Raw genomic sequence first — 55918 nt, forward strand, 5'->3', positions numbered from 1 at the left:
GGGCACCTGCCAGTCCAGGTCGACCAAATGCAGCAGGCTCTCGACGAAGCCTGTGGTCTGGCGTAGCGCCATGCCGAACAACACTTTCATCGTCAAGCATGTCTGGATAGCGGTGTCGCTGTAGGTCTGCTGCCGACCGCGCTTACCGGTCGGCGCAGCCTCCCAGATCATCTCCGGGTCAAACCAGACTGTCAGCGAGCCACGGCGCTTGAGCGCTTCGTTATAGGCCGGCCAGTTCCTGGTCTTGTAGGTTGGGGGTGTGGGTCTGCTCATGTCGCCCAGCTACCACACTGGATTCGCGACATGAATCCCTCACGCGCTTTGTGCAACAGAGCCCATCTCGTTACCCAGCTTTCAATTGTGATGAGTTCTATCGTAATCATTTTCCATCGGCGGACAAGCGTAGTCTCGCCCCGCATAGCCACGCCCCCTGCGTGTCGGCTCCTGCAATCCTGGGTCCTGGGGGGCCGGGCCGGCGCGGTCTCTCTCTCCGCCTCAATCCGCCCCTCTCTACATCTTGTGGTGTTGCGCGCCGTGCGCCGCATTTACCTGCCCCGTGCTCGGTGCCAATACCGACGCGATACCGACGCGGGGCCGGCGCAATACCGACGCGCCGATCCCTGCAAAACCGAGGCATTAACCACCGAATCATCCGCACGGCCGGATGCGGCCCGCGTGCGGGGGGCCAATTGCCACTCACGCGGCGGTCATGCTATCGTCACGCAACCCCAGCGAGGCAGAGCAGACGCCCATGACGGCCTTGAAGCAATACCAACGCCTTGAGGCGACAGGCCTCTGGCGGGCCACCCCCGAGGATCAGCGGCGCGACGTGATCGTGTCCATCGGCGATGCCACCCTGATCATCACCGACACCCATGACAGGGTGCTTGCGCATTGGTCCTTGCCCGCGCTGGAGCGCACCAACCCGGGCGAAATACCCGCGATATATCAACCCGATGGCGACCCTGGCGAAACCCTCGAATTCCCGGAGGACGAGGACCATTTCATATCCGAGATCGAGCGTTTGCGCGCAGCCATCCATCGCCACCGCCCGCGCCCGGGGCGCCTGCGGCTTGTCACGCTTGCGACCGTCGTCTTGGCGGTGCTTGCCTTGGGGGTGTTCTGGCTCCCTAACGCGTTGATAAGCCACACCGTTTCCGTCGTCCCCGAGGTCAAGCGCGAGGAGATCGGCAAGGCCCTTCTCGCCCATGTCCGGCGCGTCACCGGCGCGCCGTGCACCACGCCCGCGGCCAACCTCGCCCTGCGGCGCCTGTCGGCGCGCCTTCCTGCGCCGGACGGACAGGTTGATCGTCTGATCGTGATGCGCGAAGGGGTGCGCGACACCGTGCAATTGCCCGGGCGTATCATGCTGCTGAGCCGGACGCTGGTGGAAGATCACGAAGACCCCGACGTTGTCGCCGGCTATGTCCTCGCCGAACAACTGCGCGCGGAGCGGCGCGATCCGTTGGCGCGGCTGCTCCGGTATGGCGGGGTTTCTGATAGCTTCAAATTGTTGACGACCGGGCGCCTGTCCACCGAAACCTTGCGCGGCTACGCCGAGGCGCGGCTAACCCAACCCACGCCCAGGGTTGACGACGCGGCCCTGCTGGGGGCTTTTGATGCGCAGGAGGTGCGCAGCAGCCCCTACGCCTACGCCCTTGATATCACGGGTGAAAAGACGCTACCCCTGATCGAGGCGGACCCTTACGCAAACAGCACGTCGCGCCCGGTCCTTAGCGATGGCGACTGGATCCGCCTGCAAGGCATCTGCGGCGGCTGAACACGGGCGACGCCCTACTTGCCCAGGCGTGCACCCCCGAAGCCGGCCTTGTGCGCCACCGACAATGCCGCACGCAGTTTGCTCTCGGCATCATAGGGCCCGGCGAGAAGCAGTTGATACTCTGTCCCGCCCTTCGAATACCGGCCCACCCGCACCGACAGCCCTGCTGCCCTGAGCTTGCGCGTCGCGGCGCGCATCGCCTCCGGGTCGAAGAAATGCGCGACCTGAACGTAGCGGTGCGTGGCATCGCGCATCTTGCGCCCGGGCTCGGGCTGGGGCGCGGCCCCCTTGGTCGAAACGCGCGGCGTGGTCGCGCCCGATGGCTTCGCCTCGGTCTGCTGCGTGCGCGACCTGGTCGAGACCGTGACGCGTGTCCGGGCCCGTGTAACGATCCGCGCGCTATCGGGGTCGAAAACCACCGTTCCGGCGCGCAACTGCGCAGGCTTCAACCGCCGCGGAACCGTGCGCGTCCACCGCGCTTCCATGCTGCGCTTGCCGGTCAGGGTCTGATGCGCGCGCTTGCGGTTCAGCCTGTCATCCTCCCAAACCGGGCTATAGCCTTCGGGCGGACCGTTCAGATCGGCGGTTTGCAACTGTTGCTCATAGACATGGCGCGGCACGATCCGCGTCCCTTGCGCAATGGCCACACCGCGCGCAGGGCTGCCACCGCTTGCCGCCCCTGCGGATGATGCGGCGCGCGCACCCGTGCTTTGCCCCGGCGTTACCGGCGAAACCTGCTGCGGGCCGCACCGGACATCCGGATCATTGCCCATGTATCGCCGGGACAATGCCGACAAATCCGTGCACCCGCCCTGAACAACGGGCGATCTACGCTTTCCCGAAGTCTTTTGCGCGGGCACAACCGGCTTGCGCATCGTCTTCTTTGCCGGTGCGTTGTATGTGTTGCCCATCGCAGCCGTGGCGGTTGGCTTTGCCGTGCTGGCTGCAACCTTGGGCGCAGGTTTGGGCGCCTTGTCTTGCTTTGGTTTCGTGACGGGCACCTGACCGGCACGCGCCAATGTCGGTTGCGCCCCGCAAATATGCTGCCGGTCGCGCGTGACGCGCGGCACCCAACGCACCGCCCCATCGAGTCCGGCACGGACATAGATGCAACCGCGGCTATCGACGTATTGCTTGCCCTCATACGAGGGCGGCGGCACCTCGGCGGGCGGCTCTGCATTGCGGAGTGATTGCGCGTGCGCCGCACTTGCCCCGAAAGACATGGCCACGAGCACGCAGCATAGCAAACTGGCAGTCTTCATTTGTGCCCCCACACGAAATGTTGTGAGCACTGTGCACGAGATACATCACTGAGTAAAGCGTCGAGGGGCTTATTTGGTGCCGAACATCCGGTCACCCGCATCACCTAGGCCCGGCATGATATATCCCTTTTCGTTCAACTGCCTGTCCAACGCGGCAGTCACGATAGGCACATCCGGATGCGCCTCCTTCATGCGGGCGACACCTTCGGGCGCGGCCAGCAGGCACAGGAAGCGGATATTGGTCGCGCCGGCCTGTTTGAGCAGATCGATCGCCGCCGCCGAGGAATTGCCCGTCGCCAGCATCGGATCGACGGCTATCACCAACCGCTCGTCCAGCTGATCGGGCAGCTTGCAGTAGTACTGCACGGGCTTGAGCGTCTCTTCGTCGCGGTAGAGGCCAACAAAGCCAACCCGCGCACCCGGCATCAGTTCAAGCATGCCATCCAACAACCCGTTGCCCGCCCGCAAGATCGAAACCAGCGCCAGCTTGCGCCCCTCCAGAACGGGCGCATCCATTGTCTCCATCGGGGTGTCGATCTTTTTCGTGGTCATCGGCAGCTCGCGCGTGATCTCATACGCGAGTAGCTGGCTAATCTCACGCAGCAACTGCCGGAACTGTCCCGATGGCGTTGACTTGTCGCGCATATGGCTGAGCTTGTGCTGGATCAGCGGATGGGTGACGACGGTGAGATGCTCGCTCATGAATGCTCCAGTTGCTGTTCGTACCCGAACCATGGTGTCGCTCCGGTGGTGTCGCTCTGGTTTACCCCCGCAAGCATGCGCCGCGCAATGGGGCGGTGCGCAAAACGCCAAATTGGGCCCCTCGCTTTTGGGCCGCGAAGAAAATCAGTGACCCCTGCCGCGCAAATTTGCAATCTAGGGCACATTGACCCCGGCACGATTCAGCGCCTTCCATGCAAATGAAAGATGGTTTAACGCTAAACAATCCGGCAGCAACAGGGAGGATCGGCATGACAGATAACCACAAAGAGGCAGCAAGAGAGGCGGCGCTGACCTATCACGAACAGCCGCGCCCCGGAAAACTCGAGATCCGCGCGACCAAGCCGCTTGCCAATGGCCGCGACCTGGCGCGCGCCTATTCGCCCGGCGTTGCCGAAGCCTGCGTCGAGATCGGCAAGCTTGAGACCAACGCAAGCCGCTATACCGCGCGCGGCAACCTGGTCGGCGTGGTCACCAACGGGACGGCGGTGCTGGGCCTTGGCAATATCGGCCCGCTGGCGGCAAAGCCGGTCATGGAAGGCAAGGCTGTCCTTTTCAAGAAATTCGCCGGTATCGACTGCTTCGATCTTGAACTGAATGAATCCGACCCCGAAAAGCTGGCCGATCTCGTCTGCGCGCTGGAACCGACCTTTGGCGCGATCAACCTCGAAGACATCAAGGCGCCCGATTGCTTCATCGTCGAAAAGATCTGCCGCGAGCGCATGAACATCCCCGTGTTCCACGATGATCAGCACGGCACCGCAATCGTTGTTGGCGCGGCGACCAAGAACGCGCTGCATGTCGCGGGCAAACGGTTCGAAGACATCAAGGTGGTCAGCGCCGGCGGCGGCGCGGCTGGCATTGCCTGCCTCAACATGCTGCTGAAACTGGGCGTCAAGCGCGAGAATGTCTGGCTGTGCGACATTCACGGTCTGGTCCACGAGGGGCGCGAGCAGGACATGAACCCGCAAAAGGCCGCCTATGCCCAGGCATCCGATCTGCGCGACATGGCGCAGGTTATTGAGGGCGCCGACATGTTCCTTGGCCTGTCGGGCCCCGGCGCGCTCACCGCCGACATGGTCGCCCGGATGACCCCCCAACCGATCGTGTTCGCGCTGGCCAATCCGACGCCCGAAATCCTTCCCGATGAGGTGCGTAGCGTTGCGCCCGACGCCATCATCGCCACCGGGCGCAGCGATTTTCCCAACCAGGTCAACAACGTGCTGTGCTTTCCCTTCATCTTTCGCGGGGCACTGGATGTCGGCGCGACCGAGATCAACGATGCCATGCAACTGGCCTGCATCGAAGGGATCGCGGAGCTGGCCCGCGCCACCACCTCCGCAGAGGCGGCGGCGGCATATCACGGCGAATCCATGACGTTCGGCCCTGACTACCTGATCCCCAAACCGTTCGATCCGCGTCTTGTCGGCATCGTGTCCTCGTCCGTGGCACGCGCGGCGATGGAGTCGGGCGTGGCCACACGCCCCATCGAGGACCTGGATGAATACAAGACCCGCCTTGACGGATCGGTGTTCAAATCGGCCCTCCTTATGCGGCCCGTGTTCGAGGCGGCGCGCACCGCATCGCGCCGCATCGTCTTTGCCGAAGGCGAGGACGAGCGGGTCATGCGCGCGGCGCAGGCGGTTCTGGAAGACACCACCGAACAGCCCATCCTGATCGGCCGCCCCGAAGTGATCGAAGCACGCGCGGAACGCGCCGGATTGACGATCAAGGCCGGCCGCGATTTCGAGATCGTCAACCCCGAGAACGACCCGCGCTACCGCGATTATTGGGGCACGTATCACGACATCATGGCCAGGCGCGGCGTCACCCCCGACCTCGCCCGCGCGATCATGCGCACCAACACCACCGCCATCGGCGCCGTTATGGTTCATCGCGGCGAGGCCGACAGCCTGATATGCGGCACCTTTGGCGAATATCGCTGGCATCTCAACTACGTCAGCCAGGTCCTGGCCACCGGCGATCTGCGCCCCCACGGCGCCCTGTCTATGATGATCATGGAGGACGGTCCCCTCTTTATCGCCGACACGCATGTGCATTCCCTGCCCAAGCCCGAACAACTGGCCGAAGCCGCGATCGGCGCGGCACGTCACGTCAGGCGCTTCGGGCTAGAGCCGCGCGTGGCCTTTTGCGCACAGTCGCAATTCGGCAACCAGGCTGAAGGGTCCGGCGCAAGGCTGCGCGCCGCGCTGGAGATCCTCGATAGCGAGCCAAGGGATTTCTCCTACGAGGGCGAGATGAACGTGGATACCGCGCTTGACCCGGAATTGCGTAGCCGCCTCTTGCCCAACAACCGCCTCGACGGCCCGGCAAATGTATTGATCTTCGGCCATGCCGATGCGGCGTCTGGCGTGCGCAATATCCTCAAGATGAAGGGCGGCGGGCTTGAGGTCGGGCCGATCCTGATGGGGATGGGGAACAAGGCGCATATCGTGAATCCGTCGATCACCCCGCGGGGCCTGTTGAACGTCGCGGCCATCGCCGGAACGCCCGTTGCGCATTATGGCTGACGGGCTGCACGCCATGGGGGTACGATAGCGCAAACAGCGTCAAGGCGGCGCAGGTGCGCCCCTTGCCCGATCAAGTGACGCCGCGTAACAAACGCGCAAACGGCATACAGCCGCATGCGGGATGGAGGAGCCAGCAAATGACCACTTACGCCGAAGTCTACAACGCCTGGAAGAACGACCCCGACGGGTTCTGGATGAAACAGGCCGAGGCCATCGATTGGGATCGCATGCCCAGCAAGGCATTGTTCGACGACAACGCCCCGCTTTATGAATGGTTCAAGGACGGGTTGGTCAACACCTGCTGGAACGCGGTCGACCGCCATGTCGAGCAGGGGCGCGGCGAACAGCCGGCCATCATCCACGACAGCCCCGTCACCCACACCAAGCGCGAAATCACCTATGTCGAGCTGCGCAACCGCGTCGCCACACTCGCCGGCGCGCTGCGCGACAAGGGCGTGGAAAAGGGCGACCGCGTCATCATCTACATGCCCATGATCCCCGAGGCGCTTGAGGCGATGCTGGCCTGCGCCCGTCTCGGCGCGATCCATTCGGTCGTGTTCGGCGGGTTTGCCAGCCACGAATTGGCCGTGCGCATCGACGACTGCAAACCCAAGGCAATCATCGCCGCCTCCGCCGGGATCGAGCCGGGTCGCGTGGTGCACTACAAACCGCTCTTGGACGGCGCCATAGATCAGGCCACGCACAAGCCCGATTTCTGCGTCATCTTCCAGCGCGAACAAGAAGTTGCCGAATTGAAAGAGGGCCGCGATGTCAACTGGCACGGGTTCCAGTACGGCGTTCAGCCCGCCGATTGCGTCCCCGTCGAGGGCGATCACCCCGCCTATATCCTCTACACATCGGGCACCACCGGACAGCCCAAGGGCGTCATCCGCCCCACGGCCGGGCACCTTGTCGCGCTCAACTGGTCGATGAAGAACCTCTATAACGTGGACCCCGGCGATGTGTTCTGGGCGGCGTCGGACGTGGGCTGGGTCGTCGGGCACAGCTATATCTGCTACGCGCCCCTGATCCACGGCAACACCACCATCGTGTTCGAGGGCAAACCCGTCGGCACCCCCGATGCCGGCACCTTCTGGCGCGTAATATCGGAACACAACGTGCGCTCTTTCTTCACGGCGCCCACGGCGTTCCGCGCGATCAAACGCGAAGACCCCAAGGGCGAGTTCGTCCGCAAGTACGATCTAAGCTGCCTGCGCACGCTGTATCTCGCCGGGGAACGCGCGGATCCGGACACGATCAACTGGGCCAAGGAACAGTTGCAGGTGCCCGTCGTCGATCACTGGTGGCAGACCGAAACCGGCTGGGCCATCACCGGCATCCCCATGGGGATCGAGGAAATGGAGATCAAGATTGGCTCGTCGGGCGTGCCAATGCCCGGCTACGACGTGCAGATCCTGGACGAGGCCGGCCAACCTGTCGGCCCTGACACGCTGGGGGCCGTTGCGATCAAGCTGCCGCTGGCGCCCGGCACCTTGCCAACGCTGTGGAACGCCGAGGATCGTTTCCGCAAATCCTACCTCGATCATTTCCCCGGTTACTATGAGACCGGCGATGCCGGCATGATCGACGCGGACGGCTACCTCTATATCATGGCGCGCACCGATGACGTGATCAACGTCGCCGGGCACCGCCTGTCCACCGGCGCGATGGAAGAGATCCTTGCCGGTCACCCGGACGTCGCCGAATGCGCCGTGATCGGCGTGACGGATCAGCTCAAGGGACAACTGCCCATGGGTTTCTTGTGCCTGACCAAGGGCGTGAACCGCGAGCATTCGGAGATCGTGAAGGAATGCGTCGCCCGCGTGCGCGACGAAATCGGCCCGGTCGCGGCGTTCAAGCTGGCCGTGGTGGTGGATCGCCTGCCCAAAACGCGCTCGGGCAAGATCCTGCGCGCCACGATGGTCAAGCTGGCCGATGGCGAAGACTTCAAGATGCCCGCAACCATCGACGACCCGGACATCCTTGACGAGATCCGTACCGCTTTGCAGCCAATCGGCTACGCCAAGGGCTAAGTGACTTGATCGGTCATGCCGCGCCGCTTAGCATTTCGGTGCTATAGATCAGGAGGCGCTTTTGACCCTCATCTCGCTGAGTTTTCTGCACTACCTCGCCTTTTCCCTCGGGATAGGCGGGGGCGTTGCAGGCATGCTTGCCGGCCGCATGGCCGCGCGGGCGGCCCCCGAAACGCGCCCGGCTTTGGGACGGCTTCAGCGTCGGTTGGGGCAGATCTCGGCGCTGTCCATCGTCATCCTATGGGTGACGGGCGTTTGGCTGATCCAAGGCCGATACGGCGGGCTTTCGCCCTTGCCGTGGCTGTTCTGGGCCAAGATCGTTGCGGTTATCGCGCTGACCATCTGCGCGGCATGGATTCAGGCGCTATCGCTGCGGGCATGGCGCCGCGAAACGCCGCCGCCAGCGGCAAGGATGGCCCGGCTCAGCAAACTGGCGAACCTGTTTGCGCTGTTGGCGCTTGGCCTGGCCGTGGCGGCCTTCGCCTGACCGTCGATGCCTAGACGAACTGTTCGCGAATAAGCCGCTCTTCCAACCCATGCCCTGGATCGAACAAAAGCCGGTGGCGAATGGACGCCTCGCTATGCACCTCCACCCGCACCACGTTCGGGACCGAACGGCTGTCGGCATCCGCCATCACCGGGCGCTTTTCATGCTCCAGCACGTCGATGCGCACCTTGGCCGTCTTGGGCAACAAGGCCCCCCGCCAGCGCCGCGGCCGAAACGGCGCAATCGCCGTCAACGCCAGAACATCCGACCCGATCGGCAGGATCGGGCCATGCGCGCTATAGTTATACGCGGTTGACCCCGCCGGCGTCGACACCAGCGCACCATCGCACACCAGTTCGGTCATGCGCAGCCTGTCATCGACGAAAATCTGCAACCGCGCCGCCTGCGGCCCCGCGCGCAGCAATGACACCTCGTTGATGGCAAGCGCCTCGTGCATGGTGCCATCGGCGCAGGTCGCCCGCATCGCCAGCGGGTTGATCACGGCCTCCTCGGCGGCGTTCAACCTGTCGATCAACCCGTTCTCGGAAAACTCGTTCATCAAGAAGCCGACCGTGCCCCGGTTCATCCCGTAGACGGGCGCCGACAGGTGCTGCGTGCTGTGCAGGGTTTGCAACATGAACCCATCGCCGCCAAGGGCGACGACCACATCCGCCTTGGCCAGGGGCACATCCCCGTACCGCTCGGCCAACATCTCTCGCGCCGCGCGCGAGCTTTCGGCCCGACTGGCCACAAATGCGATCTTCATGCTCATCGGGCAATCCTGAACTTCACGGCTGTCACAAGGGCAGATCGAAACACATAGCCGCGTAATACACCAGCCCTGACGCACAGATAGGCGACTGCGTCGCTTTCAACACTTCCCCCCCTACCGGGTTTACACTAACAAGCATTTCAACGCGGACCCCATGACGGAGCTTCATATGACCGACACAGGTTTTTTCACGACGAGTTTGCGCGATCGCGATGCTGAGTTGTACGGCGCGATCCGGGATGAGCTGTCTCGTCAGCGCCACGAGATCGAGCTGATCGCGAGCGAGAACATCGTGTCCTCGGCGGTGCTCGAGGCGCAGGGTTCCGTGCTGACGAACAAGTACGCCGAAGGGTATCCCGGCCGGCGCTATTACGGCGGGTGCGAGTTTGTCGACAAGGCCGAGAACCTCGCGATCGAGCGGGCGAAGCAGCTGTTTGGCTGCGGGTTTGCCAACGTGCAGCCCAATTCGGGCAGCCAGGCGAACCAGGGCGTGTTTACCGCTCTTTTACATCCGGGCGATACGATCCTGGGGATGAGCCTCGATGCGGGCGGGCACCTGACCCACGGCGCGGCGCCGAACCAGTCGGGCAAATGGTTCGACGCGGTGCATTACGGCGTGCGGCGCGACGATCAGCGCATCGATTACGACCAGGTGCAGGCGCTCGCGACCGAGCACCAGCCAAAGCTGCTGATCGCGGGGGGCTCGGCTATCCCGCGACAGGTGGATTTCGCCCGCATGCGCGAGATCGCCGATAGCGTCGGCGCGTACCTGCTGGTGGACATGGCGCATTTCGCCGGTCTGGTGGCGGCGGGCGAGCATCCCTCGCCGTTTCCGCACGCGCACGTGGCCACGACGACCACGCACAAGACGCTGCGCGGCCCGCGCGGTGGCATGATCCTGACCGATGACGCGGGTCTGGCGAAGAAATTCAACTCGGCCATCTTCCCCGGCATCCAGGGCGGGCCGCTTTGCCACGTGATCGCGGCCAAGGCCGTGGCCTTTGGCGAGGCGCTTGAGCCGTCGTTCAAGACCTACCAGAAGCAGGTCCGCGCCAACGCGGTGGCACTGGCGGATGAGCTGATGAAGGGAGGCCTCGACATCGTGACGGGGGGCACCGACACGCATGTGATGCTGGTCGATCTGCGACCCAAGGGCGTCAAGGGCAACGCGACCGAGGCGGCCCTGGGCCGCGCCAGCATCACCTGCAACAAGAACGGCATCCCCTTCGACGACGAAAAGCCGACGGTGACATCGGGCGTGCGTCTGGGCACGCCGGCGGGCACGACGCGGGGCTTTGGCGAGGCCGAGTTCCGCCAGATCGGCCAGTGGATCGTGCAGGTCGTCGATGGCCTCGCCGCCAACGGCGAAGACGCCAACGCCGAGATCGAGAAAGCCGTCCGCGAAGGCGTCGAGAAGATGTGCGAAAAATTCCCGATTTACAATAACTTGTGATCCGCCAAATCCCCCCGCGGCACGCTGCACTGGTCAAGCGGCGGCTGCGGGGGTAGACGGGATATATGCTGAACCTCACCACATATGGCGATCAAACCGATTCGCCGACGCTTTTGATCGCGCACGGGTTGTTTGGCGCCGGGCGCAACTGGGGGGCGCTGGCCAAGCGCTTGTCCCAAACACGGCGCGTGATCACCGTGGACATGCGCAACCACGGCGAAAGCCCTTGGTATAACTCCCACAATTACAAGGACTTGGCCGCCGACCTGGCCGAGGTGATCGATACGCTGGACGGGCCGGTTGACGTGCTGGGGCACTCGATGGGCGGCAAGGCGGCGATGGTGCTGGCGCTCACGCGACCCGAGCTGGTGAACCGCCTGATCGTGGCAGATATTGCGCCCGTGCGCTATGACCACGGCCAGATGCAGTATATCGAGGCGATGAAAGCCGTTGACCTGGGCAAGGTAAAAAGACGCGCCGATGCCGAGGCGCAATTGTCCGACCTGCTCGAGGATCCGATTTTGCCGGGGTTCTTCACTCAATCCATTGATATCAAAGCAAAACAATGGCGCCTGAACCTCGAAGTCCTGGCCCGCGAAATGCCCGGTATCCTGTCCTTTCCCAAGCACCTGACAGACCCCTATGAGGGGCCGGCATTGTTCCTGTCGGGCGCCGACTCGCACTACGTGAAACGCGAGTACAGACCTGTTATAAAACAACTTTTCCCCGCCGCGCAATTCGCGAAAATCCCCGATGCAGGGCATTGGCTGCACGCGGAAAAACCGCGCGAATTCGAGGCCGCGCTCCGCGTCTGGCTGGAACAGAGCGCCCCGCCCGCAACCTGAAATTCCCTACCGGAGCGAACGTACGTAGCGCACAACTCGGCGCTTGAACCGCACGCTTGTGAACAAACCCTTAACCTGCCCCCAAGGCCTTGCGCGATCGATATTTCTTCTGGCTCCAAATATCCCCGCCGGAGGCATCCACCCCATCACCGCGCACAAACGTTGCGGAACAAAGCGCCGACATGGCCCAGAAAAGAAAAAGGACGGCGGCGGCCCCAACGGGGACCCCTCCCTTGTACCGCCACCGCCCGGCCCGCGATACGCCGCATGGGCGCTGCGGGAACCGAAAATCAGGTATCCGAACTCAACGCCCGCGCGACCATCCATGAGATTGGCATAGCCGCGATCGCGCCCACCGCCACGGCGATCAGGATCGGGTTGAGCGTGTCATAGCCCGCCGCCAAAGCGGCGATCATGAAAATGCCGGCCAAAGTGACCCCGGCAAGGATATAGATTACCAACGCAAGTCGCAGCATGTCGCAAATCCCTTGTCGATCAAACCACCGGCGCACCCAAACGCGCCGCCGCAAATAATCATAACGCGACGGCGGGCGGGTTTCCTTGATCTGGGTCATACGCGGGGCAAATCCCCTTTTCGCGGGCGAAAATATCGGCTATCGGCGCGGGCATGCCCAGGTATGCCCTCAGGATCGAATATAGCGGCGCGCCGTTTCGTGGCTGGCAGCGCCAGCGCGATCTGCCCTCTGTGCAGGGGGCGGTCGAGGCGGCGCTTTCGCGGCTGGAGCCGGACGCCCCCGGCATCGGCGCGGCGGGGCGCACCGATACCGGGGTGCACGCCCTTGGGCAGGTGGCGCATTGCGACCTGCACAAGGAGTGGGAGCCGTTTCGCCTGCGCGAGGCGCTGAACTATCACCTCAAGCCCGCGCCGGTGGCGATCACCGATTGCGCGGCGGTCGCGGACGATTGGCACGCGCGGTTCTCGGCCACCTATCGGCGCTACCTGTTTCGGCTGCTGCTCAGGCGTGCGCCGGCGTCGCTTGAGGCGGGGCTGGTGTGGCAGGTGCGGCGCGATCTGGACGTGGACGCGATGCGCGCGGGCGCGACGCACCTGGTCGGGCATCACGATTTCACCACCTTCCGCTCCACCATTTGCCAGGCGAAAAGCCCGGTCAAAACGCTGGACCTGCTGGAAATCGAAGAGACGGAAGGCCTGTCGGGCCGCGAGCTGCGGTTTCACCTGAAAGCGCGGTCGTTCCTTCACAACCAGGTGCGCAGCATCGTCGGCACGCTGGAGCGGGTCGGCGCGGGGGCCTGGGCGCCCGATGACGTACGCGCGGCCCTTGACGCGCGCGACCGCGCCGCATGCGGGCCGGTGTGCCCGCCGCATGGCCTCTACCTGTCGCAGGTGGGGTATGTGCCGGACCCGTTCACCAACGATTGAGGCCGGCGCGGGGCGGTGATCGGCGCGCTTACTTGCGGCGCAGGCGGATCACCACGTCGACCGACGCGATCTCGGCGCCCTCTGGGGCGTCGGGCAGATTGGTGATTTGAAGATCCTCGGCCGGGGCATCGCACAGGGTGCCGCAATCCTCCCAATAGAAATGGGGGTGGTCGTGGGTATTGGTGTCAAAATAGCTGCGCGTGCCGTCAACGGTGACTTCCTGCATCAATCCCGCGTCGCAAAAGGCGCGCAAGGTATTGTACACCGTCGCCAGCGAGACATTCGCGCGCTGGTCCTTGGCGGCGGTGAACAGGCTTTCAGCGGTGACGTGGCGATCCTGCCCGTCCCCCACCAGCAGCGCCGCCAGCGTGATCCGCTGCCGCGTCGGGCGCAGGCCCGCACTCGACAGCCAAGCGCCGGCGCGGCGAGAGCCCTCGGCGGTGATGGTGTCGTCAGCTGCGCTCATGGTCGGATCCTTTCATTCACCTGTTAATATAGAGGCCGCAACGGGGGAATTTCAAACGAAAACCTCCGCCCAAGGCGGGCGCGCGGACGGCAAGGCAGGCTTGCAAGCCCGCTACGCGCGGTGATAGACGCTAAGGGGACACAACACCGCCGAAAAACCACGAAAGGGGCACATCTGAATGGCCCAGTATCCGAGCAGTTTCGACAAGGACGACCTACTCAAGTGCGCGCGGGGCGAATTGTTCGGCCCCGGCAACGCGCAACTGCCCGAGCCGCCCATGCTGATGATGGACCGGATCACCGACATTTCCGGCGATGGCGGCCCGCATGGCAAGGGCCACGTGGTAGCCGAGTTCGACATAACGCCGGACCTGTGGTTCTTTGAGTGTCACTTTCCCGGCAACCCGATCATGCCCGGCTGCCTGGGTCTTGACGGGCTGTGGCAGCTTACCGGCTTCAACCTGGGCTGGCGCGGCTGGCAGGGGCGCGGCTATGCCCTGGGCGTGGGCGAGGTGAAGTTGACCGGCATGGTCCGGCCGGACCGCAAGATGCTGACCTATTACGTGGATTTCACCAAGGCCGTGCAAACCCGCCGCCTGACCATGGGCGTGGCCGATGGCCGCGTCGAGGCCGATGGCGAGGAGATCTACCAGGTCAAGGATATGAAAGTGGCCCTATCCGAAACCTGACCCCGAAAGAGCAAGGAGTGCGCCAATGCGCCGTGTCGTCGTTACAGGACTGGGAATCGTCTCATCCATCGGAAACAACGCCGAAGAGGTACTTGCCTCGCTCAAGGCAGGAAAATCCGGCATCACCGCCAACGAAGCGATGAAGGAACACGGCTTTCGCAGCCAGATCGCCGGCGATGTCAAACTGGACGTGACGCAACACGTGGACAAGCGCACGCTGCGCTTCATGGGACCGGGCGCCGCCTATGCCCATATCGCCATGGGGCAGGCGATCGCCGATGCGGGGCTGGAAGAGGCCGACATCGTGAACCCGCGCACCGGGCTGGTGGCCGGCTCGGGCGGGCCATCGACCAGCGCCATGCTGGCCGCGCACCAAACGGTTCTGGAAAAGGGCGGCCCCAAGCGCATCGGTCCCTTCGCGGTGCCCAAGTGCATGTCCTCCACCATCAGTGCGAACCTGAGCACCGCCTACCAGATCAAGGGCATCAACTATTCCATCACCTCGGCCTGCTCGACCAGCCTGCATTGCATCGGCAACGCGGCCGAGCAGATCATGATGGGCAAACAGGACGTGATGTTCGCCGGCGGCGGCGAAGAACTCGACTGGACCCTATCGTGCCTGTTCGACGCCATGGGCGCGATGAGCGCGAAATACAACGACACCCCCGAACGCGCCAGCCGCGCCTTTGACGCGGACCGCGACGGGTTCGTGATCGGCGGCGGCGGCGGCATGCTGGTGCTTGAGGATCTCGAACACGCCCGCGCGCGCGGCGCCAGGATCTATGCCGAGGTGACGGGCTACGCCGCCACCAGCGACGGGCACGACATGGTCGCCCCCTCGGGCGAGGGCGGCGAGCGCGCGATGCGCCTGGCGCTGCAAACGCTGCCCGAGGACCGCAAGGTGGGCTATATCAACGCGCACGGCACCAGCACGCCGGTGGGCGACGTGGGCGAGGTCGAGGCGGTGCGCCGCGTGTTCGGCCAGGGCACGACGCCGCCGATCAGCTCGACCAAGTCGATGACCGGCCACAGCCAGGGCGCCACCGGCGCGCAGGAGGCAATCTATTGCCTGCTGATGCTGGAGCACGATTTCATCGCGCCGTCGATCAACGTCGATACGCTCGACCCCGAGATCAACCCCGCCGAAATCGCCACCTCCCGGGTCGACAACGCGGGGCTGGACACGGTGATGACCAACAGCTTTGGCTTTGGCGGCACCAACGGATCGATGCTGTTGTCGAAATTTCAGGGATAATGCACATGGGCGGAGCGATGGAGGGCAAGCGTGGCCTGATCATGGGGGTGGCCAATGACCGGTCGATCGCCTGGGGGATTGCACGCGCGATGCACGCAGCAGGGGCGGAGCTTGCCTTTACCTACCAGGGCGAGGCGTTCGGCAAACGGCTGGAGCCGCTGGCGGCCTCGGTCGGCTCGGACCTGCTGATGGACGCGGACGTGAGCGACGATGCCTCGCTCGACGCGGCGTTCGAGACGCTGGCCGCGCGCTGGCCGACGATCGATTTCGTGGTCCACGCCATCGCCTATTCCGACAAGTCCGAACTGACCGGCCGGTTCATCAACACCAGCCGCGCCAATTTCCGCACCTCGCTTGAAATCTCGGCCTACTCGTTCATCGACGTGGCGCGCCGGGCGCATCCCCTGATGAAGGAAAACGGCGGCACGCTGCTGACGCTGACCTACCAGGGCGCCAACCGCGTCACCCCCTATTACAACGTGATGGGCGTGGCCAAGGCAGCGCTGGAATCGGCCACGCGGTACCTGGCCAATGACCTTGGACAAGACGGCATCCGCGTCAACGCGATCTCGCCCGGGCCGATGAAGACACTGGCTGGCGCGGCCATCGGCGGGGCGCGCAAGACCTACAAGCACACCGACCAGAACGCACCGCTGGGCGGCAATGCCACGCTTGAGGCGGTCGGTGGCACGGCGGTCTACCTCGCCTCGGACGCGGGCGCCTGCACCACCGGCGAGATCCTTCGCGTCGATGGCGGCTATCACATCCTGGGCATGCCGCAGGCCGACAACATCTGACACCGCGCGGACCAAGGGATCGACGCCCCGCCCGGCCGCGACCGCAGTAAAATGGATACTTTTAGCCAGAAGAAACACAAGCGCGCGCCTCATGGGACCGGGGTGTATTTCTTCTGGCCGTAAATATCCCCGCCGGAGGCATCCGCCGCCCGAAGCCGGCGCGCGAGTGCGCTTTCTTGCCTCAGCGTTTGCGATCGCGGCGCGAGCTCATCGGCTGGAACGCTACGCCGACATGCGCCTCGCAATAGGGTTTGCCCGATTGCACCGGCAGGCCGCAAAACCAGAAATCATCGGTCGCGGGGTCGCCGACGGGCCATTTGCAGGTGCGTTCGGTCAACTCCATCAGCGACAGGCGCTTGGCTTTCTTCTCGATCTCGCTGACCTTGGCCAGGGCCTCGGGGCTGATCTCGTTCGCCGAGGGTTGCGGCGGCAGCGGCTGACCGGCGGGAATGATCGCCTTGCGGGTATGCGGCACGGTCACGCCAGCGCCTTGGGTGGCCTCGTCCGGCTCGTCCTCCTCGGTGGGGGCGGCGACGGGCTGGGGCGCCTCGGCCTTGGGCTTGGCGGCGGCCTTGCGCGTCGGGGCTGCCTGCGTCTCGGCGCGCGGTGCTGCTGCGGCGGCGGCATCGGGTTTCGCCGGTTGCTTGGCCTTTACCTCGGGCGCCGCGGCGGCACCGCTGGTGCGGTTCGACAGGCCCAGACGGTGCACCTTGCCGATGACGGCGTTGCGCGTGACGCCGCCCAGTTCCTTGGCGATCTGGCTGGCCGACTGGCCCTCGCCCCACATCTTCTTCAACAGCTCGACGCGTTCATCGGTCCAGGACATGCGATTTCCTTGGTTCAGGGGCGGCCCGGCGCACCGGCGTCGGCCCCGCAATTTCTGACTGGCGCCCTATTCTAATCACTCATGTCTGAGTTACAAGGCGTCGAATCATCACCACGGTCAGGAGAGACGCGATGCAAGACGGCACGGAGATGGGCGCGCGGCGCTTTGGGCGGGTCAACTGGATGGGTCTGTACACGCTAGCCTCGCGCGAGGTGCGCCGCTTCATGGCGGTGCGCACGCAAACGGTCCTGGCGCCGCTGGTAACGGCGGGGCTGTTCGTGATGATCTTTTCGATCGCGATCGGGCCAACCCGCGGCGAGGTGATGGGCGTGGCCTTCACCACCTTCATCGCGCCGGGGATCCTGATGATGACGGTGATCCAGAACTCTTTCGCCAATTCCTCGTCCTCGATCGTCAGCGCCAAGATCCAGGGCAATATCGTGGACACCCTGATGCCACCGCTCAGCCCGGCCGAACTGGTCCTGGGCTACATGGCCGGCAGCGTGGCGCGCGGCCTGCTGGTGGCGGCGGCGATCTGGGTCGGGCTGGCGCTGTTCCTGGGGATCGGCGCGGTGCATCCGCTCTGGGCGCTTGTGTTCGTGCTGCTTGGCTCGGCCTTCATGGGGGCGCTGGGGATCGTGACGGGCATCTTCGCCAACAAGTTCGATCAGATGTCGGCGATCACCAATTTCGTGATCACCCCGCTGGCGTTCTTGTCGGGCACCTTTTATTCGGTTCGGGATCTGCCGCCGGGCCTGCGCGAGATCACCCATTTCAACCCGGTATTCTACCTGATCGACGGGGTGCGTTACGGCGTGATCGGCGTCTCGGACAGCGACCCGCTGCTGGGCCTGGCGATCTGCGGCGCGGCGACGCTGGTGCTGGCGCTGGTGGCCTGGGCGATGTTCCGGCGCGGCTACCGACTCAAGGCTTGAGACGTTTTGCGCTTGCGCCCCCCGCACGGGGCGCTAATGTGCGCGCCATGACACGGATATGCGACATTGCCACCCTGCGACGAGGCCGCGCAACGCGCGCCTGATCGGCGCATATCCCGTGCACCCGCGTGGGCGCCCCCCGGCGCCTCGCCCCGACCCTTCACAAACTTGACTAATGCCCGCGTGTGATGCACTCACAGGGCTTCTTTGACCGAGGAATATCAAGATGATCCCGTCCATTCTGCCGACCTATTCGCGCGCACCTCTGTCGTTCACCCATGGTGAAGGCAGCTGGCTGAGCACCGAGGACGGGCGACGTTTCCTCGACTTCGGGGCGGGCATCGCGGTGAATGCCCTGGGCCACGCGCATCCCGAACTGGTCGCTGCTTTGACCGAGCAGGCGGGCAAACTGTGGCATGTCTCCAACCTCTACCAGATCCCCCAGCAGCAGGAGCTGGCCGACAAGCTGGTCGAGGCCACCTTTGCCGACACGGTATTTTTCACCAATTCGGGAACGGAATCGTGCGAGTTGGCGATCAAGATGGCGCGCAAGCACTGGTCCGCGCAGGGGCAGCCCGAGCGCACGCAGATCATCGCCTTCAACGGCGCGTTCCACGGCCGCTCAACCGCCGCGATCGCGGCGGCGGGGTCGGAAAAGATGACCGCCGGGTTCGGGCCGCTGATGCCCGGCTTCACGCATATCGACTGGGGCGATCACGACGCCCTGCGCGCCGCCCTCACCAAGGACACCGCCGCCGTCCTGATCGAGCCGGTGCAGGGCGAGGGCGGCATCCGCCCCCTGCCCGACCAGTGCCTGCGCGGCCTGCGCGAGCTGTGCGATGAGACCGGCGCGCTCTTGATCCTGGACGAGGTGCAATGCGGCATGGGCCGCACCGGGCGGCTGTTTGCCCATGAATGGGCGGGCGTCGCACCCGATATCATGATGGTCGCCAAGGGCATCGGCGGGGGCTTTCCGCTGGGCGCGGTGCTGGCCACCGAACACGCGGCCAAGGCGATGGGCACGGGCACTCACGGCTCGACCTATGGCGGCAACCCGCTGGCTTGCGCTGTGGGCAACAAGGTGATGGATATCATCTCCGATCCCGCCTTCCTCGACACCGTAAGCGCACGCGCGGGCCTCCTGCGCCAGCGGCTCGAAGGGCTGGTCGCCAGCCACCCCGACATATTCGAGCAGGTGCGCGGCATGGGCCTGATGCTGGGCCTCAAGTGCCGCGCCGCGAACACCGACGTACTGGCCGCCGCCTTTGATCAGAACCTGATCACGGTTCCGGCCGCCGACAACGTGATCCGCCTGTTGCCGCCGCTCAACATCTCCGAGGACGAGATCGCGCAGGCCGTATCGCGCCTCGACGCGGCCGCCGCCACCCTCCAGAAGGCGCGCGCGTGATCTTCATCTTGCACTAAATACTCCGGGGGTGTGGGGGCTGGCCCCCACGCCATCATTTCCAGAAAGCGAAACCGCGATGACCCATTTCCTCGATATCAACAAGACCGACCCGGCCGACCTGCGGCAGATGATCGACACCGCCCGCGCCATCAAGGACGCCCGCGGCGGCCGCCCCAAGGGCAGCACCGATGCCGACCTGCCGCTTGACGGGCACATGGTGGCGCTGATCTTCGAGAAACCCTCGACGCGCACGCGGGTCTCCTTTGACGTGGGCGTGCGCCAGATGGGCGGCCAGACGATGGTGCTGTCGGGCAGCGACATGCAGCTTGGCCATGGCGAGACGATCGCCGATACCGCGCGGGTGCTGTCGCGCTACGTGGACATGATCATGATCCGCACGTTCGAAGAGGCGACGCTTCTGGAAATGGCCGAACACGCCAGCGTGCCGGTGATCAACGGGCTGACCAACCGCACCCACCCCTGCCAGATCATGGCCGACATCATGACCTACGAGGAACATCGCGGCCCGATCACCGGGCGCAAGGTGGTCTGGTCGGGCGACGGCAACAACGTCTTCGCCAGCTTCGCGCACGCCGCCGGGCGGTTCGGCTTCGACCTGACCTTCACCGGGCCCGCGCCGCTGGACCCCGAGATGGCGTTCGTCGAAGAGGCCCGCGCCGCCGGCGCCCGCGTCGAGATCGAGCGCGACCCCGCCAAGGCGGTGATCGGCGCCGACCTGGTGGTCACCGACACCTGGGTCAGCATGCACGATCCGCAATCCGCGCGCGAGCGGCGCCACAACCAGTTGCGCAGCTACCAGGTGAACGCCGCGCTGATGGCCAAGGCCAAGCCCGACGCGCTGTTCATGCATTGCCTGCCCGCGCACCGCGACGACGAGGCCACGTCCGAGGTAATGGACGGTCCCCATTCAGTGATCTTCGACGAGGCCGAGAACCGCCTGCACGCGCAAAAGGCGATCATGCGCTGGTGCCTGGGCAAGTGATGGCCTGTTGCTGCGATTGGGCGACCGGATGACGAGCCGCGCAGGGAACTATATCCAACGGGCAGCAAAAGACCATCGCCCACCCGGCTCACTCCTGCTTCTGCACCGTCTCGCGCATTTCCCACAGGCCCGGCTCGAAATTCTCGGCATCGCCGTAATCGACGAACTGCGCGTAATAGGCATGCACCGCACCCACCCGCGCGGCGTGCTTGATCGGGCACCAATAGGCCTCGGTCCGGCCGGCGATCTCTTGCACGTAGCCAATCAGCCCGTTGCAATAGCCGCAATAGACGCAGTTCAGCTTTTGCAGCGCGTTGAGATAGGCAAGGTGGTGGCGGTCGACGCGGATGAAATCGGCGCGGCGCACGCGCTGTATCCCGTAGACCGGAAAGCAGACGCGCTGATAGATCGTCACGAACAGGTCCAGCATCGCGAACGGGATGATCAGCGAATAGATCACCGGCGCCGTGACTACCGTCATCGGGCGCGTGCGGCACAAGAAGTCGCTTAGCCGGATGCGGAACTCGCGCTGGCGGCGGCGCGCCTCGCGCTCGAACACCACCCGGCCGTTTTCCAGGCGATAGCGGAACTCTTCGCGGCGGCGTGCGAAATCCGCCTCGAGTTGCTCCTGTAGCTCCTGGATACGGGTCAGGATCTGCTCGGTGGTGCTGGGCATGGGGGCCTCCGGGTTCGTGCGGCGATCCCCGCCATTTGACAGCAAAACGGCGCCGGAGAGAAGCCTCTCCGGCGCCGCGCAATCTTGACCGGCAATCGGTCCCCTGGATCAGGCGATTTCGACCAGTTCGATATCGAACGTCAGGTCGCGCCCGGCCAGCGGGTGATTGGCGTCGAGGGTAACCTCGCTTTCGGTCACTTCGACCACCGTCACCGGCATGGCGTTGCCGTCAGGGGTCTGCACCTGCAGCTGCGTGCCCAGGTCAAGCGGGATATCCTCGGGGATCTCTGCGCGCGGCACCGCTTGGCGGGCGCCGGGGTCGGGCTGACCATAGGCATCGTCGGCGGGCACTTCGACGGTCTTCTTCTCGCCGACGCTCATGCCGGCCATGGCATTGTCGAGGCCGGGGATGATCTGACCCGAGCCCACGGTGAACTCCAGCGGGTCGCGCCCCTCGGAGCTGTCGAAGGTCGAGCCGTCAGCCAGCGTACCGGTATAGTGAATGCGGACGGTATCGCCCGATTTGACTTGCGTCATGAAGTGTCCAATCTGTTCGGGATGGGTGAGTGTCCGAGGCCGCCTGCACGGCGGGTTCTCGCGCTATCCTGCGTATAATAAGTGCGGGGGCGGGAAATTGCAAACGGGGGCGGGCAGGGTTTTTTGCCTTTTACACCGCTCAGGCCCATGCCAATCTGTCCCCGCACACCCCGCGAGAGGAGAGAGCATGCCAATCACCACCTGCATATTCGATGCCTACGGAACGCTGTTCGACGTCTCGGCCGCCGCACGCCAGGCCGCGGCCGAGCCCGATCACGCCGCCCTGGCCGATCACTGGCCGGCGGTCGCGGCGAACTGGCGGCTGAAACAGTTGCAATATAGCTGGCTGCGCGCCATCACCGGCGAGCATACGGATTTCTGGCAGGTCACGCAGGACGGGCTTGACTGGGCGCTTGAGGCGCAAGGCCTCGATGGCGACACGGCCCTGCGCGAAAGGCTGCTGGCGCTTTATTGGGAGCTCAGCGCCTACCCCGAGGTTCCCGAGATGCTGCGCGCGCTCAAGGCGGCGGGCAAGAACTGCGCGATCCTTTCCAACGGCTCGCCCGCGATGCTTGACGCGGCGGTCGCCTCGGCCGGCCTGGGTGACTGGCTGGATGATCTGCTGTCGGTGGAAAGCGTCGGCATCTTCAAACCCGCACCGCAGGTGTACGACCTGGTCGAGGAACGCTTTGGCGGCCTGCGCGAGGAGGTCCTGTTCGTCTCGTCCAATGGGTGGGACGCGGCGGCGGCTGCGGGCTACGGGTTTACCACCGCATGGGCCAACCGAGGCGGAGAGCCGGTCGATCGCCTGCCCGCGCGCCCGCATCACGTGCTGTCCGACCTGACGGCGATTGCGGGGCTGGCGGGGGCGTAATGGCGTATTTCACCACGTCTGACGGACTGTCGCTGTATTACGAGGATGCGGGCCACGGCTTGCCGGTGTTGTGCCTTGCCGGGCTGACCCGCAACGCGCGCGATTTCGATTTCGTAGCCCCGCACATGGCCGACGTGCGGATGATCCGGCTGGACACGCGCGGACGCGGCAAATCCGACCACGCCGCCGACCCGTCGGAGTATGCCGTGCCGGTCGAGGCGCGCGATGCGCTGGAATTGCTGGACCATCTCGGCATCGACAAGGCCGCGATCCTTGGCACCTCGCGCGGCGGCATTATCGGGATGTACCTGGCCGCCACTGCGCATGAGCGGCTGCTTGGCGTCGCGCTCAATGACATCGGCCCGGTGATCGAGGCGGCAGGGTTGTCGGTGATCTCGGCCTATGTCGGGCTGCAGCCGCAGGTGGCATCGCTGGACGCGTTGGCGCAGGCCCGCGAACAGGCGGCGCGCGGCGCGTTCCCCGGCGTGCCGCTGACCCGTTGGCGCGAAGAAGTGGAGCGCACCCACAAGATGACGCCGCAAGGGCCGCGCCTGGCCTATGACACGCGGCTGGCCGAAACGGTGCGCGGGCGCGATGAGGGTCCGGCGGACATGTGGCCGCTTTTCGAGGCGATCGCGCCGCTGCCGGTGGCGGTGATCCACGGCATAACCTCAGACCTGCTGCGCAATGAGACCGTGACCGAAATGAAGCGCCGCAACCCGGACCTGATCGTGGCGCAGGTGCCCGCGCGCGGGCATATTCCCTTTCTCGATGAACCCGAGGCGCTGGAGGCGCTGCGCACATGGCTGGACCGGATGAAGTAAACATCGATGACGTGCGCGCCGCTGCACGGCGGCTGGACGGGGTGGTGCGGCGCACGCCGCTGCTTTCCTCGCCGTTCCTGGACGCGATCGCGGGGCGGCGGGTGCTGATCAAACCCGAGTGCCTGCAACACACCGGCAGTTTCAAGTTCCGCGGCGGGTATTCGGCGGTGTCGGCCCTGCCGCGCGATGTCTGCGCGCGCGGCGTCATCGCGTTTTCAAGTGGCAATCACGCGCAGGGCGTGGCGATGGCCGCCCGGATGCACGGCGCGCCTTGCGTGATCATCATGCCCCGCGACGCGCCACGCCTGAAGATCGAAAACACCCGCGAGCTGGGCGCCGAGGTTGTGCTTTATGACCGCGAGGGGGAAGACCGCGACGCCATCGGCGCGCGGCTGGCGTCCGAGCGGGGCCTGACCCTGATCAAGCCGTTCGACGAGCCGCATGTCATCGCCGGCCAAGGCACCACCGGCCTTGAGATAGCGGCGCAGACCCGCGCCATGGGGGTGGAGCGCGCCGATGTGTTGGTGTGTTGCGGTGGCGGCGGGCTGACCAGCGGCATCGCCCTGGCGCTTGAGGCCGAGGCGCCGGGCCTGCGCGCCCGCCCGGTCGAGCCGGAGGGGTTTGACGACGCCGCGCGCTCGCTCGCGGCGGGCCGGATCGAGGCGAACGCGCCCGGGCGCAGCAGCATCTGCGACGCGATCCTCACGCCCGCGCCCGGCGCCCTGACCTTTCCGATCATGCGGCGGCTGTGCGGGCCGGGCCTGTCGGTTAGCGACGACGAGGCGCTGCGCGCGATGGCGCTGGCGGCGATCCGGCTCAAGATCGTGGCCGAGCCGGGCGGCGCGGTAGCGCTGGCGGCAGCGCTGATGCGTCCCGACCAGATCATCGGCGATACGGTGGTGGTTGTCGTCTCGGGCGGGAACACCGATCCGGGCATGATGGCACGGGCCCTGGCCGCAGAATAGCGGGCCGGGGGGCCGGGATCATACCCTTGGCGCGGGCTGCGAGCCCGGGCCGCGCCCGACCCTCCCCGTCAAACCGAAAGTTTGCCTCCGGCAAAACGGGAGGGCGCGCCCCTCAGTTCAACACCCCACCACGCGCGCTCAATCGCCACCTTGGCAGGGCGCGGCTACCGCGATAGGCTGATTATTCAAGGGGGTACCGGGCGATGATGCGTTGGAAGGTTTCACTGGCGGCATGCTTGGCGCTCGCCGCGTGCGCGACACCGGAATACCGGCAGGAGCGCGACATCTGCACCGCAGAATGGATGCAGAAGATCCCGCCGGAATTTGAACAGCGGCTGGTCACCAAGACCCGCACGATCGAGGTGCCGACCGGCGAAAGCACGTGCCGCAAGGTCAACGATGTCGTCAAGTGCCAGCAGGTCATGCGCACCGAGTTCATCCCATATACCACTGTCGAAACCGTCGACGTGAACGAGACCCGCCGCGACGCGCAAATCCGCGCCTGCGCGCAAAAGGCCTGCATGGCGCGCTTCGGCAACCCCGAATGCGACCCGTAACAGGGGACATGGCCCGCCCGGCGGGTGACATTTGATTGACGGCGAAAACTATTTTTGGTTCTCATAAGGAAAACGGGAGGTGACGACAATGCGCACTCAGGTCGCCATTATCGGGGGCGGGCCGGCGGGCTTGCTGCTGTCGCAATTGCTGCACAAGGCCGGGGTCGCATCCGTCGTGCTCGAGCGGCGCTCGCGCGAATACGTGTTGTCACGCATCCGCGCCGGGGTTCTGGAAACCGGGCTGGTGAACCTGATGCACGAGGCCGGCATCGCCGAGCGGATGGATCGCGAGGGCTTCATCCATGACGGCACCCTGATCGCCAATGGCAACGATAAGTTCCGCATCGATTTCAAGGAACTGACCGGCAGCCACGTGATGGTCTATGGCCAGACCGAGGTCACGCGCGACCTGTACGAGGCGCGCGACGCCGCCGGGGCCACGGTCATGCACGAATGCAGCGGGGTGAAACCGCACGACCTGACCACCGACGCGCCCTATGTCACCTTTTTCCACGAAGGGGCGGTGCACCGCCTCGATTGCGATTTCATAGCCGGGTGCGACGGGTTCCATGGCCCCTGCCGGCAGGAAATCCCGCTTTCGGTGCGACGCGAGTTCGAAAAGGTCTACCCGTTCGGCTGGCTTGGCGTGCTGTCGGAAACGCCGCCGGTGGATAACGAATTGATCTATTCCAACTCCGAGCGCGGCTTTGCCCTGTGCTCCATGCGCAACGCCAACCTCAGCCGCTACTACATCCAGTGCCAGCTATCGGATACGCCCGACGACTGGACCGACGACGCGTTCTGGGACGAATTGCGCCGCCGCATCCCGGAAGAGGCGGCGGATCGGCTGGTCACAGGCCCGTCGATCGAGAAATCCATCGCTCCGCTGCGCTCTTTCGTGTGCGAGCCGATGCAATGGGGGCGCATGTTCCTGTGCGGGGACGCGGCGCATATCGTGCCGCCAACCGGGGCAAAGGGCCTCAATACCGCCGCGTCGGACGTGAATTATCTCTGGCGGGCGCTGGTGGCATGGTACAACGATGGCGAACGCGGCGGCATTGACACCTATTCGGAAACCGCGCTGGCCCGGATATGGAAGGCCGAGCGGTTTAGCTGGTGGATGACAACGCTGCTGCACCGCTTGCCCGAACAGAGCGAGTTCGACATCCGCATGCAAGACGCCGACATCGCCTATCTGCAACACAGCACGGCGGCGCAAACCGCGATGGCGGAAAACTACGTGGGGCTACCATACTGATGCGTATGATCGAGATCGAGGAGGACCTGCGCCTGCATGTGCGCGAGGATGGAACGCCCGATGGCGCGCCGGTGGTGTTCGCCAATTCGCTGGGCACCGACCTGCGCCTGTGGGATCACGTGCTGCCGCTGCTGCCCGAGGGGCTGCGCATCATTCGCTATGACAAGCGCGGTCACGGCCTGTCGGATTGCCCACGCGGGCCCTATTCGATGGGCGCGTTGGTGCGCGATGCCGAGGCGGTGCTGGATGCGCTCAATGTGCGCAACTGCTTGTTCGTGGGGCTAAGCATCGGCGGCATGATCGCGCAAGGCCTCGCGGTCAAGCGGATGGACCAGGTCCGCGCGATGGTCCTATCGAACACCGCCGCCAAGATCGGTCAGCCGGACATGTGGCAGGACCGGATCAACGCGGTGCAAAAGGACGGGATCGAGGCGCTGGCTGATGGCGTGATGGAGCGGTGGTTCTCTGCCCCGTTCCGCGAAACGCGCGAGTTTCACGCGTGGCGCAACATGCTGATCCGCCAACCCGCGGAAGGCTACGCAGGGTGCAGCGCGGCCATAGCGGGCACGGATTTCTACACGCCCACATCGGGCCTGCGCCTGCCGACGCTGGGCATCGCAGGCTCCGAAGACGGCTCGACCCCGCCCGACCTGGTGCGCGAAACGGTCGATCTGATCCCGGGCGCGCGGTTTGAGTTGATCCGCCGCGCCGGGCACCTGCCCTGCGTCGAGCAACCGCAGGAATATGCCGCCGTATTGTCCGAGTTCATCAAGGAGACCGGCCATGTCTGAACGCCGCGAGAAGGGCATGGAAGTACGCCGCCGGGTTCTGGGCGACGCGCATGTGGACCGCGCCGAGGCCGGCAAAAGCGACCTGGACGCCCCGTTTCAGGACCTGATCACCGAGGCCGCGTGGGGCCACGTCTGGGCCCGCGACCGGATCACCCCGCGCGAGCGCTCGATGCTGACCATCGCGCTGCTGGCCGGGCTGGGCAACCTTGACGAGCTGGAGTTGCACATCCGCGCCACCGCCAACACCGGCGCCACCCGCGCCGACGTGATGGAGGCGCTGCTGCATGTCGCCATCTATGCCGGCGTGCCCCGTGCCAACACGGCGGTGAAGATCGCCAAGGACATCTTCGACGAGATGGAGGCCGACGATGGCTGATGGCCCCCTGATGCCGCGCCGACGCGACATGCACCCGGTGCCCTTTGACCCCGACTACAAGACCTCGATCAGCCGCAGCCCCCGCTGGCCCCTGCTGTCGATGGAATCGACCCCGTCCGAGGAAACCGGCCCCCGCTTCGGCGCGTCGCTTCTGGGGCCGCTGGATAACAACCTGATCATGAACTACTCGGCCGATGGCAGCCCCGCCATAGGCGAGCGGATCCTGATGCACGGCCGGGTTCTGGACGAAATGGGCCGCCCGGTGCCCGAGACGCTGATCGAGATCTGGCAGGCCAACGCCGGCGGCCGCTATCGCCATGTCAAGGACGGCTACCTTGCGCCGCTGGACCCCAATTTCGGCGGCTGCGGGCGCACCATCACCGACGCTGAGGGGCGCTACCAGTTCCTGACCATCCGGCCCGGCGCCTACCCCTGGCCCAACCGCGCCAATGACTGGCGGCCCATGCATATCCATATCTCTGTGTTCGGCCACGCCTTCGGGCAGCGTCTGATCACCCAGATGTATTTCGAGGGCGATCCCCTGATCGCGCGCTGCCCCATCGCCGCGACGATCAAGGATCGCGGGCAGCTTGAGCGCTTGGTCGCGCCCCTCGACATGAGCCATGCGCGCCCGCTCGATTTCCTGGCCTACAAGTTCGACATCGTGCTGCGCGGCCGCCGTCAGACCATGTTCGAAAACAAACCGGAGGGCATGTAAGATGGTGCAACCGCTGGACACACTGATCGAGACCCCCTCGCAAACCGCCGGACCTTACGTGCATATCGGCTGCATCCCGTCGTTTGCCGGCGTTGAGGGCGTCTATCCGCAGGACCTGGGCACCAGCCCGATTGCCGAGGGCGCGCAGGGCCAGATCATAACCATCACCGGCAGCATCTATGACGGTACCGGCTGGGCGCTGCGCGACGCGATGATTGAGGCCTGGCAGGCAGACGCGGCGGGCCGGTTCCCCGGCCAGGACGGCGCCGATCCGGCCGTGAGCGGCTTTTGCCGCTTTGCCGCCGACAAGGATAGCGGGCTTTTCACCCTGCGCACGGTCAAACCCGGCGCCACCCCGGCGCGTGGCGGCGCCGTGCAGGCCCCGCATATCAGCCTGTGGATCGTCGCGCGCGGCATCAATATCGGGCTGCAGACGCGCATCTATTTCGGCGACGAGGACAACAGCAACGATCCGCTGCTATCGCGGATCGAGCAGCGTCCCCGCGCCGAAACCCTGATTGCAAAACCCGACGGAGAAGGCCAATATCGCTTTGACATCCGCCTTCAAGGCGACGGCGAAACGGTATTTCTGGACCTTTGAATGGCTGACTTCCTGTTGATTCACGGATCGTGCCACGGCGCGTGGTGCTGGCGTGATGTCCTGCCCGAGTTGCAGGCGCGCGGCCACACCGCCCGCGCCATCGACCTGCCCAGCCACGGCGAGGATGCGACGCCCTACGCGCAGGTCATGCTGCATGATTACGCGCAGGCGATCATCAACGCCATCGACACCCCCGTCTACCTCGTCGGGCATTCCATGGCCGGCTTTCCGATCACGCTGGCAGCGCAACTGGCGCCCGAAAAGATCACCCGCCTGATCTACCTGTGCGCCTACGCCGCGCAGGACGGCAAATCGCTGGTGGACATGCGCCTTGAGGCCCCGCGCCAGCCGCTGATGCACGCCATCAAAAAAACCGACGACGGCCTGGCCTTCACCGTGGACCCCAATAAGACGGCCGAGGTGTTCTACCACGACTGCCCCGAGGGCACGGTGGACTACGCCAACGCCCGGCTCTGCCCGCAAGCGATCGCGCCGCAGGCCACGCCGATCACCCTTGGCCCCCGCGCGGCCAGCGTACCGCGCAGCTATATCCGCTGCGACGACGATCGCACCATCCCCCCCGAGTATCAGCGCACCATGACCCAGGACTGGCCCGAGGCGGACGTCTACGCCATGCCAACCGGCCATTCCCCCTTCTTCGCCGATCCCGCGGGACTGGCTGACATTCTCGACCGTATCGCGAAAGGATAACCCATGGCCGCCAGCGTGTTCGACAGCGCCCTGTTCTCGCGCCTTTTTCCCACCGGCGAAGCAGGCCGCCTGTTCACCGACAGCGCCGAGATCCGCGCGATGCTGCTGGTCGAAGGGGCGCTGGCCCGCGCGCAAGGCGAATTGGGTCTGATCCCCGAGCCATCGGCGCTCTATATCCACCGCGCCGCGATGGAGGTGCAGATCGATCCCGCCGCCCTGGCCGAGGCCACGGGCCAAAACGGCGTGTGCGTGCCGGGCCTTGTCGCTGCCTTTCGCGCGGCGGTCGAGGCGCCCGAGCACGCGCAATACATCCACTGGGGCGCCACCAGCCAGGACATCATCGACACCGGCCTGATGCTGCGCCTGCGCCAGCTCCTTGAGCAATGCGAGGATACCCTGCGCGCGGTGCTGCAGTCGCTGGCGACGCTGGCCGAGGACCACGCCGAAACGCCCATGGCCGCGCGCACCTGGGGGCAGGTCGCCACACCCACCAGCTTCGGCGCCCATGCCGCGCATTGGGGCGCGCCGCTCCTGGAGCTCCTGGAGGAAATGCCGCCCCTGCGCCAAGGCGCGCTGTGGGTCTCGCTATCGGGCGCGGCCGGCACCGCCGGCGCCCTTGGCCCGCAAGCGCCCGAATTGCGCGCCAAACTGGCCGAGGCCCTGCGCCTGCACGATCCCGCCCGCAGCTGGCACAGCGACCGCACCCCGATCCTGCGGATCGCGGGCTGGATCACCCGGTGCTGCGCCGCGCTTGGCAAGATGGGCGAGGATCTGACCCTTCTGGCGCAATCCGGCATCGCCGAGGCCGCGCCGGGCGGCGGCGGGGCCTCCTCGACCATGCCGCAAAAACAAAACCCCGTGACCCCCGGGGCGCTCACCGCGCTGGCGCGTCAGGCGGCGAGCCTCTCGCCCGCCCTCACCGGCGCCGCCCTGCACCGGCAGGAACGCGACGGCGCGGCGTGGTTCACCGAATGGCTGACCCTGCCGCAGCTCTGCCTGTCGGGGGCCTCGGCGCTGTTGCTGGCGCGCGACCTGACGCGCGCCATCACCCCCGACCCCGCGCGCATGGCCGCCACCCTCGGCGCGACCGGCGGCCTCGTCCACGCCGAAGCGCTCAGCTTCCGCTTGGCGCAAACCATGCCCCGCCCCGACGCCCAGGCCGCGGTCAAGGCGCTGTGCATCGAGGCAGGCCATAGCGGCACCCCGCTTGCCGATCTGGCAGCGCGCGATTTCCCCGACGCCGACCTCACCGGCATTTTCGACACCCGCGCCCAACTGGGCCAGGCCCCGACCGAGGCACGCGCATTCGCATCCACCGTGCGCGCCCTCTGACGCGCAATCCCCTGCCCTTCATCTTGCCAAAAATACTCAAATTCCACCCTCTGCCACAGGGCGAAACGCCCGCAAATTCCGCATATCAGCACAAGATTTTGCACTTGCAGCCTAACGCAGGCGGGGGCAGGCTGCGGCAAACCGCGAGGGAGAGAACATGCCTGAAATCCAAGCCGCCGTATGTCATGAATTCGGCCAGCCGCTGCGCATCGAAACCGTCAACCTGCGCGCCCCCGAAATGGGCGAGGTCTCGGTCAAGCTGGACGCCGTGGCAATCTGCCACTCCGACATTTCCTTCTGGGAGGGCGGCTTTGGCGGCGCCCTTCCCGCCGTCTACGGGCACGAGGCCGCGGGCCGCGTCACCGCCGTCGGCCCCGGCGTCACCGGCATCAATGAGGGCGACAGCGTCGCCGTCACGCTGATCCGGGCCTGCGGCACCTGCAACAGCTGCGGCGCGGGCAAACCGACGATCTGCGAGACGCCCTATGACGGTACCAAGGGGCCGCTGACCACCACCACCGGCGAGGCGGTCTTGCAGGGCCTGGCCTGCGGCGCCTTCGCCGAGGCCGTCGTCGTGGACCAAAGCCAGGTCGTCACCATCCCCGATGACCTGGGCAAGGACGTGGCCTCCCTCCTGTCATGCGGGGTGATCACCGGCGTTGGCGCGGCGGTCAACGCCGCCGGCGTGCGCGCCGGGCAGGATGTCGTCGTGATCGGTGCGGGCGGCGTGGGCCTCAACGCCATCCAGGGCGCGCGCATCGCGGGGGCACGCCGCGTGGTCGCGGTGGACATGCTCGAAAGCAAACTGGACATAGCCCGCGAATTTGGCGCCACCGACGCCATCCTCGCCGAAGGCAAGCCATGGTCCGAGGTCAAGAAACTTCTGGGCCGCGGCGCCGACGCGGTGCTGGTCACCGTGGGGGCCGCGCCGGTCTACGACAAGGCGCCGCGCTACCTGGCCAATGGCGGGCAGGTGGTGATGATCGGCATGCCGCATCTCGACCAAACCGCCAGCTACAGCCCCATCATCATGGCCGACGCGGGCCAGTCCATCGTCGGCTCCAAGATGGGCGACGTGGTGATCAAGCGCGACATTCCGTGGATGGTGGACCTCTACCAGCAGGGGCGCCTGAAGCTGGACGAGCTGATTTCGGGCCGCTGGCGCCTTGAGCAGATCAACGAGGCGATCGCCGACACCAAAACGGGCGCCGCGCGGCGCAACGTGATCGTCTTCGACTGAGCGCGCGCGCACCGACGCAATACCGACAGGATACCGACACCAGACAGACCGGCAAAAAAGCCCCCGGAGGCCCTCCATGAAACTCGCCGATCTCGACATCATCGTCACCGCCCCGCCGCCGCCTGGCTGGGGCGGGCGCTACTGGATACTGGTCAAGGTAACGACCGACACGGGCATTACCGGCTGGGGCGAATGCTATGCCGCCAGCGTCGGCCCCGAGGCGATGCGCGCCGTGATCGAGGACGTATTCGCCCGCCACATGCAGGGCGAAAGCCCTGAAAACATTGAGCTTATGTTCCGCCGCGCCTATTCGTCTGGCTTCACGCAGCGCCCCGACCTGACGGTCATGGGCGCGTTTTCGGGGCTCGAGATCGCCTGCTGGGACATCATGGGCAAGGCGCGCGGTCGCCCCGTCTGGGCGATGCTGGGCGGGCGGATGAACGCCGATGTGCGCTGCTACACCTACCTGTACCCCCTGCCCCATCACGACATGGGCGAATTCTGGGTCTCGCCCGAGATGGCCGCAGAATCCGCCGCCGAGGCCGTAAGTCGCGGATATACCGCGATAAAATTCGACCCGGCCGGCCCCTACACGATGCGCGGCGGGCACATGCCAGCGATGTCGGACATCACCCGATCGGTCGCGTTCTGCGCCGCGATTCGCGATGCCGTGGGGGACCGCGCCGACCTTCTGTTCGGCACGCATGGGCAATTCACCGCCGCCGGCGCGATCCGGCTGGGCCATGCGCTCGAACCCTATTCGCCCCTATGGTTCGAAGAGCCGGTGCCCCCCGACGACGTGCCCGCGATGGCCCGGGTGGCGCAAGCGGTGCGCATCCCCATAGCCACCGGCGAGCGCCTGACCACCAAGGCCGAGTTCGCGCCGCTTCTGGCGCAAGGGGCGGCCGAGATCCTGCAGCCCGCCCTGGGTCGCTCGGGCGGGATATGGGAGACGCGCAAGATCGCCGCGCTGGCCGAGGCATATGGCGCACAGCTTGCCCCGCACCTTTACGCCGGGCCGGTGGAATGGGCCGCCAACCTCCACCTTGCCAGCGCGATCCCCAACCTGCTTATGGCCGAAACTATCGAAAGCCCGTTTCACGACGCGCTGATCAAGGGCGTGATCCGCGTCGAGCGCGGGCATGTGCGCCTGTCCGACGCACCGGGCCTTGGTATCGAGGTAGACGAGGACCTTGCCCGCGCGCACCCCTACCGCGGCGATGGCCTGCATCTTGAAATGCGCGACGCCCCTTGCGATTATGCCAATGGCAACCAATTTGAAGGGGGCGCCCCCGCACCCAAGCGGTGATCTCGCCTTGTCGGAATTTAGGTGCTAACATGATCGCAAATGAACAGGATCAGACGCACGTGACACTCCCTCCCCCACCCGCTCCCCCCGAAGAGATGGAGCGTAGCGCCGAAGCGGCAGCCGCCTATCTCAAGACACTCGCGCACGAGGGGCGGTTGATGATCCTGTGTCATCTCGGCTCGGGCGAGAAATCAGTGGGCGAGTTGGAGCAGTTATTGCAAATCCGGCAGGCCGCCGTCAGCCAAATGCTCGCCCGCCTGCGCGAAGAGGGGCTGGTGGCCACGCGCCGCGACGGCAAGACCATCTATTACCGCCTCGCCGATGAAAACACCTACGAGGTGATCACTCTTCTGTATCGCCTGTTTTGTAGCCCCGCAGGGCAGCAAGACGGCCCCGTTACCTGCTGAGGCGCGGCGGACAAGGCATCCCTACGCATCTCACACGGCCATTGAAAAAGGCGCGCAAATAAATGCGCGCCTTTTGTCTATCGGGTAAGTCCGGGCCAGTTGCGCCGCGCCCTATTCAAAGGCGCAGCCGGTGCGCACGCCCAGCTTGCGAAAGATGATCGCAGCGGGGCAGAAGCCGGTAAAGGACGACTGGATCAGGTTCGCGCCGATGAACACGGTGAACCACATCCACAGCGGCGAGACCCAAACAGTCAGCGCCACGCTTACGAGGACCATGATACCGGCAAATAGCATTACGGAACGGTCGAGGGTCATTTTATCCATCCTGTCTGGTCTTTAAGGCCCGCAGGCAGCGGGCGGTTCCACATCAATATACGTATTCCATAACCAGAATACAATAGCGAAGGCCGTTTCTTGCCTCCCGCAAGTACAAGCTGACGCAGGCTGCAAGCCCGGGCAGCGCCCTTCGGTTCAGAAGGGTGAGCGTCTTGCAGAAGAGGTTTCCCGCAAAGGAAATGGCCTCAAGACCTCCTCAATAGCCCACCTAAGCCGATTTCACCCAGCTCACGATCTGCGCGGCGGGCATGGCGCCGGATTTGCGCGCCGCCTCGCGCCCGCCCTTGAACCGGGCCATGGTGGGGATGCCGCGGATGCCATAGGCGCTGCCGGCCTTCGGGTGCGCCTCGGTGTTCAGCTTGACCAGCCGCGCATCGCCGCGCAGTTCGCTCGCCGCCTTGGAAAACTCGGGCGCCATCATCCGGCAGGGGCCGCACCACGGCGCCCAGAAATCCACCACGAGCGGCACATCATCGGTGCGCGCGGCCTTTTGCAGGGTGGCGAAATCCACCTCGACCGCCTTTCCGGGCATCAGCGATGCACCGCATGTCCCGCATTTTGGCTTGGCCGACAGTCGGTCGGGCGCCACGCGGTTCACCTGTCCACACGACAGGCAAGTCAGTTTCATCGACGCCATGGCGCCCTCCGTTTTTACATTCTGCTTTTCATATATAACTCCCCGCGCGCCGCGCAATCCTGGGGCCGCTGCTTTTTTTCTTGAAACGTGCAAAGGGCAATCCCATAATATCCTGTGCGACGTTACCATATCGACCATCTGTTCCATCTCGGCTCAGTCACTCGATCTTGCACTGACTAGCCAGGCTGCCGCACTCCCGCGGGCAGCATCTTGAGAAGGAAAACTACGGATGGCTACTGGCACCGTGAAATGGTTTAACACCACCAAAGGCTACGGCTTCATCGCGCCCGACGGCGGCAGCAAGGACGTTTTCGTCCATATTTCGGCTGTTGAGCGATCGGGCCTGACCGGCTTGGCCGACAACCAGAAAGTGACGTTCGACGTCGAAGCGGGCCGTGACGGCCGCGAATCGGCCGTGAACATCGCGCTGGCCTGACACCGGCCTTTGGCTGGAAAGACACGCAAGCGGGCCCCGTTTCGGGGCCCGTTTCGCGTTTGGGGCGCGCCCATTAGGGGAGTGCATCGACGGGCCGCGGTGCGGCGATCCTACGCTGGTGCGAGGCACTTTATGCCAGCAAAATCCGCGGCCTTATGTATCAAACGCACCAGTTTGGGCTGGAGTGCCGAAATGATTAGGACTCCACAATCAGAAGGTGTTGGGGCACCCTCCCCGGCATGCTCAAAAGAATCATTTCACTTTCTTTACTGGCTGCGCTCGTTGTTTGGGAGTTGTTTGTACAGCCGGTTTGGAACATCAACGTTGAACGATGGGCCGAGAGCAGGAAAATCGATGGAGCTATTGATACAGCTTCGCGTGGTGACTGGATGAGGTTACCTGATTGGGCATCAAACTTACTAGCATTCCTAGCTGGGGACTTCCTTATCGGTGCCGCGTCTGTTGCAGCAGTATTCCTTGTGATTGATCTGCTAGGATGGCTTGTTATGGGAAGGTGTCGGCAATATGCCCGAACGTTAGGATCACTGGCTATAGAAATCCACAACGTTGAAAGGTCGATAAGGCGCACTATTGAAAAGATGCCTTCAGGCGCGAATGCTCGTATCCGGCCCGGTGTGCCCACATCTCTGCCTCTTGATGATGCCATGAAGTCAAAAGCCGTGCTGGCTCAGCTAGGTAAGCACGGGATACCTACCCCGGATATAGGCGAGGGGTTAGGATTTAGGGCATCAAAATTCTTGGCTGACTACTTCGCCACAGTCTACCCGTTTGTCGCCAAGGGGCTGAGAAAGGAAGCCAAACGAGAGGCGGCGAAATATCTTTCTAAAGTCGAATCTCAGTCAAACCAATCGCCTCCAAAGATTGAATAAGAAACGCTGCGCTGAACTTGCCACGAGACAGCTTGTTTCGAACGTTCGCCTCTTTATCCCCAATCATTTCAGCAAGTTGCGTGTAAGTCACACCTTTGCGCTTCAACTCTGCTTTCAGGAGGTTTGCAGCCTTCGCCTCCCATTCCGTTTGCTCTGCCATGTATCACCTATATAGCTTAATGCACTATTTTTGATACATATGCCCTTGTATGGGATGCGTCAACGTACTACATATGATGCATAGGCATCGGAAATGGTACAATGGCACAACACTTCCTTCTCTCAGCAGCTTCCCGCACCCTCAGCCTGCGCTCGATCTACAAGGCAGGGGAGGACGCGGCTTACCAGACATTCTGCGAAATGCGCTGGCCCGAGACGGATGGCGAGGCGGTGTGCCCGCGTTGCGGCCATGACGAGACCTACAGCATCACCACCCGCCGCAAGTTCAAATGCAAGGCGTGCGCGCACCAGTTTAGCGTAACCAGCGGCACCATCTTCGCCAGCCGCAAGATGGATTTCGTGGACCTGCTGGCCGCGATCTGCATTCTGGTGAACGCGTCCAAGGGCGTGTCCATGATCCAGCTTTCCCGCGACCTGGACTGCCAATACAAGACCGCGTTCGTTCTGGCGCACAAGCTGCGCGAGGCGATGGCGTCCGAGGTTCAGACAGGCGAAGTTCTGGAAGGCCATATCGAGATTGATGGCGCATACTTTGGCGGGCACGTTCGCCCCGAAAACCGCAAGGAAGATCGCAAGGACCGCCGCCGCAAGGAAAACCAGACCGGCGAGCGCCGCGTCGTGATCGCCATGCGTGAGCGCGTGGGCCGCACCCTGCCTGTCGTCAGCATGGACGAGGGCGAAGGTGTTGCGCTGGCCAACGAGAACGTGTGCCGCATGGCCACCATGTCAGCCGACGAGGCAAGCCATTGGGACTTGCTGCATGACGGGTGGGCCGTTGATCGCGTGAACCACAGCGAGTGCTACAGCGACCACGGCAAGCACACCAACATGGCGGAAAGCTATTTCTCCCGCCTGCGCCGCATGGTCTCCGGCCAGCATCACCATGTCAGCCCGCAGTACCTGCACCAGTATGCGAACCACGCCGCATGGCTGGAAGACAACCGCCGAAGCGACAACGGCGAACTGGCACACCGTTTGGCGGCGAACGCGATGGAAGCGCCGGTCAGCCGGAGCTGGAAGGGCTATTGGCAGCGGGCGGCGTAAATCGCGACCGTGACAAACTGGCGCGATGGGCCCAAGCTTACGATCTTAGACCTTGCATATGGCGTCTAAGACATGTACGTATCACCTATCATAATGATAGGCGGCGATATGGATGGAAAACGAATTTCGCAGCGCTTGCTTCAAGAACAATATGCAAGTCGAGTGCGAGACCTATGTCAAAATACATCCAACATCGTCCTCACTGAACACGCCGAAGACCGTATGTGGGAACGCCATATCAACTTTGATCTAGTGCTGAAGGCGCTTAGGAATGGGCAGATCACATATCAAAAGCTCGACAAGAACGGCAATCCAGAGCTACAAGCTTCGATTTTTGTGAGGTCTCGATCAATGAGCGTCATTTGTGCGCTGGTGCAGCATAACGGGAGGATAATTGTGATCACAACCATGTGGGACGACACGCAATGAACAATGTTTTGGCATTTCACTGCGAAGAAGATGGCGCTGAAAAGGAACCCATGTTGTATCGTGCATGTGGGGTGGAAGGAATATACCTGCATGACGGCTATGAGATCATCGATGAGGGTGATTACGGACGGTCTTTGATCGTCCACGACGCGGACACGCTTCACAAGATTATCGGATTGGAGATCGCCCTTTCCCGTCCGCACCTCTCGCATAGAGACGTAGTCTTCATGCGCGGGCAAATGGAAAAGTCGCAGGTTGAGCTTGCGAATGAGATTGGCGTTAGTGCGCAAATGGTGGCGCGCTACGAGAAAGAGGATCAAACGGACATCACCGGACCAGCCGATAGGCTTTTGCGGGCAGTTTATGTTGCACACCTATTTCCTGATCAGCAGGAGAGGATAATGCACAAGATCATTGGCCTTTACCAAGACGAAGATGACACAGTGCCGAACTTAGTCTTTTCTCGCGCTCAAGCCCATTGGGCAAAAATGGGTGGCGCAACGGAAGTGGCTTAAAGGCAGCCGCGACTGATCAGAATGGACCTGCGATCTCGCAGGTCCATTTTCATATTCTAGCGCCATTCCCGCCCCTCACGCCTCACTTTACCCTTACGCTCCAGCCTCAACAGCGCCTGATAAACCCGCTGATACATTAGCTGGTATGACACCCCTTCGGCCTGTAATGCTTGCGTGATGGCCTCTGGCGTTCTGTGTCCACCTTCGATTGCTGCCAGCACCTTGCGGCTCATGCGGCCCTTGTAGGTGCCGTTTACGGGCAGTCTGCGCGTGTATTCTGGTAGTTCCACCCCGCGCAACGCCAGCAAGGCTTCAACATGATCTAGCCCGTCCCGACCGTGGCGCACGATTTCCTTGCGTAGCGCCAGTAGCGCGTTGTCTATGCTCCTATCCTGCATGGGCACATAATGATTCACATCGGCCCGTTATGCAGCTATATTGTTGGTGCGTTTGATACATAAGGCCGAAAATCCGAATAACATTTTTACGTTGCGTGGACGTCAGTCAAATCACCGTGCCGTCACGCCAGAGGCGTGTCGATGATGGGCGGCGCCCCTTTGGGGCGACGGGCGGCCCGGCGATGCGCGGCGGCCTGCGGCCTTGATTCCGTGCAGGGCGGAAAGGGCCACCCTCACACCGCCGTATCACTGCACCCGCTCGATCAGCTCGATCACCTTCGGCCCTACCCGCTCTACGATGCGGCGCACGCCCTCGGCGTTGGGGTGGATGCCATCGGGCTGCATGTAGCGCATCGCACCAGCCGGATCATCAGCGCCCAGCCCCTCAAAAAAGCTCGGATGATACAACGCGCCATAGGCGCGCGACAGCTCGGGCCAGATGGCATCGAACTCGGCCTTGTACTCGGGCCCGTAATTGCCCGGCGCCTCCATCCCAACGAGTAGCACCTCGACATCCGCGTCGTTGGCGGCCTGCAAGATCCCCTCGATATTCGCGCGCGTCACCGCCGGATCAATGCCGCGCAGCAGGTCATTGCCGCCAAGCGCCACGATCATCGCGTCCACGTCGGGCGTCAGCGTCCACTCGACCCGCGCCAACCCGCCGGCGCTGGTATCGCCCGACACGCCCGCGTTGACGACGCGCACATCGCGCCCCTTCCGCGCCAGCCAATCGCGCAACTGCGGCACGAACCCCTCTTGCGAGATCAGGCCATAGCCCTGCGTCAGGCTATCGCCAAGCGCGGCCACGGTGACCTGCCCCGCCGTCGCTACCGCGGGCATCACGATCAGAAACAGCGCCAGCACCTTGCCAGCAAGCACGCGCACCCCATATGAAGAAAAATCATTGAATCGCAGGCGCATCCGCATGACCGACCCCGTTATTTCGCTTTCCGAGGCCTCGCTGACCCTTGATGGCAACGCCGGCCTCGTCGAGATACTCCATGGCATAACGCTGGATGTCCAGAGGGGCGAAACGCTTGGCCTCGTCGGCCCGTCCGGATCCGGCAAATCCTCGCTGCTGATGCTGATCGGCGGGCTTGAGCGCGCGACCGGCGGCACCGTTACCGTTCTGGGCCGCGAGATGGGCGCCATGAACGAGGACGCCCTCGCCCGGTTCCGACGCGATCACATGGGCGTGGTGTTCCAGTCGTTTCACCTGATCCCGACGATGACCGCGCTGGAAAACGTGGCGACGCCCCTCGAAATGGCCGGCCACGCCGATGCGATGGCCCGTGCGCGCGAGGAATTGCGCGCCGTTGGCCTGACGGACCGGGCCGATCACTACCCCGCGCAGATGTCGGGCGGCGAACAACAGCGCGTCGCGCTGGCGCGCGCATCGGCGCCGCGCCCCGATATCCTGCTGGCGGACGAGCCGACCGGCAACCTCGATGGCACCAACGGCGCGGCGATCATCGATCTGCTGTTCGGGCTGCGCGATCGGCACGGCGCGACGCTGGTCCTGGTCACCCACGCGGCCGAGCTGGCGGCGCGCTGTGATCGGGTCGTGCACCTGCGCGACGGCGCCATCGCCCCGGATGCGGATGCCGAGGCGGTGGTATGAGCAGCTTGCGCCTCGCAGCCCGGTTTGCCTTGCGCGAGATGCGCGGCGGCTTGCAAGGCTTTCGCATCTTCCTCGCGTGCCTGGCCATGGGCGTGGCCGCGATCGCCGCCGTGGGCAGCATCCGTGCCGGGATCGAGGCGGGCCTAAAACGCGATGGCGCGGCCCTTCTGGGTGGCGAGGCCGAGATGGAATTCACCTACCGCTTCGCCAGCGCCGACGAACGCGCCTGGATGCGCCAAGCCGCCGATGCCGTGTCCGAGGTGGTCGATTTCCGCTCCATGGCCGTGCGCGGCAGCGGCGAGGCGGCGCAACGCGAACTCACGCAGATCAAGGCCGTGGATGGCGCCTATCCCCTGTTCGGCACCGTGCGGCTTGACTCCGCCATCCCGCTGGACGAAGCGCTTGCCGGTGCTGGCGGCCTGCCCGGCGCGGTGATGGATGCCCTCCTGATCCAGCAACTTGGCCTTGCACCCGGCGACACCTTCCGTCTTGGCACGCAAGACTTCCGCCTAATGGCCACGCTGATGGCCGAGCCCGACAGCGCCGCCGCCGGGTTCGGGCTTGGCCCGCGCACCATCGTGGCGCGCGATGCGCTTGACGGCTCAGGGCTGTTGCAACCCGGCACGCTCTATACCTCGAAATACCGAATGGACCTGCCCGAGGGCGCAGACTTGAACGCGCTCAAGGCCCGCGCCGAGGCCGAGTTTTCCGAGAGCGGCATGCGCTGGCGCGACGCGCGCAACGGCGCGCCGGGGGTGGCGCGGTTCGTCGACCGGATCGGCGCCTTTTTGGTGCTGGTGGGGCTGTCGGGGCTGGCCGTGGGCGGCGTGGGCGTGTCGGCGGCGGTGCGCGCCTACCTGTCGGAAAAGACCGGCGTCATAGCCACGCTGCGCACGCTTGGCGCCGAGCGGCGCCTGATCTTTCAGCTCTATTTTCTGCAAATCGGCGCGCTGTCGCTGATCGGCATCGCTTTGGGGCTGATCCTTGGCGGCGGCATGCCGATGCTGCTGGCCCCCCTGATCGAGGCGCGCCTGCCGGTCCCGGCCGAGTTTACCCTGCACCCCGGACCACTTGCCGAGGCGGCGATTTACGGCGCGCTGACGGCGCTGATCTTCACCCTCTGGCCGCTGGCCCGCACCGGCGAGGTGCGCGCCGCCACCCTGTTTCGCGACGCGATGGATGCGGGCCGCCCCCTTCCGGCATGGCCGTTCCTTGTGGTCACGGCGGCGCTGCTGGCGGCGCTGGTCGCCGTGGCGGTGTGGTTCTCGCAGGCGGCATGGCTGACGCTGTGGACGGCGGGCGGCATCGCGTCGGCGCTGCTGGCGCTGGCGCTGGCGGCGTTGGCGGTGCGGGCCCTGTCGAAACGCCTGCGGGCGGGGGCGCGGGGGCGTCCGGCGCTCCGCTGGGCGCTGGCTGCCATCGGCGGGCAGAGGGGCGAGGCCGCCTCGGTCGTGCTGTCGCTGGGGCTGGGCCTGTCGGTTCTCGCCGCCGTCGGCCAGATCAGCGGCAACCTCAAGGGCGCCATCGCCACCGATTTACCCGATGTGGCACCGTCCTACTTCTTCGTCGACATCCAGAAGGACCAAATGCCCGCGTTTCGTGAGAGGATCACCGGCGATCCGGCGGTCAGCCGCATGCAAAGCGCACCGATGCTGCGCGGCGTCATAACCCGCATCAACGGCCAAAACGCCCAAGACATCGCCGGCGATCACTGGGTCGTGCGCGGCGATCGCGGCATCACTTACGCCGACGCCCGCCCCGAGGGGACAAAGATCACCGCCGGCACGTGGTGGGGCGAGGGGTATGACGGTCCCCCGCAAATCAGCTTCGCCGCCGAAGAGGCGCGCGAGTTGGGCCTTTCCCTGGGCGACACCCTAACCGTCAACATCCTTGGCCGCGACATCACCGGCACCATCACCAGCCTGCGCGAGGTCGATTTTTCCACCGCCGGAATGGGCTTCGTGCTGGCGATGAACGCATCCGCCCTGTCGGGCGCGCCGCACACCCACATCGCCACCGTCTACGCCGCCCCCGAGGCCGAAGCGCAGATCCTGAGCGATATCGGCGATATGTTCCCCAACGTGACCGCGATCCGCGTGCGCGACGCCATCAACCGCGTGGCCGAGGTCCTGGGCGGCCTGTCGGCGGCCACCTCCTACGGCGCGGCGGCAACGCTGCTGACGGGGTTCCTGGTGCTGATCGGCGCGGCCGCTGCCGGCCAAAACGCCCGCAGCTACGAGGCGGCAATCCTGCGCACTTTGGGCGCCACCCGCCCTCGCATATTATTTAGCTTCGCACTGCGCGCCGCGCTTTTGGGGGCGGCGGCGGGGCTGGTGGCGCTGGCCGCCGGTATCACCGCCGGTTGGGCCGTCAGCTACTACGTGATGGACACCGGCTTTGCCGTGATGTGGCCGTCGGCGCTGGCCATCGTGGCAGGCGGCGTGCTGGCTACGCTTCTGGCCGGTCTCGGCTTTGCCTGGCGGCCCCTGTCGCTACGCCCCGCCGGTGTCCTGCGCGCCCGCGAATAACGCGCGGCCCGCCGGCAAAGCGCTCCACTGCGGCTTCTTCTGGCCAAAAATATCCAGCTCCGCCGGCCCGGGGCCAGCCGCACCGCCCGGTCTCGGACGGCACGGCCGCGCCCATTCTACTCTGCCGCCTCGTCGTAGGACGACAGCGGCGGGCAGGTGCACACCAGGTGCCGGTCGCCATAGACGTTGTCCACCCGCCCCACGGGCGGCCAGTACTTGTCGACCCGGAACGCCCCGGGTGGAAAGCACCCCTGCTCGCGGCTATAGGGGCGGTCCCATTCCTTGACCAGGTCCTCCATAGTGTGCGGCGCGTTCTTGAGCGGGTTGTTCTCCGCGTCAATGCGGCCCTCCTCGATGTCGCGAATCTCTTCGCGGATCGCCAGCATCGCGTCGCAGAACCGGTCCAACTCGGCCTTGGTCTCCGACTCGGTCGGCTCCACCATCAGGGTCCCGGCCACAGGCCAGCTCATCGTTGGCGCGTGGAACCCGCAATCGACCAGCCGCTTGGCGATATCATCGACGGTAACGCCCGCGCTGGCGGCAAAGGGGCGGGTATCAAGGATGCACTCATGCGCCACCCGCCCCGCCTTACCCTTGAAGAGCACGTCATACGCCCCCTCCAACCGCTTGGCGATGTAATTGGCATTGAGGATCGCAACGCGCGTCGCCTGCGTCAGGCCCTCGCCGCCCATCATCATGCAATACGCCCAACTGATCGGCAGCAACGAGGGCGAGCCATACGGCGCCGCGCTGACCGGTCCCTGCTCGCCGCCGGTGGCAGGATGGCCCGGCAGGTGCGGCACAAGGTGCTCTTTCACGCCAATCGGACCCATGCCGGGACCGCCGCCGCCATGCGGGATGCAGAACGTCTTGTGCAGGTTCAAATGGCTGACATCCCCGCCTAGGTCCCCGGGCCTCGACAGGCCCACCATCGCGTTAAGGTTGGCACCGTCGATATAAACCTGCCCGCCATGCGCGTGGGTGATCTCGCAAACCTCGCGCACGGTCTCCTCGAACACGCCATGGGTCGAGGGGTAGGTAATCATGCAAGCCGCCAGCGTGTCGGCATGCGCCTCGGCCTTGGCGCGGAAATCGTCCAGGTCTATATCGCCGTTCTCGGCGGACTTGATCACCACCACGTCCCAGCCAACCATATGCGCGCTGGCCGGGTTGGTGCCATGCGCCGAGGTAGGGATCAGGCACACGTTGCGCTGCCCCTGTCCGCGCGCGCGCTGCCATGCCGCGATGGTAAGCAGCCCCGCATATTCGCCCTGCGCGCCGCTGTTGGGCTGCATCGAGATCGCGGCATAGCCGGTGATCTGGCACAGCTGTTCCGACAACCCGTCGATCATCTCGCGGTAGCCCTCGGCCTGATCGGCGGGGGCAAACGGATGCATCTCGGCAAACTCGGGCCAGCTCACCGGCATCATCTCGGCGGCCGAATTGAGCTTCATCGTGCAAGACCCCAGCGGGATCATCGCCCGGTCCAGCGCAAGATCGCGGTCTGACAGGCGCCGCATGTAGCGCATCATCTCGGTCTCGGCCCGGTTCATGTGGAACACCGGATGCGTCAGGTACTCGCTCTGCCGCACCAGCCGCTCGGGCAGGCGGTAGTGATGCTCCAGGTCGTCATCGCTACGCTCGATCCCGAAGGCGCGCCAGACCGCCTCGGTGGTGGCGCGGCGGGTCACCTCGTCCAGGGTGATGCCGATCCGGTCCTCGCCCACGGCCCGCAGGTTAATCCCCTCGCCCCGCGCCGCGGCCATGATATCGCCCTGCCGCGCGCCAACGTTGACGGTGATCGTGTCAAAGAACGCCTCGGGCTCTATGACATAGCCCGCATCCTCAAGGCCCTGCGCCAGGCGCACGGTCTTGCGGTGGATACGCTGCGCGATGGCGCGCAAGCCCTTCGGCCCATGGAACACCGCGTAGAAAGACGCCATCACCGCCAATAGCGCCTGCGCCGTGCACACGTTGCTGGTGGCCTTTTCGCGGCGGATATGCTGCTCGCGCGTTTGCAGGGCCAGCCGGTAGGCGCGGTTGCCGTGGCTGTCCACGCTGACCCCCACAAGGCGCCCGGGCATCGCCCGCTTGAAGCTGTCGCGGCAGGCCATGTAAGCGGCGTGCGGGCCGCCATAGCCCATCGGCACGCCGAACCGCTGCGTGTTGCCCACGGCGATATCGGCCCCCATTGCGCCCGGCTCCTTCAATAGGCACAGCGCCAGCGGGTCCGCGATCACGATCCCGGCGGCCTTGGCGTCGTGCAGCGCCTCGATCTGATCGGTGAAATCGCGCAGATGGCCATGTGTGCCCGGATACTGGAACACCGCGCCGAACACCTTGTCAGCCTCCAAGTCATCGGGCGCCCCGATGATCACCTCGATACCCAACGGCGCGGCGCGGGTCTTGATCACGGCGATATTCTGCGGGTGACAGTTCTCATCGACGAAAAACGCCTTCGCCTTGGATTTCGCCACCCGCTGCGCCATGGCCATCGCCTCGGCCGCCGCCGTCGCCTCGTCCAGAAGCGAGGCGTTGGCGATCTCCAGCCCGGTCAGGTCGCTGATCATCGTCTGGAAGTTCAGCAGCGCCTCAAGCCGCCCCTGGCTGATCTCGGGCTGATAGGGAGTGTAGGCGGTGTACCACGCCGGGTTTTCAAACACGTTGCGCTGGATCGCGGGGGGCGTGACGGTGCCATGATACCCCTGCCCGATCAGCGAGGTCATAACCGTGTTCTTCTCGGCCACGCGGCGCATGTGGTTCAAAAGGCCGCGCTCTGACTTGGGCTTACCGAAATCCAGCGGCTCATCTTGCCGAATGCCCTTGGGCACGGTCTGATCGATCAGCTCCTCAAGCTCTCCGACACCAAGCACCGAAAACATCTGTTCCATTTCCTCGGGCGACGGCCCGATATGGCGCCGATTGGCAAAATCATATGGCAGGTAGTCGGTCGGTTTGAACGGCATCGCATGCCTCCCCAGTTTCCTGCGGGCGCCGGACTGGCGCACCGCGCTGCTTCATCTTGCTCAAAATACTCCCGCCGGAGGCGGCACCACGCCGCCACCGCCGCGCACACGCGCGAGACACGCGCGCACGCAGGGAGAGCGATCAACCCACGAAATCCTTGTAGGCGTCCTCGTCCATGTAGTCGTCCAGCGCCGACAGATCGTCGATCTTCATCTTGAAGAACCACGCCTCGCCCAGCGGGTCCTCGTTGACTTTGCCCGGATCGTCCACGATCGCCTCGTTCACCTCGACAACCTCGCCGTCCAGCGGCGCCGAGATATCGCTGGCCGCCTTGACGCTTTCGATCACCACGATCTCGTCGCCCTTGGCGACCTTGGTGTCGATCTCGGGCAACTCGACAAACACCACGTCGCCCAATTGCGAACTGGCATGCTCGGTGATCCCCACCACGACCAGACCGTTGTCATCGGCGCGCAGCCATTCATGATCTTCGGTAAATTTCATGTCTTCCTGTCCCTGTCCTTGTGGTTACGTTGATGTCAGCGTTTGAAGTTGGCCGGCACGAAGGGCAGCTCGGCCACCTTCACGGGGTGGCGTTTGCCGCGCAGCTCGCCAAACACCGTTGTGCCCGGCGCGGTCCTCTCGGCCGGCAGGTATCCCATCGCCACCGGGCCGCCCACCGTGGGGCCAAACCCGCCCGAGGTGATCACGCCCACCGGCGCGCCGCCCGCCTCCTCGGCAAACAGCTCGACCCCCTCGCGCATCGGCGCACGCCCCTGCGGGCGCAGCCCGACGCGCTTGCGCGGGGCGCCGTCCTCAAGCTCCTGCAAGATGCGCTCGGCGCCGGGAAAGCCGCCCGCGCGCGCGCCGCCGTTTCGGCGCACCTTCTGGATTGCCCAGCTTAGGCCAGCCTCAATCGGGCTGGTCTCGCTGTCGATGTCATGACCATAAAGGCACAGCCCCGCCTCAAGCCGCAAGCTGTCCCGCGCGCCCAAGCCAATGGGCGCGACCGCCTCGTGCTCCAGAAGTCGGCACGCCAGCGTCTCGGCCGCGTCCGCGGGCACCGATATCTCGAACCCGTCTTCGCCGGTGTAGCCCGATCGCGACACCCAGCACTCCGCGCCCGCCAACTCAAGCGTCGCCACGTCCATGAACCGCATCTCTGCCGCGGCGGGGTTCAGCCCGACCAAGACCGCCTCGGCCTCGGGCCCCTGCAACGCCAACAACGCGCGATCTTCGATCACCTCGACGCGCACATCCGCGCCCAGCCCGGCGCGCATCAGCGCGATATCGGCGTCCTTGCAGGCCGCGTTGACCACCACGAACAGGTGATCGCCGCGATTGGCCATCATCAGATCGTCCTCGATCCCGCCGCCTTCATTGGTGAAAAAGCCATAGCGCTGCCGGTTCTCGCCCAGACCGGCGATATTAACCGGCACCAACGCCTCCATCGCGCGTGCCACCTGCGCGTAATCGCCGCCTCGCAACACTACCTGCCCCATGTGGCTGACGTCGAAAAGGCCGGCGCGCGTGCGAGTGTGCTGATGCTCCTTCATCACGCCCGCGCTGTATTGCACCGGCATGTCATAGCCCGCGAAAGGCACCATCCTGGCGCCCAGTTCCACATGCAGGTCATGAAGCGGCAAACGCATCAAATCCGTCATCAACGTTCCTTCCGTTGTGCCGTGCTGATCCGTTTGCGCATCGCCCGGCATCCCATGTTTCCCGCGCCTTTTGCGGAAAACCGTGATGCCCCCTCTGTCCGTTCGCCTGAGATCGCTATCCCTTCGGCGGGCGCGTGATATCTGCGCCTCTCTCCAGAGTGTTCATGCCAGGGCGGTCCTTGTCGCCTGAGAGTTTCCGGGGCGGTTGCTCCTTCGGCACCGGATATACCGGTTCTCCCGTCCTGACCCCTGTTGGTGTAGCCGAGTCGTTGGCATCAGACAAGTGGTCGCTTCCGAACAAATGCGCGATCACGCCCCCGGCCGGCACGACACCGTCGACATGATCTCGAACAGCGGAAGGTTGTCGCACACCAGCGCATCCAGCGTGATACCGTCCAGATGCGCATAAAACGCCTCCGCCGCGTCGGCCACCGCCAGCTTCAGGCGGCAGGCATCCACCAGAGGACAGGTGTTATCCACATCGGCAAAGCACTCGGCGATCGGAACGCTGGATTCCAGCGTGCGGAATATCTCGCCGATATGGATGTCCGCCATGTCCCGCGCCAGTTCCAGACCGCCATTGCGGCCCCGGTGCGTGCGGATATAGCCAAGCTGCCCCAACTGGTTGATCACCTGCGCGAGGTGATTCTCGGACGTGTTGCAGCATCGTGCGATCTCGGACTTGGTGACAAGCCGACCCTGGTTCGCGCCGCAAAACATCAAAACGCGGATGGCAAGGTTTGTTCGCTTCGTTATGCGCAATTTTTCGCCTCTGCTGATCCAATGGGATGGGTGATTGTGCCCATGCAACGTGCGTGATGTATTGACATGAATCAAACTCGAGGGGAATAGCTGCATGAATGATGCCTTTTTCTTTGGCTACGGCTCACTGGTGAACCGGGCCACGCATAGTTACACCGATGCCCACCCCGCCACCGCCCGCGACTGGCGGCGTGTGTGGCGGCACACACCGGTCCGGGCCGAGGCATTCCTGACTGTGCATCCCGCGCCGGGCGGCCAAATCCGCGGGCTGATGGCCTCGGTGCCCGGCAACGACTGGCAGGCGCTCGATGAGCGCGAAGAGGCGTATGACCGCATGCCCGCGCGCGACCAGATCGACCACCCCCTGCCCCACCGGCCCGATATCGCGCTCTACGTGATCCCCGTGGGCAAGCATGGCACCCCCAGCCAGCACCGCCCGATCCTGCTCAGCTACCTGGACGTGGTCGTGCAGGGGTTCTTGCGCGAATACGGCGAGGACGGCGTGCACGAGTTTTTCGACACCACCGATGGCTGGGACGCGCCGGTTCTCGACGACCGCGCCGATCCCCGCTACCCCCGCCACCAGACCCTGACCCGCGCCGAGCGCAGCATGGTCGACGAGGCCCTGGCCGACCGCCGCGTAAGGATCATCCCCGGCTAAGCTGGTGCTATACAAGCGATACGTCTGTGTCTTCTTCTGGCCTGAAATATCCCGGGGGGCCGCGCGGCACGCGCGGCGGGGGCAGCGCCCCCTGCACACATAGCAATCCGCGCACGCCATGAGGCAGCCTAATACGAAGTCATATCAACAGCTTAGGAAAACCGTTTCACTGTGAACCCCGCGCCCGAACCTTTTGTAGCAGCGGCATCAGTTGCGCCATCTCCGGCCCGTGCGCCTGCCCGGTCAGCGCCTTCCTGAGCGGCATGAACAGGCCCCGCCCCTTGCGCCCGGTCGCCTCTTTCACCTGTGCGGTCCAGGCGGCCCATGTCCCCTCATCGAAGGGCGGCTCGGGCAACAGGGCCATCGCCTGCGCCACGACATCACGGTCCTCCTCGTCGATCACCGGCTCGGCCCCGTCGCGGCACATCTCCCACCAGGCCCGCAGGTCGGCCCGGGTGGTGATATTCTCGCGCGTGACCGCCCAGAATCGTGCCGCCTGATCATCCGGCACGCCAAGCGCGGCGATATCCTCGGCCACGTCCGCCAGCTCCAGCGTCTGCAGGTGCCGCGCAGTCAGCGGGAACAGATCGCGCTCGTCGAACTTGGTCGGCGCGGCGCCGAAGCGGGTGATGTCGAACCCCTCGACCAGCTCGTCAACGCTGCCGCGCAGCTCCACCGGGTCGGACGAGCCCAGCCGCGCCATCAGCGACAGAAGCGCCATCGGCTCGACCCCCTGGGCGCGCAGGTCCTTGATCGACAACGCCCCAAGCCGCTTCGACAGCGCCTCGCCCTGCGGCCCGGTCAGCAGCGAATGATGCGCGAATTGCGGCACCGCACCGCCAAGGGCGCGGATGATCTGGATCTGCGTGGCGGTGTTGGTCACGTGATCCGATCCCCGCACCACGTCCGTCACGCCCATCTCGGTGTCATCGACCACCGAGGCCAGCGTATACAGAACCTGCCCATCCGCCCGGATCAGGACCGGATCGCTGACGCTGGAGGCATCGATGGAGACCGGGCCAAGGATGCCGTCGCTCCATTCGATCCGCTCGTGATCGAGCTTGAAGCGCCAGTAGCCGCCGCGCGCCGCGCGCAGGGCAGTCTTTTCTTCTTCCGGCAGCTCCAGCGCCGCGCGGTCATAAACCGGCGGGCGGCCCATGTTCAGCTGTTTCTTGCGCTTGAGATCCAGCTCCGCAGGCGTTTCGAAACACTCGTAGAACCGGCCCATGTCGCGCAGGCGATCAGCGGCATCGCTATACCGGTCCAGGCGCCTCGACTGGTATTCGATCCGGTCCCATGTCAGGCCCAGCCATTCCAGGTCGCGCTGGATCTGGTCGATAAATTCCTGCTTCGAGCGCTCCTGGTCGGTGTCATCGATCCGCAGGATGAACGTGCCGCCCTGCTTGCGGGCGATCAGGAAATTCATCAGCGCGGTGCGCAAGTTGCCCACATGGATATAACCGGTGGGCGACGGGGCGAAACGGGTCGTTGTCATGGCGATACTCCTGCTTGAGCGGCTCATGTCACAGGGCGGCGGGTTTGTCCAGAAACCCCCGCCGCACGGCAGGGCCGCGCACCCTTCCCTTTTGCGGCAGCAGTGCGCATATCCCGGGTATGACACACGGCAACCGGAACGAGCGAAACCGCATCGCCAAGCTGGCCCAATCGGCCATGGCCGGCTTGCCCGAGCCATTTCGCAGTCGCGCGGGCGCGGTGCAGCTTCGCATTGCCGACCTGCCCGGTCATGACATGCTGCAAGAACTGGGCCTGCATGACCCGATGACACTGACGGGACTCTACGAGGGGGTGCCGCTCACCCATAAATCCTCTAGCTACCCGGAGTTGACGCCCGACACGATCTGGCTGTTTGTCAGGCCGATCATGGCGGAATGGCACGCGCGCGGCGACGTGGAGCTGCGCGATCTGGTGACGAATGTCGTGGTGCACGAGCTGGCGCATTTCTTTGGCTGGGACGACGACGACATCGCAACCATAGACCGCTGGTGGGAATGAGCGGCAGGCCCGCGCATCCTCGGGCCGCGGTGCGGCGATCCTACGCTGGTGCGCTGGCGCTTTATCCCCGCCAAATCCGAAGAACCTCAGTGCGTTGCGCCCAGCCCAGCCAAATCGCCGTGCCGTCACGCCAGAGGCGTGCCGATTATAGGCGGCGCCCCTTTGGGACGACGGGCGGCCCGGCGATGCGCGGCGCCCTGCGGGCGCTATTCTGCGCGGGGCGCTATATCGAACGGCAGCAACAGGCCATTTCCCCCTCCACCTGGCAGGCAAGATCCCCATTGGGGAACTTCAGTCAGGTGGGCAACACTAGTCGCGCCAGTGGTTCACGATCGGGTAGCGCCTATCGCGCCAGAAGGCATGCATACTCAGCCGCGTGCCCGGCGCCGCCTGAAACCGCTTGTACTCGCTGACATACAGCAGGTGCTCGATCTTCTTGACCGTGTCGCGGTCATGTCCCTCCGCAACGCAATCCTCGACCGAGGCATCGCGGTCCACCAGCATTTCCAGGATGGCATCCAGTTCGTCATAGGGCGGCAGGCTATCCTCGTCCTTCTGGTCGGGGCGCAGTTCGGCGCTTGGCGGCTTGTCGATGATCCGCTGCGGGATCACCGTGCCACCCGGCCCCGCCATCCAGTCGCGATGCGCCCCGTTGCGCCAGCGGCAGGCGTCAAAGACGCGGGTCTTGTACATGTCCTTGATTGGGTTGTAGCCGCCCGCCATGTCGCCATAGATCGTGGCGTACCCCACGGCCACCTCGGACTTGTTGCCGGTGGTCAGCAGCATCTCGCCAAACTTGTTGGACATCGCCATCAGCAGCAGCCCGCGCAGCCGCGATTGTATGTTTTCCTCGGTCAGGTCCTCGTCGCGGCCCGCGAAAAGCGGTGCCAGCGTCGCGTTGACCGCGTCGCGCGCCTGCGCGATCGGCACGGTGTCGTAATGCACGCCAAGCACCTCGGCCAGCGCTTTTGCATCCTCCAGCGAATGGGGCGACGTGTATTCGGACGGCAGCATCACGCAGCGCACGTTACCCGCGCCAAGGGCATCCACAGCGACCGTCGCCACCAGCGCACTGTCGATACCGCCCGACAGACCCAACAGCACCTTGCCGAACCCCGTCTTGGCGCAATAGTCGCGCAGGCTTTCGACCATGGCGCGATAATCCTGCTCCATCAGGTCGGGCACATGCGCCTTGCCGCCCTCGGTGGCGCGCCACCCCTCGGGCGTGCGGGTGAAATCGACATGGGTCAGCGTGGCATCGAAGGGCGGCATCTGCACCGCCAGCGCCCCGCCGGGGTTGAGCACGAAAGACGCGCCATCGAACACCTGATCGTCCTGTCCGCCCACCATGTTGAGATACACCAGCGGCAGACCCGTCTCGACCACGCGCGCAACCATCATTGTCTGGCGCATCTCCAGCCGGCCGCGTGAATAGGGGCTGCCATTGGGCACCAGCAGCAGCTCGGCGCCGGTTTCCTCCAGCGTCTCGGTCACGTCATCGTGCCACGCATCCTCGCATATGGGTGTGCCGATGCGCAGGGGGCCAATGCTGTAGGGGCCGCCGGGATTGGCGGGGGCGAAAACACGGGCCTCGTCGAACACGTTGTCGTTGGGCAGGTGATGCTTGCGCACGATATGCACGATACGCCCCCCGGACAGGATGAACCACGCGTTGTAAAGGCTCGCCCCTTCCATGTAGGGGCCGCCGATGCCGATGGCCGGCCCATCCGCGCACGCGACCGCCAGCGCCTCGATGGCCGCCAAGGCGGCTTGGTGAAACGCGGGCTTTTGCACCAGGTCCTGCGGATCGTAGCCCGTGATGAACATCTCTGGCAGGGCCACCATGTCGGCCCCGGCGGCGCGCGCCTCGTCCCATGCCGCACGGGCCTGGCCCGCGTTCGCGTCGATATTGCCCACCGTGGGGTTGAGTTGCGCCAGCGTGAGGCGAAACGCATCGGCCATCTGCCGTCTCCTGATCCCGTTTGCGCCATGATCTAGCAGATCAGATGGCGAGGGGAAGCCGAATTGGGGAAAATACGTTGCCCCTCGCCGGTGCGTCGATTAGGTTTTTTGCAACAGCCGCGGCAGGGGCGCATGCGGCAAAGCAGGGACGGACATGGCGAGAATGCGGACATCATTCATGATTTCGGGACTGGCCGGGTTGCTCTGGGCAGGGATGGCCATCGCCCAGGACGGCGAGGTTCAGACCAAGCAATACGACGATGGCGGCGTCTACGAGGGTACCTTCCAAAACGGACTTCAACACGGAACTGGCACCTATACCCTGCCCAACGGGTACGAATACACCGGCGAATGGGTCAACGGCGAGATCCGCGGCCAGGGCGTCGCCCGTTTCCCCAACGGATCGGTCTACGAGGGCGAGTTTGCCAAGGGCAAACCCGAGGGCATCGGCAAGATCGTCTTCACCGATGGCGGCACCTACGAGGGTGAATGGGAAAACGGCAAGATCAACGGCCAGGGCGTCGCCGTCTATGCCAACGGCGTGCGCTACGAGGGCGGCTTTCGCAACGCCATGCACCACGGTCAGGGCGTGATGGAATCGCCCGGCGGCTATGTCTATGACGGCGAGTGGGTCAATGGCGTCAAGGAAGGGCAGGCCACGATCACCTACCCCGACGGATCGGTCTACGAGGGCGAGGTTCAGCGCGGCACCCGCGAGGGGCAAGGCAAGCTGACCATGCCCAACGGAACGGTCTACGAGGGCACTTGGAAAGACGGCCAGATCAACGGCGAAGGGACGCTGACACAGGCCAATGGCGATGTCTACAAGGGGCAGCTCGTAAACGGGCGCCGCGCCGGCGAGGGCCGCGTGGACTATGCCAACGGCGATGTCTACGAGGGCGAATTCAAGGACGACAAGCGCCACGGCCAGGGCACCTTCACCGGCGCCGACGGCTATGTCTACGAGGGCAGCTGGGTCGCCGGCCGGATCGAAGGCGAAGGACGCGTCACCTACCCTGATGGCTCGGTCTACGAGGGGCAGTTCCGCGACGGGCAGCCCGACGGCACCGGCAAGATCACCTACCCAGACGGATCAACCTATGAGGGCGAATGGAGCGCCGGCGTGATCGAGGGCGAAGGCACCGCAACCTATGCCAACGGCCTAGTCTACGAGGGCGAATTCAAGAACGCCAAGAACCACGGCACCGGCGTGATGACCTACCCCGACGGCTACCGCTACGAGGGCGAGTGGCAGAACGGGCAGCGCCACGGCCAGGGCACCGCCACCTACCCCGACGGCACCATCTACGAGGGGCAGTTCGCCGAAGGACAGCGCCACGGTCAGGGCAAGATCGTGATCCCCGACAACCCCGAAACCGAAGCCGACGAAAGCTTCATCTACGAGGGCGAGTGGAAGCAGGGCGAAATCAGCGGCAAAGGCGTCGCGACCTATTCCAACGGCGATGTCTACGAGGGCACCTTCAAGGACGGCAAGCGGCAGGGCACCGGCACCATGCGCTACGCAGACGGGCAAGAGGCCAGCGGCAAGTGGCAAAACGGCGCCCTTCTGGAGGAGTAATGCGGCTCACCGCCCGACATCAGGCGCCCCAGGGTCGCTGCCCTCTTGCGCGATTGCCCTGAAACCGTAGCTCCGACATCCTACGAATGTAGTTGCCTGCACCGTCACCCGCTGAGCGTGGAGGGCAATAGACAATTCACGTGACTGGACAATGAGATGCGCCACGCATCTCATGTGCGCCTCACCAACCCGGTATAGCGCCGGCAATGGCACATTCCCCAGATCGCTCCGCGCACATATTCCGCTGGCCAGTGGCCTGCCGCACGAGCGCGCCGGCCGCATTGATAGGCGTGCCCCGCTTGCCATTCCTCAACCGTAGGGAGATAGATATCCACAGAAGTCAGCAGCCCAATGTTCAAATAGGGGGAATCGGCAGAATGATGCACATAGCGATCATCCTGCTGCATCGCGCCCCGGCACCCTCCGAAACCGGGTAATCACTTTGTTGCGAAATGCTCAAACGTAAGCGCCTGCGATAGCACCCGGTTCAGGCGCCTCACCATGGCACGCGCTTGCCCCGCCAATCGAAGAACCCGCCGCTATCGCCGGGGCGCAGCCCCTCGATCACCCGCAGCAGGTTGCGCGCGGCCTCCTCGGGCGACACCGCGGGATGACGGCCGAGGTATTCCTCGGTGAACGGCGTCGCAACGGTGCCGGGGTGCAGCGCGGCGCAGATCGCCTGCGGATGGCTACGCGCCACCTCGATCGCGGCGCCGTGCATCATCTGGTTCAAGGCCGCCTTGGCCGTGCGATAGGAATACCAGCCCCCCATGCGGTTGTCCCCGATCGATCCAACCCGCGCCGACAGCGCCGCGAACACCGCCCGCCGATCGCGCGGCAAGAGCCGCAGCGCGTGCTTGAGCACCAGCGATGGCCCCACGCAATTGAGCATGAACTGATCGCGCATCGCCTCCGCGCTCAGCGCCCCGAGCGATTTTTCCGGCCGCGCGCCGCCGATCTCCAACGCGCCCGTCGCCACCAGCACCAGGTCAAACCCCGGCGTCAGCGCACCAAGGGCGTCCGCCACGCGGCCCTCGTCGGTCACGTCCAGACCGTCCCGCCCGCGCGACAGCCCCGTCACCGCCACGCCACGCCCCGCCAGCGCCGCGCATAGCGCAGTGCCGATTCCGCCCGACGCGCCGATGATCAATGCCCGTTGCACTTGCCGGGACATAGCAGGCGCCCGTGCGGTATCAATTCGAATTTCCCGCTTTTCATTTGTGCCATGAAATGTATAACCTGACCCCATGACACAAACGGGCAACATTACGACCACAACGCGTGCCTTTGGCACGCTGCCCGGTATTGCCCTGCTTCTGCTAAGCCGCCTCTGAGCGTGCCATCTTGGCGCGACCGCTCAGAGGATGTGCCCTTCGCGCCCCGCAAATCTTAGCAGACACCAGATATCAGAGTTATCACCATGACCCAGAATGCTGAACAAGACCGCGTCTTGATCT

59 protein-coding genes and 2 riboswitches (1 of these 61 cut by a window edge) are annotated in these 55918 nt (G+C 64.9%); of the genes, 38 read left to right on the top strand and 21 right to left on the bottom strand.

The features are described 5' to 3' along the window. Positions 1–273, bottom strand: a 273-nt coding sequence (locus G568_RS0109790) for an IS5/IS1182 family transposase (protein ID WP_026757992.1), incomplete at its 3' end; no start/stop codon positions are given. A gap of 436 nt (positions 274–709) precedes the next feature. On the opposite strand from G568_RS0109790, the gene G568_RS0109795 reads away from it, so the two are divergent. Then, positions 710–1780, top strand: coding sequence for a hypothetical protein (locus G568_RS0109795; RefSeq protein ID WP_342664617.1), 1071 nt, complete (start codon positions 710–712; stop codon positions 1778–1780). 14 nt (positions 1781–1794) lie between these two features. Here G568_RS0109795 and G568_RS0109800 read toward each other — a convergent pair whose 3' ends face one another. Together G568_RS0109800 and upp are read right to left on the bottom strand one after the other, a co-directional pair. Further along, the gene (locus G568_RS0109800) at positions 1795–3042 is read right to left on the bottom strand and encodes an SPOR domain-containing protein (RefSeq protein WP_084627382.1); all 1248 of its coding nucleotides are present in this window, start codon (positions 3040–3042) and stop codon (positions 1795–1797) included. 69 nt (positions 3043–3111) lie between these two features. After that, positions 3112–3744 (bottom strand): uracil phosphoribosyltransferase, encoded by a 633-nt coding sequence (gene upp, locus G568_RS0109805; protein ID WP_026757860.1) that lies wholly within the window; start codon positions 3742–3744, stop codon positions 3112–3114. 269 nt (positions 3745–4013) lie between these two features. Here upp and G568_RS0109810 point away from each other — a divergent pair, with 269 nt between their 5' ends. The 3 genes from G568_RS0109810 to G568_RS0109820 all read left to right on the top strand — a co-directional run bounded on the left by G568_RS0109810 (position 4014) and on the right by G568_RS0109820 (position 8813). Then, positions 4014–6293 carry an NADP-dependent malic enzyme gene (locus G568_RS0109810; protein ID WP_026757861.1) on the top strand — a complete coding sequence of 760 codons (2280 nt, stop codon included), beginning with the start codon at positions 4014–4016 and terminating at the stop codon, positions 6291–6293. Positions 6294–6430: 137 nt separating this feature from the next. After that, positions 6431–8326: a propionate-CoA ligase PrpE gene (prpE, locus tag G568_RS0109815; RefSeq protein ID WP_026757862.1), complete on the top strand. Its 1896-nt coding sequence runs from the start codon at positions 6431–6433 to the stop codon at positions 8324–8326. A 61-nt stretch (positions 8327–8387) separates the two neighbouring features. Continuing rightward, positions 8388–8813 (top strand): hypothetical protein, encoded by a 426-nt coding sequence (locus tag G568_RS0109820; RefSeq protein ID WP_157084367.1) that lies wholly within the window; start codon positions 8388–8390, stop codon positions 8811–8813. Between the two features lie 10 nt (positions 8814–8823). Here the strand turns inward: G568_RS0109820 and G568_RS0109825 are convergent, their stop codons facing one another. After that, positions 8824–9585, bottom strand: a complete 762-nt coding sequence (locus G568_RS0109825) for an NAD kinase (protein ID WP_026757864.1) — start codon at positions 9583–9585, stop codon at positions 8824–8826. A gap of 169 nt (positions 9586–9754) precedes the next feature. Between G568_RS0109825 and glyA the strand changes: the two genes are divergently transcribed. Both glyA and G568_RS0109835 read left to right on the top strand, forming a co-directional pair. After that, positions 9755–11038, top strand: coding sequence for a serine hydroxymethyltransferase (gene glyA, locus G568_RS0109830; RefSeq protein ID WP_281169001.1), 1284 nt, complete (start codon positions 9755–9757; stop codon positions 11036–11038). Between the two features lie 65 nt (positions 11039–11103). Beyond that, positions 11104–11883, top strand: coding sequence for an alpha/beta fold hydrolase (locus G568_RS0109835; RefSeq protein ID WP_026757866.1), 780 nt, complete (start codon positions 11104–11106; stop codon positions 11881–11883). Positions 11884–12173: 290 nt separating this feature from the next. Here the strand turns inward: G568_RS0109835 and G568_RS0109840 are convergent, their stop codons facing one another. Next, entirely contained in the window at positions 12174–12359 is a 186-nt protein-coding gene (locus G568_RS0109840; RefSeq protein ID WP_026757867.1) for a hypothetical protein, read from the bottom strand. A 152-nt stretch (positions 12360–12511) separates the two neighbouring features. Here G568_RS0109840 and truA point away from each other — a divergent pair, with 152 nt between their 5' ends. Further along, positions 12512–13285, top strand: coding sequence for a tRNA pseudouridine(38-40) synthase TruA (gene truA / locus G568_RS0109845; RefSeq protein WP_026757868.1), 774 nt, complete (start codon positions 12512–12514; stop codon positions 13283–13285). A gap of 28 nt (positions 13286–13313) precedes the next feature. Here truA and irr read toward each other — a convergent pair whose 3' ends face one another. Continuing rightward, the gene (irr, locus tag G568_RS0109850) at positions 13314–13751 is read right to left on the bottom strand and encodes a Fur family transcriptional regulator Irr (RefSeq protein WP_051202909.1); all 438 of its coding nucleotides are present in this window, start codon (positions 13749–13751) and stop codon (positions 13314–13316) included. Between the two features lie 178 nt (positions 13752–13929). On the opposite strand from irr, the gene fabA reads away from it, so the two are divergent. Genes fabA through G568_RS0109865 form a run of 3 tightly spaced genes read left to right on the top strand, consistent with a single transcriptional unit; the run spans position 13930 to position 16491 of the window. Next, complete coding sequence (gene fabA / locus G568_RS0109855) at positions 13930–14439, top strand: bifunctional 3-hydroxydecanoyl-ACP dehydratase/trans-2-decenoyl-ACP isomerase (protein ID WP_026757870.1); 510 nt, start codon at positions 13930–13932, stop codon at positions 14437–14439. A 25-nt stretch (positions 14440–14464) separates the two neighbouring features. Next, positions 14465–15694, top strand: coding sequence for a beta-ketoacyl-ACP synthase I (gene fabB, locus G568_RS0109860; RefSeq protein WP_026757871.1), 1230 nt, complete (start codon positions 14465–14467; stop codon positions 15692–15694). Positions 15695–15699: 5 nt separating this feature from the next. Further along, positions 15700–16491: an enoyl-ACP reductase FabI gene (locus tag G568_RS0109865; protein WP_026757872.1), complete on the top strand. Its 792-nt coding sequence runs from the start codon at positions 15700–15702 to the stop codon at positions 16489–16491. A gap of 181 nt (positions 16492–16672) precedes the next feature. On the opposite strand, the gene G568_RS0109870 is transcribed toward G568_RS0109865, so the two are convergent. Continuing rightward, positions 16673–17317, bottom strand: a complete 645-nt coding sequence (locus tag G568_RS0109870) for a GcrA family cell cycle regulator (protein WP_026757873.1) — start codon at positions 17315–17317, stop codon at positions 16673–16675. A gap of 131 nt (positions 17318–17448) precedes the next feature. On the opposite strand from G568_RS0109870, the gene G568_RS0109875 reads away from it, so the two are divergent. The 3 genes from G568_RS0109875 (at position 17449) to argF (ending at position 20663) form a co-directional block, all read left to right on the top strand. Beyond that, positions 17449–18252 (top strand): ABC transporter permease, encoded by an 804-nt coding sequence (locus G568_RS0109875; protein ID WP_026757874.1) that lies wholly within the window; start codon positions 17449–17451, stop codon positions 18250–18252. Positions 18253–18478: 226 nt separating this feature from the next. Then, positions 18479–19660 (top strand): aspartate aminotransferase family protein, encoded by a 1182-nt coding sequence (locus G568_RS0109880; RefSeq protein WP_026757875.1) that lies wholly within the window; start codon positions 18479–18481, stop codon positions 19658–19660. 76 nt (positions 19661–19736) lie between these two features. Next, positions 19737–20663, top strand: coding sequence for an ornithine carbamoyltransferase (gene argF, locus G568_RS0109885; RefSeq protein WP_026757876.1), 927 nt, complete (start codon positions 19737–19739; stop codon positions 20661–20663). Between the two features lie 88 nt (positions 20664–20751). On the opposite strand, the gene G568_RS0109890 is transcribed toward argF, so the two are convergent. Both G568_RS0109890 and G568_RS0109895 read right to left on the bottom strand, forming a co-directional pair. Next, the gene (locus G568_RS0109890; protein ID WP_026757877.1) at positions 20752–21339 is read right to left on the bottom strand and encodes a hypothetical protein; all 588 of its coding nucleotides are present in this window, start codon (positions 21337–21339) and stop codon (positions 20752–20754) included. Between the two features lie 108 nt (positions 21340–21447). Then, entirely contained in the window at positions 21448–21876 is a 429-nt protein-coding gene (locus G568_RS0109895; protein ID WP_026757878.1) for an FKBP-type peptidyl-prolyl cis-trans isomerase, read from the bottom strand. 187 nt (positions 21877–22063) lie between these two features. Here G568_RS0109895 and G568_RS0109900 point away from each other — a divergent pair, with 187 nt between their 5' ends. From G568_RS0109900 to G568_RS0109965, 14 genes are all read left to right on the top strand, one after another. Beyond that, positions 22064–22750, top strand: coding sequence for a haloacid dehalogenase type II (locus G568_RS0109900; RefSeq protein ID WP_026757879.1), 687 nt, complete (start codon positions 22064–22066; stop codon positions 22748–22750). After that, positions 22750–23574, top strand: a complete 825-nt coding sequence (locus G568_RS0109905; protein WP_026757880.1) for an alpha/beta fold hydrolase — start codon at positions 22750–22752, stop codon at positions 23572–23574. Before G568_RS0109900 ends, G568_RS0109905 begins: the two co-directional genes overlap by 1 nt. Continuing rightward, entirely contained in the window at positions 23553–24539 is a 987-nt protein-coding gene (locus G568_RS0109910) for a threonine ammonia-lyase (RefSeq protein WP_026757881.1), read from the top strand. The genes G568_RS0109905 and G568_RS0109910 overlap by 22 nt, the downstream gene beginning before the upstream one ends. Before the next feature lie 203 nt (positions 24540–24742). Next, a complete protein-coding gene (locus G568_RS0109915; RefSeq protein WP_026757882.1) occupies positions 24743–25096 on the top strand; it encodes a hypothetical protein in 354 nt (117 codons plus the stop codon). Positions 25097–25184: 88 nt separating this feature from the next. Further along, positions 25185–26354, top strand: a complete 1170-nt coding sequence (gene pobA, locus G568_RS0109920) for a 4-hydroxybenzoate 3-monooxygenase (RefSeq protein ID WP_026757883.1) — start codon at positions 25185–25187, stop codon at positions 26352–26354. A gap of 5 nt (positions 26355–26359) precedes the next feature. Then, complete coding sequence (gene pcaD, locus G568_RS0109925; protein WP_405050593.1) at positions 26360–27145, top strand: 3-oxoadipate enol-lactonase; 786 nt, start codon at positions 26360–26362, stop codon at positions 27143–27145. Beyond that, positions 27138–27521, top strand: a complete 384-nt coding sequence (gene pcaC / locus G568_RS0109930; protein WP_026757885.1) for a 4-carboxymuconolactone decarboxylase — start codon at positions 27138–27140, stop codon at positions 27519–27521. The genes pcaD and pcaC overlap by 8 nt, the downstream gene beginning before the upstream one ends. After that, entirely contained in the window at positions 27514–28239 is a 726-nt protein-coding gene (gene pcaH / locus G568_RS0109935; RefSeq protein WP_026757886.1) for a protocatechuate 3,4-dioxygenase subunit beta, read from the top strand. Before pcaC ends, pcaH begins: the two co-directional genes overlap by 8 nt. A gap of 1 nt (position 28240) precedes the next feature. Then, entirely contained in the window at positions 28241–28840 is a 600-nt protein-coding gene (gene pcaG, locus G568_RS0109940; RefSeq protein WP_026757887.1) for a protocatechuate 3,4-dioxygenase subunit alpha, read from the top strand. Further along, positions 28841–29551 carry an alpha/beta fold hydrolase gene (locus G568_RS0109945; protein WP_026757888.1) on the top strand — a complete coding sequence of 237 codons (711 nt, stop codon included), beginning with the start codon at positions 28841–28843 and terminating at the stop codon, positions 29549–29551. Positions 29552–29554: 3 nt separating this feature from the next. Continuing rightward, positions 29555–30883 (top strand): lyase family protein, encoded by a 1329-nt coding sequence (locus G568_RS0109950; protein WP_026757889.1) that lies wholly within the window; start codon positions 29555–29557, stop codon positions 30881–30883. A gap of 157 nt (positions 30884–31040) precedes the next feature. After that, positions 31041–32123 carry a Zn-dependent alcohol dehydrogenase gene (locus G568_RS0109955; RefSeq protein ID WP_026757890.1) on the top strand — a complete coding sequence of 361 codons (1083 nt, stop codon included), beginning with the start codon at positions 31041–31043 and terminating at the stop codon, positions 32121–32123. Between the two features lie 76 nt (positions 32124–32199). Then, complete coding sequence (locus G568_RS0109960; protein ID WP_026757891.1) at positions 32200–33432, top strand: mandelate racemase/muconate lactonizing enzyme family protein; 1233 nt, start codon at positions 32200–32202, stop codon at positions 33430–33432. Between the two features lie 95 nt (positions 33433–33527). Further along, a complete protein-coding gene (locus tag G568_RS0109965; protein ID WP_037373995.1) occupies positions 33528–33839 on the top strand; it encodes an ArsR/SmtB family transcription factor in 312 nt (103 codons plus the stop codon). A 111-nt stretch (positions 33840–33950) separates the two neighbouring features. Here the strand turns inward: G568_RS0109965 and G568_RS0109970 are convergent, their stop codons facing one another. Further along, positions 33951–34154, bottom strand: coding sequence for a YgaP family membrane protein (locus tag G568_RS0109970; RefSeq protein WP_026757893.1), 204 nt, complete (start codon positions 34152–34154; stop codon positions 33951–33953). A 229-nt stretch (positions 34155–34383) separates the two neighbouring features. Next, complete coding sequence (gene trxC, locus G568_RS0109975; protein WP_026757894.1) at positions 34384–34812, bottom strand: thioredoxin TrxC; 429 nt, start codon at positions 34810–34812, stop codon at positions 34384–34386. A gap of 229 nt (positions 34813–35041) precedes the next feature. On the opposite strand from trxC, the gene G568_RS0109980 reads away from it, so the two are divergent. Together G568_RS0109980 and G568_RS20260 are read left to right on the top strand one after the other, a co-directional pair. Further along, entirely contained in the window at positions 35042–35248 is a 207-nt protein-coding gene (locus tag G568_RS0109980; RefSeq protein ID WP_026757895.1) for a cold-shock protein, read from the top strand. A 239-nt stretch (positions 35249–35487) separates the two neighbouring features. Then, on the top strand, positions 35488–36138 hold the full coding sequence (locus G568_RS20260) for a hypothetical protein (RefSeq protein ID WP_157084369.1): 651 nt from the start codon (positions 35488–35490) through the stop codon (positions 36136–36138). On the opposite strand, the gene G568_RS0109985 is transcribed toward G568_RS20260, so the two are convergent. After that, positions 36092–36298 carry a DUF6471 domain-containing protein gene (locus G568_RS0109985; protein WP_026757896.1) on the bottom strand — a complete coding sequence of 69 codons (207 nt, stop codon included), beginning with the start codon at positions 36296–36298 and terminating at the stop codon, positions 36092–36094. The two genes, G568_RS20260 and G568_RS0109985, sit on opposite strands and share 47 nt — an antisense overlap. A gap of 101 nt (positions 36299–36399) precedes the next feature. Between G568_RS0109985 and G568_RS0109990 the strand changes: the two genes are divergently transcribed. From G568_RS0109990 to G568_RS0110000, 3 genes are all read left to right on the top strand, one after another. Further along, positions 36400–37362 (top strand): IS1595 family transposase, encoded by a 963-nt coding sequence (locus G568_RS0109990; protein WP_026757897.1) that lies wholly within the window; start codon positions 36400–36402, stop codon positions 37360–37362. A gap of 93 nt (positions 37363–37455) precedes the next feature. Further along, positions 37456–37791 (top strand): DUF4258 domain-containing protein, encoded by a 336-nt coding sequence (locus G568_RS19935; RefSeq protein WP_211222250.1) that lies wholly within the window; start codon positions 37456–37458, stop codon positions 37789–37791. Continuing rightward, positions 37788–38306 (top strand): helix-turn-helix domain-containing protein, encoded by a 519-nt coding sequence (locus G568_RS0110000; protein ID WP_157084371.1) that lies wholly within the window; start codon positions 37788–37790, stop codon positions 38304–38306. Before G568_RS19935 ends, G568_RS0110000 begins: the two co-directional genes overlap by 4 nt. Before the next feature lie 56 nt (positions 38307–38362). On the opposite strand, the gene G568_RS0110005 is transcribed toward G568_RS0110000, so the two are convergent. Further along, positions 38363–38704 carry a hypothetical protein gene (locus G568_RS0110005; RefSeq protein ID WP_026757900.1) on the bottom strand — a complete coding sequence of 114 codons (342 nt, stop codon included), beginning with the start codon at positions 38702–38704 and terminating at the stop codon, positions 38363–38365. A gap of 246 nt (positions 38705–38950) precedes the next feature. Beyond that, positions 38951–39631 (bottom strand): arylesterase, encoded by a 681-nt coding sequence (locus G568_RS0110010; RefSeq protein ID WP_026757901.1) that lies wholly within the window; start codon positions 39629–39631, stop codon positions 38951–38953. On the opposite strand from G568_RS0110010, the gene G568_RS0110015 reads away from it, so the two are divergent. Next, complete coding sequence (locus tag G568_RS0110015) at positions 39630–40325, top strand: ABC transporter ATP-binding protein (RefSeq protein ID WP_026757902.1); 696 nt, start codon at positions 39630–39632, stop codon at positions 40323–40325. The two genes, G568_RS0110010 and G568_RS0110015, sit on opposite strands and share 2 nt — an antisense overlap. Continuing rightward, entirely contained in the window at positions 40322–42853 is a 2532-nt protein-coding gene (locus G568_RS0110020; protein ID WP_026757903.1) for an ABC transporter permease, read from the top strand. Before G568_RS0110015 ends, G568_RS0110020 begins: the two co-directional genes overlap by 4 nt. A gap of 116 nt (positions 42854–42969) precedes the next feature. On the opposite strand, the gene gcvP is transcribed toward G568_RS0110020, so the two are convergent. From gcvP to G568_RS0110040, 4 genes are all read right to left on the bottom strand, one after another. After that, complete coding sequence (gcvP, locus tag G568_RS0110025) at positions 42970–45819, bottom strand: aminomethyl-transferring glycine dehydrogenase (RefSeq protein WP_026757904.1); 2850 nt, start codon at positions 45817–45819, stop codon at positions 42970–42972. A 142-nt stretch (positions 45820–45961) separates the two neighbouring features. Continuing rightward, complete coding sequence (gene gcvH, locus G568_RS0110030) at positions 45962–46324, bottom strand: glycine cleavage system protein GcvH (RefSeq protein WP_026757905.1); 363 nt, start codon at positions 46322–46324, stop codon at positions 45962–45964. Between the two features lie 35 nt (positions 46325–46359). Further along, complete coding sequence (gene gcvT, locus G568_RS0110035) at positions 46360–47484, bottom strand: glycine cleavage system aminomethyltransferase GcvT (protein WP_026757906.1); 1125 nt, start codon at positions 47482–47484, stop codon at positions 46360–46362. Between the two features lie 84 nt (positions 47485–47568). Further along, positions 47569–47647: riboswitch (glycine riboswitch) on the bottom strand. After that, a riboswitch (glycine riboswitch) is annotated at positions 47648–47734 on the bottom strand. A gap of 59 nt (positions 47735–47793) precedes the next feature. Then, positions 47794–48246 carry an RrF2 family transcriptional regulator gene (locus G568_RS0110040; RefSeq protein ID WP_026757907.1) on the bottom strand — a complete coding sequence of 151 codons (453 nt, stop codon included), beginning with the start codon at positions 48244–48246 and terminating at the stop codon, positions 47794–47796. Between the two features lie 94 nt (positions 48247–48340). Between G568_RS0110040 and G568_RS0110045 the strand changes: the two genes are divergently transcribed. Beyond that, a complete protein-coding gene (locus G568_RS0110045) occupies positions 48341–48907 on the top strand; it encodes a gamma-glutamylcyclotransferase family protein (protein ID WP_037373996.1) in 567 nt (188 codons plus the stop codon). A gap of 166 nt (positions 48908–49073) precedes the next feature. On the opposite strand, the gene gltX is transcribed toward G568_RS0110045, so the two are convergent. Then, on the bottom strand, positions 49074–50402 hold the full coding sequence (gltX, locus tag G568_RS0110050; RefSeq protein ID WP_026757909.1) for a glutamate--tRNA ligase: 1329 nt from the start codon (positions 50400–50402) through the stop codon (positions 49074–49076). 119 nt (positions 50403–50521) lie between these two features. On the opposite strand from gltX, the gene G568_RS0110055 reads away from it, so the two are divergent. Then, positions 50522–50920, top strand: coding sequence for a metallopeptidase family protein (locus tag G568_RS0110055; protein ID WP_026757910.1), 399 nt, complete (start codon positions 50522–50524; stop codon positions 50918–50920). Between the two features lie 309 nt (positions 50921–51229). Here the strand turns inward: G568_RS0110055 and G568_RS0110060 are convergent, their stop codons facing one another. Further along, positions 51230–52882, bottom strand: a complete 1653-nt coding sequence (locus G568_RS0110060; RefSeq protein ID WP_026757911.1) for an NAD+ synthase — start codon at positions 52880–52882, stop codon at positions 51230–51232. A gap of 163 nt (positions 52883–53045) precedes the next feature. Here G568_RS0110060 and G568_RS0110065 point away from each other — a divergent pair, with 163 nt between their 5' ends. Continuing rightward, positions 53046–54461: a 2-isopropylmalate synthase gene (locus tag G568_RS0110065; protein ID WP_051202912.1), complete on the top strand. Its 1416-nt coding sequence runs from the start codon at positions 53046–53048 to the stop codon at positions 54459–54461. A 496-nt stretch (positions 54462–54957) separates the two neighbouring features. On the opposite strand, the gene G568_RS0110070 is transcribed toward G568_RS0110065, so the two are convergent. Then, positions 54958–55623: an SDR family NAD(P)-dependent oxidoreductase gene (locus tag G568_RS0110070; protein WP_026757913.1), complete on the bottom strand. Its 666-nt coding sequence runs from the start codon at positions 55621–55623 to the stop codon at positions 54958–54960. Between the two features lie 258 nt (positions 55624–55881). Between G568_RS0110070 and G568_RS0110075 the strand changes: the two genes are divergently transcribed. After that, positions 55882–55918: the 5' end (the start) of a 2-isopropylmalate synthase gene (locus G568_RS0110075; RefSeq protein ID WP_026757914.1), read on the top strand. It continues 1538 nt past the right edge of the window; the window shows 37 of its 1575 coding nt (coding positions 1–37); it begins with the start codon at positions 55882–55884; its stop codon lies beyond the right edge, outside the window.

The organism is Sediminimonas qiaohouensis DSM 21189, from assembly GCF_000423645.1.
GTDB lineage: Bacteria > Pseudomonadota > Alphaproteobacteria > Rhodobacterales > Rhodobacteraceae > Sediminimonas > Sediminimonas qiaohouensis.

Coding starts and splice junctions, on each gene's coding strand:
- G568_RS0109795 (WP_342664617.1), top strand. CDS start 710: ATGCTATCGTCACGCAACCCCAGCGAGGCAGAGCAGACGCCCATGACG.
- G568_RS0109800 (WP_084627382.1), bottom strand. CDS start 3,042: ATGAAGACTGCCAGTTTGCTATGCTGCGTGCTCGTGGCCATGTCTTTC.
- upp (WP_026757860.1), bottom strand. CDS start 3,744: ATGAGCGAGCATCTCACCGTCGTCACCCATCCGCTGATCCAGCACAAG.
- G568_RS0109810 (WP_026757861.1), top strand. CDS start 4,014: ATGACAGATAACCACAAAGAGGCAGCAAGAGAGGCGGCGCTGACCTAT.
- prpE (WP_026757862.1), top strand. CDS start 6,431: ATGACCACTTACGCCGAAGTCTACAACGCCTGGAAGAACGACCCCGAC.
- G568_RS0109825 (WP_026757864.1), bottom strand. CDS start 9,585: ATGAGCATGAAGATCGCATTTGTGGCCAGTCGGGCCGAAAGCTCGCGC.
- glyA (WP_281169001.1), top strand. CDS start 9,755: ATGACCGACACAGGTTTTTTCACGACGAGTTTGCGCGATCGCGATGCT.
- G568_RS0109835 (WP_026757866.1), top strand. CDS start 11,104: ATGCTGAACCTCACCACATATGGCGATCAAACCGATTCGCCGACGCTT.
- G568_RS0109840 (WP_026757867.1), bottom strand. CDS start 12,359: ATGCTGCGACTTGCGTTGGTAATCTATATCCTTGCCGGGGTCACTTTG.
- truA (WP_026757868.1), top strand. CDS start 12,512: ATGCCCAGGTATGCCCTCAGGATCGAATATAGCGGCGCGCCGTTTCGT.
- irr (WP_051202909.1), bottom strand. CDS start 13,751: ATGAGCGCAGCTGACGACACCATCACCGCCGAGGGCTCTCGCCGCGCC.
- fabA (WP_026757870.1), top strand. CDS start 13,930: ATGGCCCAGTATCCGAGCAGTTTCGACAAGGACGACCTACTCAAGTGC.
- fabB (WP_026757871.1), top strand. CDS start 14,465: ATGCGCCGTGTCGTCGTTACAGGACTGGGAATCGTCTCATCCATCGGA.
- G568_RS0109865 (WP_026757872.1), top strand. CDS start 15,700: ATGGGCGGAGCGATGGAGGGCAAGCGTGGCCTGATCATGGGGGTGGCC.
- G568_RS0109870 (WP_026757873.1), bottom strand. CDS start 17,317: ATGTCCTGGACCGATGAACGCGTCGAGCTGTTGAAGAAGATGTGGGGC.
- G568_RS0109875 (WP_026757874.1), top strand. CDS start 17,449: ATGCAAGACGGCACGGAGATGGGCGCGCGGCGCTTTGGGCGGGTCAAC.
- G568_RS0109880 (WP_026757875.1), top strand. CDS start 18,479: ATGATCCCGTCCATTCTGCCGACCTATTCGCGCGCACCTCTGTCGTTC.
- argF (WP_026757876.1), top strand. CDS start 19,737: ATGACCCATTTCCTCGATATCAACAAGACCGACCCGGCCGACCTGCGG.
- G568_RS0109890 (WP_026757877.1), bottom strand. CDS start 21,339: ATGCCCAGCACCACCGAGCAGATCCTGACCCGTATCCAGGAGCTACAG.
- G568_RS0109895 (WP_026757878.1), bottom strand. CDS start 21,876: ATGACGCAAGTCAAATCGGGCGATACCGTCCGCATTCACTATACCGGT.
- G568_RS0109900 (WP_026757879.1), top strand. CDS start 22,064: ATGCCAATCACCACCTGCATATTCGATGCCTACGGAACGCTGTTCGAC.
- G568_RS0109905 (WP_026757880.1), top strand. CDS start 22,750: ATGGCGTATTTCACCACGTCTGACGGACTGTCGCTGTATTACGAGGAT.
- G568_RS0109910 (WP_026757881.1), top strand. CDS start 23,553: ATGGCTGGACCGGATGAAGTAAACATCGATGACGTGCGCGCCGCTGCA.
- G568_RS0109915 (WP_026757882.1), top strand. CDS start 24,743: ATGATGCGTTGGAAGGTTTCACTGGCGGCATGCTTGGCGCTCGCCGCG.
- pobA (WP_026757883.1), top strand. CDS start 25,185: ATGCGCACTCAGGTCGCCATTATCGGGGGCGGGCCGGCGGGCTTGCTG.
- pcaD (WP_405050593.1), top strand. CDS start 26,360: ATGATCGAGATCGAGGAGGACCTGCGCCTGCATGTGCGCGAGGATGGA.
- pcaC (WP_026757885.1), top strand. CDS start 27,138: ATGTCTGAACGCCGCGAGAAGGGCATGGAAGTACGCCGCCGGGTTCTG.
- pcaH (WP_026757886.1), top strand. CDS start 27,514: ATGGCTGATGGCCCCCTGATGCCGCGCCGACGCGACATGCACCCGGTG.
- pcaG (WP_026757887.1), top strand. CDS start 28,241: ATGGTGCAACCGCTGGACACACTGATCGAGACCCCCTCGCAAACCGCC.
- G568_RS0109945 (WP_026757888.1), top strand. CDS start 28,841: ATGGCTGACTTCCTGTTGATTCACGGATCGTGCCACGGCGCGTGGTGC.
- G568_RS0109950 (WP_026757889.1), top strand. CDS start 29,555: ATGGCCGCCAGCGTGTTCGACAGCGCCCTGTTCTCGCGCCTTTTTCCC.
- G568_RS0109955 (WP_026757890.1), top strand. CDS start 31,041: ATGCCTGAAATCCAAGCCGCCGTATGTCATGAATTCGGCCAGCCGCTG.
- G568_RS0109960 (WP_026757891.1), top strand. CDS start 32,200: ATGAAACTCGCCGATCTCGACATCATCGTCACCGCCCCGCCGCCGCCT.
- G568_RS0109965 (WP_037373995.1), top strand. CDS start 33,528: ATGGAGCGTAGCGCCGAAGCGGCAGCCGCCTATCTCAAGACACTCGCG.
- G568_RS0109970 (WP_026757893.1), bottom strand. CDS start 34,154: ATGACCCTCGACCGTTCCGTAATGCTATTTGCCGGTATCATGGTCCTC.
- trxC (WP_026757894.1), bottom strand. CDS start 34,812: ATGGCGTCGATGAAACTGACTTGCCTGTCGTGTGGACAGGTGAACCGC.
- G568_RS0109980 (WP_026757895.1), top strand. CDS start 35,042: ATGGCTACTGGCACCGTGAAATGGTTTAACACCACCAAAGGCTACGGC.
- G568_RS20260 (WP_157084369.1), top strand. CDS start 35,488: ATGCTCAAAAGAATCATTTCACTTTCTTTACTGGCTGCGCTCGTTGTT.
- G568_RS0109985 (WP_026757896.1), bottom strand. CDS start 36,298: ATGGCAGAGCAAACGGAATGGGAGGCGAAGGCTGCAAACCTCCTGAAA.
- G568_RS0109990 (WP_026757897.1), top strand. CDS start 36,400: ATGGCACAACACTTCCTTCTCTCAGCAGCTTCCCGCACCCTCAGCCTG.
- G568_RS19935 (WP_211222250.1), top strand. CDS start 37,456: ATGATAGGCGGCGATATGGATGGAAAACGAATTTCGCAGCGCTTGCTT.
- G568_RS0110000 (WP_157084371.1), top strand. CDS start 37,788: ATGAACAATGTTTTGGCATTTCACTGCGAAGAAGATGGCGCTGAAAAG.
- G568_RS0110005 (WP_026757900.1), bottom strand. CDS start 38,704: ATGCAGGATAGGAGCATAGACAACGCGCTACTGGCGCTACGCAAGGAA.
- G568_RS0110015 (WP_026757902.1), top strand. CDS start 39,630: ATGACCGACCCCGTTATTTCGCTTTCCGAGGCCTCGCTGACCCTTGAT.
- G568_RS0110010 (WP_026757901.1), bottom strand. CDS start 39,631: ATGCGGATGCGCCTGCGATTCAATGATTTTTCTTCATATGGGGTGCGC.
- G568_RS0110020 (WP_026757903.1), top strand. CDS start 40,322: ATGAGCAGCTTGCGCCTCGCAGCCCGGTTTGCCTTGCGCGAGATGCGC.
- gcvP (WP_026757904.1), bottom strand. CDS start 45,819: ATGCCGTTCAAACCGACCGACTACCTGCCATATGATTTTGCCAATCGG.
- gcvH (WP_026757905.1), bottom strand. CDS start 46,324: ATGAAATTTACCGAAGATCATGAATGGCTGCGCGCCGATGACAACGGT.
- gcvT (WP_026757906.1), bottom strand. CDS start 47,484: ATGACGGATTTGATGCGTTTGCCGCTTCATGACCTGCATGTGGAACTG.
- G568_RS0110045 (WP_037373996.1), top strand. CDS start 48,341: ATGAATGATGCCTTTTTCTTTGGCTACGGCTCACTGGTGAACCGGGCC.
- gltX (WP_026757909.1), bottom strand. CDS start 50,402: ATGACAACGACCCGTTTCGCCCCGTCGCCCACCGGTTATATCCATGTG.
- G568_RS0110055 (WP_026757910.1), top strand. CDS start 50,522: ATGACACACGGCAACCGGAACGAGCGAAACCGCATCGCCAAGCTGGCC.
- G568_RS0110060 (WP_026757911.1), bottom strand. CDS start 52,882: ATGGCCGATGCGTTTCGCCTCACGCTGGCGCAACTCAACCCCACGGTG.
- G568_RS0110065 (WP_051202912.1), top strand. CDS start 53,046: ATGCGGACATCATTCATGATTTCGGGACTGGCCGGGTTGCTCTGGGCA.